This is a genomic window from Pseudomonas sp. MEJ086, from assembly GCF_030209025.1.
Taxonomy (GTDB): domain Bacteria; phylum Pseudomonadota; class Gammaproteobacteria; order Pseudomonadales; family Pseudomonadaceae; genus Aquipseudomonas; species Aquipseudomonas fulva_A.
Genome location: NZ_JARVSV010000003.1, coordinates 1 through 57489, shown reverse-complemented (window position 1 = coordinate 57489; position 57489 = coordinate 1). Strand labels below are relative to the sequence as shown.

Below are 57489 nucleotides of genomic sequence, written 5' to 3'. Positions count from 1 at the left end.
CTTCAACAGCATCCTGTCGGTCAAGCGCCTGATGGGCCGCGGCCTTTCCGATGTGAAGCAATTGGGTGAGCAACTGCCTTACCGCTTCGTCGCCGGCGAGTCGCACATGCCCTTCATCGACACCGTGCAAGGGCTGAAAAGCCCGGTTGAAGTGTCCGCCGACATCCTTCGGGTATTGCGTCAGCGTGCCGAGTCGACCCTGGGTGGCGAGCTGGTGGGCGCGGTGATCACCGTGCCGGCCTATTTCGACGATTCCCAGCGTCAGGCCACCAAGGATGCTGCGCGTCTGGCCGGTCTGAGCGTGCTGCGCCTGCTCAACGAGCCCACCGCCGCTGCGGTCGCCTATGGCCTCGACCAGAACGCCGAAGGCGTGGTGGCGATCTACGACCTGGGCGGCGGCACCTTCGATATCTCCATCCTGCGCCTGACCGGTGGCGTGTTCGAGGTGCTGGCCACCGGTGGCGACAGTGCGCTGGGTGGTGACGATTTCGATCACGCCATCGCCGGCTGGATCGTCGAGCAGGCTGGGCTGTCCGCCGATATCGAGCCGGGTGCCCAGCGCAGCCTGCTGCAGACCGCCTGTGCCGCCAAGGAAGCGCTGACCGCTGCCGAGAGCGTCGAGGTCGTGCATGGCGATTGGCGCGGCGTGCTGTCCCGTACCGATTTCCAGGCGCTGATCGAGCCCATGGTGGCGCGCAGCCTGAAGGCCTGCCGTCGCGCCGTGCGTGATTCCGGTGTCGAAGTCGAAGACGTCGGTGCCGTGGTCATGGTTGGCGGCTCGACCCGGGTGCCGCGTGTGCGCGAAGCGGTTGGCGAGCTGTTCGGCCGTCAGCCGCTGACCGATATCGACCCCGATCAGGTTGTCGCCATCGGTGCGGCGATCCAGGCCGATGCCCTGGCTGGCAATCGCCGTGCAGACGGCGAAGAATTGCTTCTGCTGGACGTCATCCCGTTGTCCCTGGGGCTGGAAACCATGGGCGGGCTGATGGAGAAGGTGATTCCGCGCAACACCACGATTCCAGTGGCCCGTGCACAGGAATTCACTACCTACAAAGATGGCCAGAGCGCCATGATGATCCACGTGCTGCAGGGTGAGCGCGAACTGATCAGCGATTGCCGGTCCCTGGCGCGCTTCGAGCTGCGTGGCATCCCGCCCATGGTGGCTGGCGCGGCGAAGATCCGCGTGACCTTCCAGGTGGACGCCGACGGTCTGCTCAGCGTAAGTGCCCGCGAGCTGGCTTCGGGCGTCGAAGCCAGTATCCAGGTCAAGCCGTCCTACGGCCTTACCGATGGTGAGGTGGCGCGCATGCTGAAGGACTCCTTCCAGCACGCCGGTGGTGACAAGGCCGCCCGCGCGTTGCGCGAGCAGCAGGTTGACGCCCAGCGTCTGATCGAGGCGGTCGAGGCTGCCCTGCAGGTCGATGGCGAGCGTCTGCTGGATGCCGAGGAGCGCATGGTGATCGACCTGCAGATGCAGGAATTACGTGATTTGTTGACCGGTACCGATGGCGTGGCCATCGAGCAGCAGACCAAACGTCTGTCGCAAGTGACCGATGCTTTTGCAGCCCGCCGCATGGACCTGACGGTGAAAGCCGCGCTGGCCGGGCGCAACCTGAATGAGATCGAGGAATAACTGATGCCTCAGGTAATTTTTCTGCCCCACGAGAAATTCTGTCCGGAAGGGCTGGTGGTTGAGGCTCAGCCTGGTACTTCCATTCTGGAGCTGGCCCACGAGCACCATATCGAGATGGAAAGCGCCTGTGGCGGCGTGTGTGCCTGCACCACCTGCCACTGCGTCGTGCGTGAAGGTTTCGATTCGCTGAACGAAGCCGACGAGCTCGAAGAGGATTACCTCGACAAGGCCTGGGGGCTGGAAGCTCAGTCGCGTCTCGCCTGTCAGGCTATCGTTGGTGAAGAAGACATCACCGTCGAAATTCCCAAGTATTCGCTCAACCACGCCGCCGAAGCGCCGCACTGATCAGGAAGCCCACGCATGAGCCTGAAATGGGTTGATGTTCTCGAAATCGCCATCCAGCTCGCCGACGGCAAGCCGGATGTGGATCCCCGTTACGTGAATTTCGTCCAGCTGCATCGCTGGGTGGTAGAGCTGCCGGAATTTTCCGACGACCCGCAACGCGGCGGCGAAAAGGTGCTCGAAGCCATTCAGGCGGCCTGGATCGAAGAGGCGCAATGACCCGTCAGGGCGGCTTCGGTCGACCCCGGCGTGCAGGGTGGAGGGGCAGTACGGGCTCCGCTCTTATGCTTTTGACTGGAACCCGCGTATAATTCGCGGGTTTAATTTTTGGCTTTAATCCACTGTTTCTGGAGTTTCAAATGGCTGTTCAACGCACGTTCTCCATCATCAAGCCTGATGCCGTCGCTAAAAACGTCATCGGCGAGATCACCACTCGTTTCGAAAAAGCCGGTCTGCGCATCGTCGCTTCCAAGCAACTGCAACTGTCCGAGCGCGAAGCTGCTGGCTTCTACGCCGAGCACAGCGAGCGTGGTTTCTTCAAGGATCTGGTTGCATTCATGACTTCCGGCCCGGTCATCGTCCAGGTTCTGGAAGGCGAAAACGCCATCGCCAAGAACCGTGAGCTGATGGGCGCTACCAACCCGAAAGAAGCTGCTGCCGGCACCATCCGTGCCGACTTCGCCGTTTCCATCGACGAGAACGCCGTTCACGGTTCCGACTCGGAAGCTTCCGCTGCTCGCGAAATCGCTTACTTCTTCTCCGCTACCGAGGTAAACGCTCGCATTCGCTAAGGCGAAGCGTGCGAAGGTGACGTCATGACCGACACGAATGGCAAAATCAACCTGCTGGGCCTGACCCAGCCGGAAATGGAGCAGTTCTTCGACAGCATCGGAGAGAAGCGCTTTCGTGCCGGTCAGGTCATGAAGTGGATTCACCACTTCGGCGTCGATGATTTCGCCGCCATGACCAACGTCGGCAAGGCCTTGCGCGAGAAGCTCGAGGCCGCTGCCTACATTCGCGGGCCCGAAGTGGTCAGCGAAGACATTTCTTCCGATGGCACCCGCAAGTGGGTCGTGCGTGTGGCGTCGGGCAGCTGCGTGGAAACCGTGTACATCCCCCAGGGTGGGCGTGGCACGCTTTGCGTTTCCTCACAAGCTGGCTGTGCTCTGGACTGCAGCTTCTGCTCCACGGGCAAGCAAGGTTTCAACAGCGACCTCACCGCGGCCGAGATCATCGGCCAGGTGTGGATCGCCTGCAAATCGTTCGGCAGCGTGCCGGCGAAGATCGACCGTGCCGTCACCAACGTGGTGATGATGGGCATGGGCGAGCCGCTGCTGAACTTCGACAACGTCGTCGCCGCCATGAAAATCATGATGGACGACCTCGGCTACGGCATTTCCAAGCGCAAGGTGACCCTGTCGACCTCCGGCGTGGTGCCGATGATCGACAAGCTCGGTGAAGTGATCGACGTGTCCCTGGCGCTGTCGCTGCACGCGCCGAACGACGAACTGCGCAGCCAACTGGTACCGATCAACAAGAAGTACCCGCTGGAGATGCTGCTGGCTGCCTGCAAGCGTTATGTCTCGCGCCTCGGCGAGAAACGTGTGCTGACAATCGAGTACACCCTGCTCAAGGACGTGAACGATAGACTCGAGCACGCCGAGCAGATGGTCGCGCTGCTGGCCGACATGCCCTGCAAGATCAACCTGATTCCGTTCAACCCGTTCCCCCATTCGGGTTATGAGCGTCCGAGCAACAACGCCATTCGCCGTTTCCAGGAACTCTTGCAAAAAGCCGGTCACAACGTCACGGTGCGCACCACCCGTGGTGAAGATATCGACGCGGCGTGCGGGCAACTGGTTGGCCAGGTAATGGACCGTACCCGCCGCAGCGAACGTTACATCGCCGTGCGCCAGCTGAACGGCGATGCGGATACTCCGCGTCCTGCCGTCAGTCGTACCTGAGAGGATCTCCATGACCGTGCTGCGTTCCATGCTGTTTCTGCTGAGTGCAAGTCTGCTCACCGGCTGTGTCTCCACCGGTGACGTCGACCCGATGAAGACCACCGAAGGCCGCAAGAAGGCTTACGATTCTTTCGTCCAGCTTGGCATCGGCTATCTGCAGCAGGGTGAAACCGGGCCGGCCAAGGTGCCGTTGAAGAACGCCCTGGATATCGATTCGTCCGCTCCCGATGCTCACGCCGTACTGGCCCTGGTGTTCCAGCGTGAGATGGAACCGAAGCTGGCGGATGAACATTTCCGCAAATCACTGTCGAACAACCCCAAGGACGCACGGCTGCTGAACAATTACGCCGGCTTCCTGTTCGAACAGAAACGCTACGACGAAGCGCTGCAGCGCTACAGTCTCGCCGCCGAGGACAGCCTCTACCCAGAGCGCGCCCGGGTGTTCGAGAACCTTGGCATGACCGCCATGATGCTCAAGCAGCGTGACGAGGCCAAAGCCTATTTCGAGCGTTCGCTACGCCTCAACAGCCGCCAGCCGCGTGCGCTGCTGGAAATGGCGAACCTCTCGTTCGAAGATAAGCAGTACGTCCCGGCGCGCAGCTATTACGAAGGCTACAGCGCCATTGCCGAGCAGAACGCCCGCAGCCTGTTGTTGGGTACGCGCCTGGCCACGATCTTCGAGGATCGTGACCGCGCCGCCAGCCTCGGCCTGCAGTTGAAACGTCTTTATCCCGGTACGCCGGAATATCAGCAATATCTGTCGGAGCAAAGATGAAAGCGGCCCAACCTGAAGTTGCAGCAGCTCATCGCGTCAATCCTGGTGAAGCCCTGCGTGCGGAACGCGAGAAAAGAGGCTGGTCGGTCGCCGAAGTAGCGACCCAGCTCAACCTCACGCCAATGCGCCTGACCCAGCTGGAGGCCGGCGAGTTCGACAAGTTGCCGGGCAACACCTTCGCCCGTGGCTACATCCGCGCCTACGCGAAACTGCTGGGCATGGAGCAAGCCCCTCTGGTCGCCGATTTCGACCAATACACGGGCAGTAACGCCACGGGCAGCAGTGTGCATGCCCTGGGGCGTATCGAAGAGCCGACGCGCTACTCGCAGAGCATCCTGCGCCTGGTCAGCTTCCTGCTGCTGCTCGGTGTGGGCGGTGCCTGCTTCTACTGGTGGCAGGATCAGGGCTGGCAGCTCGATGACCTGAAGAACGTTGGCCTGGGCCATGTCGAAGTCGACGGTGCCGATGGCAATACGCAGATCCACCCGCTCGACGAGCCGGAAGATCAAGCCGTTGCCGAAGCGCAGAATCAAGGTGCCACCGAGCTGCCGCTGCCGAGCGTTCCTGCCGAGCAGCCAGGCGATACCGCCGACTCCACGCCGGAAGCCACTGCCAGCGAGTTGCTGGAACAGAATCCTCCGGCCGGCCAGAGCGCCCCAGCCGATGCCGCGCAGGCACCTGCCCAGGCCGGTACGCCTGCTGCCCCGGCCGCGCCAGCGGCACCGACAGCCCCCGCTGCCAGCGCACCTGCGCCGGCCGCCGCACAGCCCCAGGCGCCAGTCGCCGCGGGTGAAGGCCTGGTGAGTCTGAAGTTCACCGCCGACTGCTGGATTCAGGTGACCGACGCCAACGGCAAGGTCGTCGCCAGCGGCCTGAAGCGTGCCGGCGACAGCCTCGATGCCCGTGGCCAGGCGCCGCTCGAACTGCGTCTGGGCTTCGCTCGTGGTGCCCAGGTGACCTACAACGGCGCTGCCGTCGACGTAACGCCGCACATCTCCGGTGAAACCGCACGCTTGAAGTTGGGTGGACAGTAATATGCACGGTGAATCGCCGATCAAACGCCGGTTGTCCCGCAAGATCTGGGTCGGTTCGGTACCGGTAGGGGGCGACGCGCCCATCGCCGTACAGAGCATGACCAACACCGACACCAACGATGTCGCCGCGACCGTCGAGCAGATCCGTCGCCTCGAAGCGGCCGGTGCCGACATCGTGCGCGTATCGGTGCCGGACATGGACGCTGCCGAAGCCTTTGGCCGCATCAAGCAGCAGGTCAACCTGCCGCTGGTGGCGGACATTCACTTCGATTACCTGATCGCCCTGCGTGTGGCCGAGCTGGGCGTCGACTGTCTGCGCATCAACCCCGGCAACATCGGTCGTGAAGACCGGGTCAAGGCGGTGGTCGAGGCAGCCCGCGACAAGGGCATCCCGATCCGCATCGGCGTGAACGCCGGTTCGCTGGAAAAGGACCTGCAGAAGAAATACGGCGAGCCGACCCCTGAAGCACTGGTCGAATCCGCACTGCGTCACGTGGAGCACCTCGACCGCCTGAACTTCCCTGACTTCAAGGTCAGCGTGAAGGCCTCCGACGTGTTCATGGCCGTCGAAGCCTATCGTCTGCTCGCCAAGCAGATCGAACAGCCGCTGCACCTGGGCATCACCGAAGCCGGTGGCCTGCGCTCCGGTACCGTGAAGTCCTCCGTTGGCCTGGGCATGCTGCTGGCCGATGGCATCGGCGACACCATCCGCATTTCCCTGGCCGCCGACCCGGTGGAAGAGATCAAGGTCGGCTTCGATATTCTCAAGTCGTTGCGCCTGCGCTCGCGGGGCATCAACTTCATCGCCTGCCCAAGCTGCTCGCGCCAGAACTTCGATGTGGTCAAGACCATGAACGAGCTGGAAACCCGCGTCGAGGACCTGCTGGTGCCTCTGGACGTCGCGGTGATCGGCTGCGTGGTCAACGGCCCGGGCGAAGCCAAGGAGGCCCACATCGGCCTTACCGGCGGCAGCCCGAACAACCTGGTCTACATCGACGGCAAGCCCGTCTCGAAACTGACCAACACCAACCTGGTGGATGAGCTGGAACGGCTGATCCGCACAAAGGCGGCCGAGAAGGTCGCAGCCGACGCGGCCGTGATCGTGCGCGGCTGACCCGTGCCTAAGGAAAACAATTGAGCAAGTCCCTGCAAGCCATCCGTGGCATGAACGATATCCTGCCGCAGCAGACCCCAGCCTGGCGTTACCTGGAAACCACCCTGGCAGAGCTGCTGGACAGCTACGGCTATCAGGAAATGCGTCTGCCGATCCTCGAGTTCACCGAACTGTTCGCCCGCGGCATCGGCGAGGGCACCGACGTGGTCGACAAGGAGATGTACACCTTTCTCGACCGCAACAACGAATCCCTGACCCTGCGCCCCGAAGGCACCGCTGGTTGCGTGCGCGCCGTGCTCGAGCATGGCATGACCGGTGGCGGCCAGGTGCAGAAGCTCTGGTACGCGGGCCCCATGTTCCGCTACGAGAAGCCGCAGAAGGGCCGTTATCGCCAGTTCCACCAGATCGGCGTTGAAGTCTTCAACCTGCCTGGGCCGGACATCGATGCCGAGTTGATCACCCTGACTTGGCGCCTGTGGAAACAACTGGGCCTCGGCGATGCAGTGACCCTGCAGCTCAACAGCCTGGGTTCCAGCGAAGCCCGCGCGGTGTATCGCGATGCGCTGGTGGCCTATCTGCAGGAGCGTTTCGACCAGCTCGACGAAGACAGCCAGCGCCGTCTGACCACCAACCCGCTGCGGATTCTCGACAGCAAGGTGGCCACTACCCAGGCGCTGCTTGCCGACGCGCCGACCCTGCACGACTACCTGGACGAAGAGTCCCGTCTGCACTTCGCCGGCCTCAAGGCCCGTCTCGATGCCGTCGGCATCGCCTACGAGATCAACCCCAAGCTGGTGCGTGGTCTGGACTACTACGGCCGTACCGTGTTCGAGTGGGTCACCGACAAGCTCGGCTCCCAGGGCACCGTGTGCGCCGGTGGCCGTTACGATGGCCTGATCACCCAGTTCGGCGGCAAGCCGACCCCTGGTGTCGGCTTCGCCATGGGCGTCGAGCGTCTGGTGCTGCTGCTCGAGACCCTGCAGCGTGTGCCCGCCGAGCTGAGCCGTCCGGCAGACGCCTTCATCTGCGCCTTTGGCGAGCCTGCCGAGCTGGCAGCCCTGGCCCTGGCGGAGAATCTGCGCAACGAAGTTCCGGGGCTGCGTCTGCTGGTGAATGCCGGCGGTGGCAGCTTCAAGAGCCAGTTCAAGAAAGCCGACAAGAGCGGAGCCCTGTATGCTCTGATTCTGGGTGAGGACGAACTGGCCAAGCGCGTGGTAGGTTGCAAACCTTTGCGCGATGACAGCGAACAACAAAGCATTGCCTGGTCGGATCTTGCCGGCCATCTGGCGTCCTGCACCAAGCAGGTTTGAGCGATTTAGCGATTAAGGAGTATCTGGGGTGGCGTTGAATAGCGATGATGATGAACTGGCCGGCCTGAAGGACTGGTGGCAGCGTAACGGCAAGCCTCTGCTGGCTGGCGGCGCTCTGGCGCTGATCGCGGTATTCGGCTGGCAGGGCTGGCAGAAGTACCAGAGCAATCAGGCTCAGGGCGCTTCGGTGATCTACCAGCAACTGCTCGAGTCGGCCATGACCCCGAGCGGTCAGCCCGATGCAGCCAAAGTGGCAGCGCTGTCAGGCCAGCTCAAGAGCGATTTCGGCGGCACCCAGTACGCCCAGTACGGCAGCCTGTTCGTGGCCAAGGTCGCGGTCGAGTCCGGCAAGCTGGACGACGCTGCAGCCGAGCTGCGCAGCGTGGTCGACAAGCCGGCCAATGAGACCCTCGGTGAGCTCGCTCGCCAGCGTCTGGCCCGTGTACTGGCGGCCCAGGACAAGGCCGAAGAAGGCCTGAAACTGCTCGAAGGCGACGCCGACAAGGCTTACCTGGCCAGCCGCGAAGAGCTCAAGGGCGACCTGCTGGTGAAGCTGGGCCGTACCGACGATGCCCACGCCGCCTATGTGAAAGCCAAGGGCGCGCTGTCTGAAGAAGCGGCCGTTGGTGGTCTGCAGATGAAGATCGACGACCTGGCCAAAGGGGATGCATGACGTGATGCGTTGGAAGAATGCCGCACTGCTGGCCCTGGCCGTTCTGGTCGTCGGTTGCAGCAGCAACAGCAAGAAAGAACTGCCACCTGCCGAACTGCCTGACTTCAAGGAAGAAGTGACGCTGCAGAAAGAGTGGAGCCGTTCGATCGGTAACGGTCAGGGCGACATCTACAACATGCTCGAGCCCGTGGTCGACGGTGAGCAGATCTTCGCCGCTGACGTCGAAGGCCTGATCGTGTCCATGGAGCGCACCACCGGCAAGGTGTCCTGGAAGAAGGAGCTGGAAGTACCGGTCTCCGGCGCCGTGGCGGCTGGCTACGGCATGGTCGTGGTCGGCACCCTCAAGGGTGAAGTGATCGCTCTGGACTCGTCCACCGGCGAAGAGAAGTGGCGCGCCAAGGTGCCGAGCGAAGTGCTCTCCGCTCCGGCCATCAGCAGCGACACCGTGCTGGTGCAGACCCAGGACGACACGCTGGTAGCTCTGGACGCCTACAGCGGCCAGCAGCGCTGGATCTTCGAAAACACCCCGGCGGTACTGACCCTGCGCGGCACCGGCAGCCCGGTACTGACCAACCAGTTGGCCATCGCCGGTCTGTCCAGCGGCAAGGTCATCGCCCTGGACGCCCAGCGTGGCATCCCGGTGTGGGAACAGCGCGTCGCCATCCCGCAGGGCCGCTCCGAGCTGGACCGCATCGTCGACATCGACGGTGGTCTGCTGCTCTCCGGTGGCCAGTTGTACGTGGTGACCTACCAGGGCCGCGTCGCTTCCCTCGATCTGGAAAGCGGCCGTGTGCTGTGGCAGCGCGAAGCCTCCAGCTCCATGGGCGTGGCGCAAGGTTTCGGTAACGTTTACGTGACCCTGGCCAGCGGCACCGTGGAAAGCATCGACGAGCGCTCGGCTTCGGCCCTGTGGAGCAACGATGCCCTGGCTCGTCGCCAGCTGTCGGCGCCGCAGGTGTTCTCCAGCTACGTCGCATTCGGCGATCTGGAAGGCTACCTGCACCTGATCAGCCAGGTCGACGGCCGTTTCGTCGGTCGTATCCGCATCGACAGTGATGGCCTGCGTGCCCGTCCGCTGGTCGTCGGTGACTGGCTGTACGCCTTCGGCAACGGCGGCAAACTGGTGGCCTTGACCATCAAGTGAGCCCCTGTTCCGCTCGCCCGGCCACGGCCGGGCGAGCGGGGCGGATAGTGCGAGATTTGTGGCCGCTGCCTGTGCAGCGGCTTTTGTATTTTCTGAAATAACGAAGTGGAGAGCCGAATGGTTCCCGTAATTGCCCTGGTGGGTCGGCCGAACGTCGGCAAATCCACCTTGTTCAACCGCCTGACCCGCACCCGCGACGCGATCGTCGGTGACCTTTCGGGTCTGACCCGCGACCGCCAGTACGGCGAGGCCAAATGGCAGGGGCGTACCTATATCGTGATCGACACCGGTGGTATCTCCGGTGACGAAGAAGGCATCGATGCGAAGATGGCCGAGCAGTCCCTGCAGGCCATCGAAGAAGCCGACGCCGTGCTGTTCCTGGTCGACGCCCGTGCCGGGCTGTCCGCCTCCGACCAGATGATTGGCGAGCACCTGCGCAAGCGCAACAAGCGCAGCTTCCTGGTGGTCAACAAGGTCGACAACCTCGACCCGGATCTGGCCCGCGCCGAATTCGCCCCGCTGGGCATGGGCGAGGCTCTGGCCATCGCCGGTGCCCATGGCCGTGGCATCACCCAGATGCTCGAAGCGGCACTGGGCAGCTTTCCCAAGGATGCTGGCGAGCCTGAAGAAGGCGAAGAAGAGGAAGTGGTTGCCGAAGGCGAGGAAGCCAAGCGCATTCCCGGGCCGAGCGAGAAGGACGGCATCAAGCTGGCCATCATCGGTCGCCCCAACGTCGGCAAGTCGACCCTGGTCAACCGCATGCTCGGTGAAGACCGGGTCATCGTCTACGATCAGGCCGGCACCACCCGTGACAGCATCTACATCCCCTTCGAGCGGGACGACGAGAAGTACACCCTGATCGACACCGCCGGCGTGCGCCGCCGCGGCAAGATCTTCGAGGCGGTGGAAAAGTTCTCGGTGGTCAAGACGCTGCAGGCGATCCAGGATTCCAACGTCGTGGTGTTCGTCATGGATGCCCGCGAAGGCGTGGTCGATCACGACCTCAACCTGCTCGGTTTCGTGCTCGAGAGTGGTCGTGCCCTGGTCATCGCCCTCAACAAGTGGGACGGCATGGAGCCCAGCGAACGCGACTACGTGAAAACCGAGCTGCAACGCCGGTTGTTCTTCGTCGACTTCGCCGATATCCACTTCATCTCGGCGCTGCATGGCACCGGTGTTGGCCATCTGTACAAGTCGGTACAGGCCTCGTTCCAGTCGGCGATCACCCGCTGGCCGACCAACCGCCTGACGCAGATCCTCGAAGACGCCGTGCGTGAGCATGCGCCGCCCATGGTCAACAACCGTCGCATCAAGCTGCGCTACGCCCACCTGGGTGGTGCCAACCCGCCGCTGATCGTGATTCACGGCAACCAGGTCGATGCGGTACCCAAGTCCTATATCCGCTATCTGGAAAATACCTATCGGCGGGTGCTCAAGCTGGTCGGCACGCCGATCCGCATCGAGTTCAAGGGCGGCGAGAACCCGTACGAGGGCAACAAGAACACCCTCACCGATCGCCAGGTGAACAAGAAGCGTCGTTTGATGAGCCACCACAAGAAGGCCGACAAGAAGCGCAAGGACAAGCGCTGATCGGTGTTCTGGCTGAAAGCGGGTAGCGACCCGCAGTAACTCAGCCGGTCGCTCCACAGGAAAAGGGATAGCTACAAGCGTAGCTATCCCTTTTTCGTTTCAGGCGCAGGCGATCAGGTTGGCCTGTGAAGTCACTCGACACGCCGACTGCCACGCAGGCGCCACAGCAGCGCCTGGCGGGCATGCGCGACGCGTGGCTGACGCAGCGCGCTGGGCGTCCACAACAGGTGGTATTCGCGGCTCGCATGGCCGACCGGCGCAGGTATCTCCCGCAGCTCTCCGCGCTCGATAGCGGCCTTGCACAGGTAAGCCGGCAATGTGCTCCAGCCAAACCCGTCGATCAACAGCGTGCGTAGAGTGCGCAGATCCTGGCCGACCATTGCCGGGATGGCCGACTCCATTTCTATCTTGTTGATGGCCAGCCACGAATCGATCAGGGGTAATTCCAGGCTGTAGGCCAGCACAGGCTCGGCTTGCAGCGCACGGTGAAAATCCTTCGCTGTCGTCAAACGCTGCACCACGGCGGGGGCTGCCACGGCGATAACGTCATCGTTGTACAGCAATTCATTGCGCAGGCGGCTGTCGTTCGGCGCCGACGCCGCCACGCCCAGGTCGCAGTTGCCCTCCAGCAGCATGCGGCAGATCAGCTCGTGATCGCCGTGCTGCATGCGGATACGGATGCCTTCTTCCAGCAGCGGTTTGAGCTGTCGGGAAACCACCTCGGCGAGGAAGTCGGCATGGCCAATGATCTGCAGCGCGCCGGCCAGTTCTATCGAGCGGGCGCGTGCCGAGGCCAGTGCGGCCTCCGCGGAATCCAGCTTGTCACCGATGTCGGCCGCCAGTTCCCGTGCTGCAGACGTCGGCTCCACGCCGCGCGCCTGGCGCTCGAACAGGCTCCTGCCAATGGCCGTTTCGAGGCCCGAGATATGCTGTGAAACCGCTGGCTGGGTGAGGTTCAGCGTGCGCGCCGCGCCACTGATCGAGCGCTGGCGGTAAACCTCGATGAAGGTCCTCAGGCGAAGCAGAGACATGGCTCATCCATAAAAATATTTATGTGTCGGGTAAAATACCCTGTCTACTCCTGCCTGGGCCAGCTCCCTAACATGGCGTCATTGTTTACCGAGGACATCGAGGAGAAGGGCGATGAACGACCAGCTCAATACACAAGACCTGCAGGCCATTCTGCGCAGCATGAAGCGCGCGCACCTGAACGCAGGGCCTGCCGATGCGCAGCTCCGTCAGGATCGACTGCAACGCAGCGCCAAGCTGATTCGCGACAACCATCAGGCGATCAGCGATGCGATGAGTGCGGATTTCGGCAACCGCAGCATCTACCAGTCGATGGTTGCCGATCTGGTCACCACCATCAAAATGCTCGAGCATTCGGCCGTACACGTAGAGCAGTGGATGCAGCCCGAACAGGTAGAGAGCCCCGGCCCCGGCATGCAGGCCTGGATCGAGCAGCAGCCGCTGGGCGTGGTGGGCATCATCAGCCCCTGGAATTTCCCGATCAACCTGGCCTTCGGCCCGCTGGCCGGTGTGTTCGCGGCGGGTAATACCGCGATGCTCAAGCCGTCCGAGTTGACCCCCCGCACCTCCGAACTGCTCGCCGAACTGGTGGCCCGTTATTTCGACCCGAACGAACTGACCGTGGTGTTGGGCGATGCTGGCGTCGGCCAGGCATTCAGCGCGCTGCCCTTCGATCACCTGATCTTTACCGGCAGCACTGCGGTGGGCAAACACGTGATGCGTGCGGCGGCGGAAAACCTCGTGCCGGTCACGCTGGAGCTGGGTGGCAAGTCACCCGTGGTGGTCGCCGAGGATTTCGACATTCGCACTGCCGTGCAGCGCACGCTGACCATCAAGTCGTTCAATGCGGGGCAAATCTGCCTGTCGCCCGACTACATGATGATCGCGCAGAGCGCACTGGAGCCCCTGGTGCAGGCCAGCAAGGCCTTCGTGGCCGAGAGCTTCCCCAGCCTGATCGGCAACCCCGAATACACCTCGATCATCAACCCGCGTCATTTCGAACGCCTGGCTGGCCTGCTCGAAGATGCCGAGCGCAAGGGCGCCAGGGTGATCAGCCTGGCTCCAGAGGGTGAGCCTTCGCTGGATGTCAGGTCGCGCAAGATCGCGCCGCACCTGGTCCTCGATGTCACCGATGAAATGGCCATCATGCAGGAAGAAATTTTCGGCCCGCTGCTGCCCGTCAAAACTTATGCGCATGTCGATGAGTCCATTGCCTACATCAACGCCAATCCGCGTCCGCTGGCGGCTTACTATTTTGGCGATGATCCGTTGCAGCAGCAGCGCTTCAGCGCGCAAACCACATCGGGAGGCCTGGTGATCAACGATGTCATGACCCACGTCTCGGTGGACAGCTTACCATTCGGTGGCGTAGGCGCCTCGGGCATGGGCGCTTACCACGGTGTACACGGCTTCCGCCGCTTCACCCACGCCAAGCCCGTGGTGGTGCAAAGCCAGGACGGCGCCTCCAGCCTGCGACTGCGTGCGCCGTATGCGGCCAAGGCCCAGGCACTCGACGCTTTTTTGAACGACTAACTCAACCTCCCACCGCTATCAGAAGGTATTCGAAATGAAAGTATTGATGGTGCTGACTTCCCACGATCAGCTCGGCAACACCGGCGAGAAAACCGGCTTCTGGCTCGAAGAGTTCGCGGCCCCGTACTACGTGTTCAAGGACGCCGGCGCCGAGGTGGTGCTCGCTTCACCAGCCGGCGGCCAGCCACCGCTGGACCCGAAAAGCGACCTGCCGGATTTCCAGACCGAGCACACTCACCGCTTCAAGGCCGACCCGGCCGCACAGAAAGCCCTGGCCAATACCGTCAAGCTGGACACCATCCGGGATGCCGACTTCGACACCGTGTTCTACCCAGGCGGCCACGGCCCGCTGTGGGACCTGGCCGAGTCGAAGCTGTCCATCAGCCTGATCGAGGCCTTCGAGCGCGCTGGCAAGCCCATCGGTTTCGTCTGCCACGCCCCAGGTGTGCTGCGTCACGTCAAAGCCGCCGATGGCTCGCCGCTGATCAAGGGCCGCCGCGTCACCGGCTTCACCAACGGTGAAGAGGCTGCAGTGGAGCTGACCGACGTGGTGCCGTTCCTGATCGAAGACGAATTCCAGAAGCTCGGCGGCCTCTACGAAAAAGGCCCGGACTGGGCGCCCTTCGTGATCGAAGACGGCAAGCTGATCACTGGCCAGAACCCTGCCAGTTCGGAAGACGTCGCCAAGGCGCTGCTCGCGCAACTCAAGTAACCGCTGAACGAGGCTGAATCGCCCGTGCAGATGCTGCGCGGGCGATTCAGCCTTTTCCTGTCAGCTCGACGATCGACAAGGACATCCAATGATCACGCTTCACCACCTCAACGCCTCTCGCTCGCTGCGTATCCTCTGGCTACTGGAAGAAATAGGTGAGCCTTACAAGCTGGTTCGCTATCAGCGAAACCCCACCACCCATCTCGCCCCGGACGCGCTCAAGCAGATCCACCCGCTGGGCAAATCCCCGGTCATCGAACTCGATGGGCAACTGCTGAGCGAATCAGGCGCGATCGTCGAATACCTGATCCGCCGCTTCGCGCCCCGCCTGGAGCCGGATTTCAGCTCCCCGGCTTATCTGCACTACCTGCAGTGGCTGCACTTCTCCGAAAGCTCGGCGATGGTGCCGTTACTGCTGAAGATCTTCACCCGCTTCGAGCAGGACGCCGGCACCACCTTGGCGTTCCTCGGCGGCTACACCCAGACCGAGTTCGACAAGGTGCTGGGCTACCTGGATGAGTTTCTCGCCGACAGGCATTTCGTGCTCGGCGAGACGCTGTCCGGTGCCGACTTCATGCTGGCCTTCGTGGCGATCACCGTGGTCGAACAGCTGGCCCTGGGCGAGCGATATCCCCACCTTGCCGCCTACCTGCAGCGCCTGACCGCACTGCCAAGCTGGCAGCGAGCAGTTGCACTGGAAAGCCAGCAGGGCTGAAGCGTCATTCGCCAACGCCGCTGGCGGCTACTTCCGGGTGAGCATGTGGCTGCCAGCCGCCGCCCAGCGCACGGAATGCCGCTATCGCGGCGCGGGCCGACTCCGTCTGCGCCTGCGCCCTCGCGTCGGAAGCCTGAAGCAGCGTCTCGTCGGCATTGAGCACATCGATCAAGCTGGCCGTGCCGTTCTGATAAGCGATGAACGAAGATTGCCGGGCCCGCGTCAGCGATGTCTCTCCTGCCACGAGGGTCGATGCCTGGCTCTCGCGGTTGATCAGGGCGGAGAATGCGTTCTCGACGTCCTCTGTCGCGCGCAGCACGGAGAGGCGATAGCTGGCGAGTGCCTCGGCCTCCTGGCCCTTGGCCTGATCGATCTGGGCATTGATGCGGCCGAAGTCGAAAAGCCTCCAGCGCAACCCCAGCACGCCCGCCGACTGGCTGGCTCCGCTGCTGAACAGGTTGCCGCCCGAGGTGGTAGCGCTGCCGATCAGCGCACCGAGTGAAAACTTGGGGTAGTACTCGCTGATCGCCACGCCGATGCGCGCATTGGCCGCCTCGAGGCGACGCTCGGCGGCGATGAGGTCCGGGCGGCGGCGCAGCAGATCGGCCGGCGAGCCGGTTTCCGAAATCTGCGGTGCCCGAGGAATTGCGCGGGCTGCAGAGAGCTCGTCGCGGTGCGTGCCCGGCGGTGCGCCGAGCACCACATCCAGCGCGTTCATGGCTGCATCCAGCCCGGCACGGAGCACCGGTACGCTGGCCCGAACCTGCGACAGCTCCCCCTCGGTCTGATCGACCTGATACTCGGCGGCCAGGCCTCTGCTGTGCAGCAGGCGAACTTTGTCCAGCAAGTCCTCCTGGGTTTTGACCTGCCGCTCGGCAATCTCCAGGCGGACCTGTAACCCGCGAATGACGGTATAGACATCCGCAGTCTGTGCGGCGATGGCCAATCGGGTGGCGACCACGCCAGCCTCGGATGCCTGGTACTCGGCGACTGCGGCCTCGCGACCACGGCGCAAGCCTCCGAACACATCCAACTCCCAGCTCGCTTCGAGGTTGGCCTCATAGCTATTACCATAGCGGTCATAGCCAGGCGTGGAGTCGAGCACCTGGCCCAGTGGCGTTTCCACCGACTGGTAGGCGCGCGCGGCTTGTCCGTTGACGCTACCGGAGGGCAGCAGCGCCGCATTCGCTGCGCCGAGGCCGGCACGTGCCTGGGAAACACGAGCCTGTGCCTGTGCCATATCCAGGTTCTGCTCCAGTGCCTTGGCGACCAGACTGCTCAGCAGCGGGTCACCGAAGCCTTCCCACCACTGTGCAAAGCTGGCGGGCGTGGCTGCCGGCCGTTGCTCGATGGCGGCCTGGCCGAGATAACGGTCGGCCAGCGGAGCATCCGCTCGTTGGTAGTCCGGACCGACCGCGCAACCTGCGACCAGGCTGGTGCTCACCACGAGCGCAAGAATACGGAAGGGAGGCATGGCGTTTCTCTCAAGCGAGATATAGGGTGTGACCATATTATAGATTGGTCACTTGCTGTCAATCAGCTCACCATGGAGTTAAGCTGCAGGCATGAACGAAAATATGAATACGCCATCCACCCGTGGGCCTTTGGATCACGACGTCCGCGATCAGGTCATCAGTGCGGCGACCAAGCATTTCGGCCACTACGGTTACGAGAAGACCACCGTGTCCGACCTGGCCAAGGCCATTGGTTTTTCCAAGGCCTACATCTACAAATTCTTCGATTCCAAGCAGGCCATCGGCGAGGTGATCTGCTCGAATCGACTGGCCATGATCATGGAGGTCGTCGATGCCGCGATTGCCGATGCGCCGACGGCATCCGAGCGATTCAGGCGTCTGTTCCGCTCCATTTCAGAGGCGGGCAGCGATCTGTTCTTCCATGATCGCAAGCTTTACGACATCGCCGCCGTGGCCTCGCGTGACCAATGGCCCTCGGTCAAAGGCCATGAAGCGCGCATTCGCGGGATCATTCAGCAGATCCTTCTCGACGGTCGCGAGGCCGGCGAATTCGAGCGCAAGACGCCGCTCGACGAGGCCGTCAACGCGATCTATCTGATCATGCGGCCCTACATCAATCCGGCACAGTTGCAGTACAACCTCGACGGGACTCCCGAGGCTGTCGTGCATCTGCCTGCTTTGATATTGCGTAGCCTGGCGCCGTAGATAATTGTTGTGACCATTGACAATATTGGTCACAGGTCAAAGAATGTGGTTCCCGTATTGCTCTTGAGTAATGGAACCCATGCGCCTCAAGCCCGCCACTTTCGTCGTTTGCTTATTGCCTGTCGTCCTGGTGGCGTGCGGCGATTCTTCCGTCAGCAAAGATCCACGCAACAAGCCGCCGCTGATCAGGGCGGCAGCGGTCGAGAACGCGGTCGACGTTTCTCGTTCATTCACCGGTGTGGTGGTCGCTCGCACCCAGAGTGATCTGGGTTTCCGCGTGTCGGGCAAAGTACTCGAGCGCTTGGTCGACACCGGGCAGACGGTCAAACGCGGCCAGCCGTTGATGCGCCTCGACCCTGTCGACCTGCAATTGCAGGCGCGCGCCCAGCAGGAGGCGGTCGCATCCGCCAGTGCAAGAGCCAGGCAGACGGCTGATGACGAGGCCCGTTATCGCGGCCTGGTTGCAGCCGGTGCGGTGTCGGCATCGGCCTACGATCAGATCAAGGCCGCCGCCGATTCCGCGAAGGCGCAGCTCAGCGCGGCGCAAGCTCAGGCGGACGTGGCGCGTAACGCCACGGGCTACGCGGCGCTGCTAGCCGATGCCGATGGCGTGGTGATGGATACCCTGGCCGAGCCCGGCCAGGTGGTCAGTGCCGGGCAACCGGTGGTGCGCCTGGCACGCGCCGGCCAGCGCGAAGCCATCGTGCACCTCCCCGAAACCCTGCGCCCGGTGCCGGGTTCCACGGCCCAGGCCATCCTGTATGGCGACAGCGGCGCTGCCGTTACCGCCAAACTGCGTTTGCTCTCCGAGGCCGCTGATGCCACCACCCGCACCTTCGAAGCCAGGTACGTGCTCGACGGCGCGCTGGCGAACGCGCCGCTCGGTTCGACCATCACCCTGAACATCGCCAGGGAAAGAAACGCCGCTCACGTGCTGCAAGTGCCCATCGCCGCGCTCCATGACCCTGGCAATGGCACCGGCGTGTGGGTCATCGCTGGAGAGCCGGCGAAAGTCTCCTGGCGCCCCGTTGAGGTGCTGGGCATTGGTGATGACGCGGCGCGTATAGCCGGCAAGCTGGACGCGGGCGAGCAGGTCGTAGCGCTGGGCGCGCACCTGCTGCGTGATGGTGAAGAGGTGAGGGTGGCCCAGGCGGCTGGCGCGTCGGTCGCCGGGAGTCAGCCATGAGCGAGGGGCGTTTCAACCTGTCCGCCCTTGCCGTCCGCGAGCGCTCCATCACGCTGTTTCTCATCCTGCTGATCGCAGTGGCCGGCACGCTGGCGTTCTTCCAGCTGGGCAGGGCGGAAGACCCACCCTTTACCGTCAAGCAGATGACCATCATCACCGCCTGGCCGGGCGCCACCGCCCAGGAAATGCAGGATCAGGTCGCCGAGCCGCTGGAAAAGCGCATGCAGGAGCTGCGCTGGTACGACCGCAGTGAAACCTTCACCCGCGCGGGGCTGGTGATCACCATGGTGTCGTTGCTCGACAGCACGCCGCCCTCGGCGGTCCAGGAGGAGTTCTACCAGGCTCGCAAGAAGCTTGGCGATGAAGCCAAGACGCTACCGGCTGGCGTTGTCGGGCCGATGATCAACGATGAATTCTCGGATGTGACCTTCGCGGTGTATGCCCTGAAGGCCAAGGGCGAACCGCAGCGCCAACTGGTGCGTGACGCCGAGTCGCTGCGTCAGCGGCTGTTGCACGTGCCGGGGGTCAAGAAGGTCAACATCATCGGCGAGCAGGCCGAGCGGATTTTCGTCTCCTTCTCCCATGACCGGCTGGCCACCCTGGGCGTAACGCCGCAGGACATCTTTGCCGCCCTCAATACCCAGAACGTACTGACGCCCGCCGGTTCGGTCGAAACCAGCGGGCCGCAGGTGGTGGTGCGCCTGGATGGCGCCTTCGACAAACTGGCGAAGATCCGCGAAACCCCGATTGCCGTGCAGGGCCGTACGCTGAAGCTTTCCGATGTGGCGACGGTGGAGCGCGGCTATGAAGACCCAGCCACCTTTCTGGTTCGCCATGGTGGCGAGCCTGCATTGCTGCTCGGTGTGGTGATGCGCGAAGGCTGGAACGGTCTCGATCTCGGCACGGCGCTCGACGCCGAAACGGCGAGCATCAACGACGCCATGCCGTTGGGCATGACGCTCAGTAAAGTCACCGATCAGGCGGTCAACATCACTTCGTCCGTCGACGAGTTCATGGTCAAGTTCTTTGTCGCGCTGCTGGTGGTCATGCTGGTTTGTTTCATCAGCATGGGCTGGCGTGTGGGCGTCGTGGTCGCCGCTGCCGTGCCGCTGACGCTGGCCATCGTCTTCGTGGTGATGGCCGCCACGGGCAAGAACTTCGACCGCATCACCCTCGGCTCGCTGATTCTCGCCCTGGGTCTGCTGGTGGACGATGCCATCATCGCCATCGAAATGATGGTGGTGAAAATGGAGGAGGGCTACGACCGCTTCAAGGCGTCGGCCTATGCCTGGAGCCACACCGCCGCGCCGATGCTTTCCGGCACCCTGGTAACCGCCATCGGCTTCATGCCCAACGGTTTCGCGCAGTCCACGGCGGGTGAATACACCAGCAACATGTTCTGGATCGTCGGCATCGCGCTGATCGCCTCCTGGGTGGTGGCCGTGGCGTTCACGCCTTATCTGGGCGTGAAGCTGTTGCCGAATATCAAACAGGTCGAAGGCGGCCATGCGGCCATCTACAACACCCGCCACTACAACCGTTTCCGCACGCTGCTGGCGCGCGTCATCGCCCATAAATGGCTGGTGGCAGGTGCGGTCATCGCCCTGTTCGTGGTGGCCGTGCTCGGTATGGGGCTGGTGAAGAAGCAGTTCTTTCCAACCTCCGACCGCCCCGAAGTGCTGGTCGAACTGCAGATGCCATACGGCACCTCCATCGAGCAGACCAACGCCACCGCCATCAAGGTCGAGTCGTGGCTGCGCGAGCAGGAAGAAGCCAAGATCGTCACTTCCTACATCGGCCAGGGCCCGCCGCGATTCTTCCTGGCCATGGCCCCTGAACTGCCCGATCCGTCGTTCGCCAAGATCGTGGTGCTGACGGACAGCCAGGAGGCCCGCGAAGCCCTCAAGCTGCGCATCCGGGAAGCGGCCTCCGAAGGGCTGGCGCCCGAAGCCAAGGTGCGCGTCACGCAACTGGTATTCGGCCCTTACTCACCATACCCGGTGGCATATCGGGTGATGGGCCCCGACCCCATGCAGTTGCGGGAGATCGCTGCTCGCGTGCAGGACGTGTTGCAGGCCAGCCCGATGATGCGCACGGTGAACGCCGATTGGGGCCCACTGGTACCGACCCTGCATTTTTCGCTGGACCAGGATCGCCTGCAGGCCGTGGGCCTGACCTCCAGCGCAGTCGCGCAACAGCTGCAGTTCTTGCTCACCGGCGTACCGATCACCTCGGTGCGCGAAGACATCCGCTCGGTGCAGGTGGTCGGTCGCGCAGCCGGGGCTATTCGCCTCGATCCCGCGAAGATCGAGGGTTTCACCTTGGTCGGTGCGGCGGGCCAGCGCATTCCGCTCTCGCAGATCGGCGAAGTCGATGTACGCATGGAAGACCCCATCCTGCGCCGTCGTGACCGCACGCCGACCATCACCGTGCGCGGTGACATTGCCGAAGAGCTGCAACCGCCCGACGTCTCCGCGGCGGTCTGGAAAGACCTGCAGCCGATCATCGAGACGTTGCCCGCCGGCTACCGTATCGAAATGGCTGGCTCCATCGAGGAATCGGGCAAGGCCAGCCAGGCGATTCTGCCGCTGCTGCCGATCATGATCGCCCTGACGCTGTTGATCATCATCCTGCAAGTGCGCTCGATCTCGGCCATGGTCATGGTGTTCCTCACCTCGCCGCTGGGGTTGATCGGCGTGGTGCCGGTGCTGCTGCTGTTCCAGCAGCCGTTCGGCATCAATGCCCTGGTTGGCCTGATCGCCCTATCGGGCATCCTGATGCGCAACACGCTGATCCTTATCGGGCAGATCCATCACAACGAAAGCGAGGGGCTCGACCCGTTCAATGCGGTCGTCGAGGCCACGGTACAACGAGCCCGGCCGGTATTGCTGACCGCGCTGGCGGCCATCCTCGCCTTCATTCCGCTCACCCATTCGGTGTTCTGGGGCACGCTGGCGTACACGCTGATCGGCGGGACTTTCGTCGGCACCATCATGACCCTGGTGTTCCTGCCGGCGATGTATTCCATCTGGTTCAAGATTCGCCCCAGCACCGTCACCGCCGAGCGACCTGACGCCGAACGAGGCGGGCGCACAGCGAACACGAGGAGCCTGCAATGATCGATTCGCAAAGACATAAACGCATCGTGGTAACCGGCACCGGTATCGTCGGGCCGCTGGGTTGTGGCGTCGACGAGGTGTGGCGCCGGCTGCTGGCCGGGCGCTCGGGCATTGCCACGCTGCCGACAGCGATCACCGAAGGCACCGGTGTAACCGTGGGCGGGCAAGTGCCGACGCTGGAGGACGATGCCGTTGCCGGGTATCGACCCGAGCTGATCATCCCCGACAAAGAACGCAAGAAGATGGACCGCTTCATCGAGTTCGCCCTCGTTGCCGCGCAGGAAGCCTTGCAGCAGGCCGGCTGGCACCCGACTAGCGAAGCAGAGCAGCAGCGAACGGCGACGATCATCGCCTCGGGTGTGGGTGGCTTCGGTGCCATGGCCGAAGCCGTGCGGATTACCGATTCGCGTGGGCCACGCCGGCTCTCGCCGTTCACCGCACCGTCGTTTCTCGCCAACATGGCGGCGGGGCACGTCTCGATCCGTCACGGTTTCAAAGGCCCGCTCGGCGCGCCAGTGACCGCCTGCGCTGCTGGCGTGCAGGCGATTGGCGATGCGGCCCGGCTGATCAGAAGCGGCGAAGCGGACGTCGCCATTTGTGGCGGCACGGAAGCGGCCATCGACCGCGTGACCCTTGGCTGCTTCGCGGCGGCCCGTGCGCTCTCCACCGGCTTTGCCGAGCGGCCGCAAGAGGCGTCGCGGCCCTTCGACCAAAACCGCGACGGTTTCGTGATGGCCGAAGGCGCCGGGCTGTTGGTGATCGAGTCGCTGGAGCACGCCCTGGCACGCGGCGCCACGCCGCTGGCCGAACTGGTGGGCTACGGCACCAGCGCCGACGCCTACCACCTCACGGCCGGCCCGGAAGATGGCAGCGGCGCCCGCCGCGCCATGCAGCAAGCGCTCGCCCAGGCAGGCCTGAGCGCCGCCGATGTGCAGCACATCAATGCCCACGCCACCTCGACCCAGGTCGGCGACAAGGGCGAACTGGCGGCCATCCGCTCGCTGTTCGGCCATGACTCATCCGTAGCCATCAGCTCGACCAAGTCCGCCACCGGCCATCTGCTGGGCGCGGCAGGCGGTATCGAAGCGATCTTCACGGTGCTGGCGCTGCGTGATCAGGTCGCGCCGCCCACCTTGAACCTGCACGAGCCCGATGAGCGCGCCGCAGGGCTCGACCTGGTCGCGCTGACGGCCCGCAAGATGCCCATCACCCACGCGCTCTCGAATGGTTTCGGGTTCGGCGGCGTCAATGCCAGCGTGCTTTTCCGTCGCTGGGAGGCCACGCCATGAGCGCCGAAAGCCAGCCGGTAGCGCTCGATGCCGCAACGACCCGCGAAGGCAGCCCGGCATTGACGGGTAAAATCGTCGCCTTGCTGGCGAGCCTTTCTGCGATCAGCATCCTCTCCACCAACATCATCCTGCCCGCGTTCCCGGACATCGGCCAACAGCTTGGCGTTTCCTCCCGCGAACTAGGGCTGACCCTCTCCAGTTTCTTCATCACCTTCGCATTCGCGCAACTGGTGGTGGGGCCACTGGCTGATCGGTACGGGCGCAAGCGGCTCGTTCTGGGTGGGCTCGCGCTGTTCGTGATCGGCACACTGGTCGCAGGCTTTGCCACCAGCCTCGAGGTGCTGATTGCCGGGCGTGTCGTACAAGCGCTCGGGGTGTGCGCTGCCGCCGTGCTGGCGCGGGCCATTGCCCGTGACCTGTTCGAAGGCGAAACCTTGGGGCGCGCGTTGTCGCTGACGATGATCGCCACCGCGGCAGCACCCGGATTTTCACCATTGCTCGGCAGCGTTCTGACCACTGCGCTGGGGTGGCGGGCGATCTTCTTGATGGTCGGAGTCGCCGCCGTGGCCATCGCCTTCTTCTACGCCCGCGGTCTTGGCGAAACACTGCCCCGTGAACGCCGAGTCGCGCTCTCGGCACCACGCGTGGTGGCCGCTTACGGCAGATTGCTCCGCGACGGCAAATTCATCCTCCCGGCCGCCTCGGTGAGCCTGTTGATGAGCGGTTTGTTCGCCTCCTTCGCTGCCGCACCGGCGATCCTGATGAGCGGGATGGGCCTATCGTCGTTGCAGGCTGGTCTGTACTTCGCCGCCACCGTGTTCGTCGTGTTCGCTGCCGGCATGGCAGCCCCACGCCTGGCCCACCGCTTTGGTAGCCGCACGATCACCACCCTGGGCCTTGCCACCGCATTGGTGGCCGGCAGCTTGCTGCTAATCGGGCCAAACAACCCCGGTTTGGGCTGGTACTCGCTATCGATGGTCATATTTCTCTGGGGCATGGGCCTCGCCAACCCACTGGGCACCGCAATCACCATGGGCCCCTTCGGCAAGGAAGCGGGCCTGGCCTCTGCGCTGCTCGGCTTCCTGACCATGGGCGCCGCCGCAATCACCACTTGGCTGGTGTCGGTGCTGGAGTTCGCGCCGGTCACTACGCTGGGCGCTACCCAGGTTGCGGTTTGCCTGGTTGCGGTGGTGATGTTCGCGCTGAGTAGTCGAACGGTCAGAGCGTCGAGTTAGGAATTGCTGGACAGGGAACGGGATATGTTCTTTGTGAGTTCGTGAGACTTCGATGGGTTATCGCCACCTTTGAACATTGCCCACAAAAAGCCCTGTAAAAAACAGGGCTTTCATGTTTCTGGCCTGGAGCGGTATAGGGAATCGAACCCTTTCCGGCCTCTCGCTGTGATCCGCAATGCCCGGCTTAACTGGCCTTGCAGCCCAGCCGGTTCAGCATTTTTCCGCTATGCCTTGCAGTGATCTCGACACTTTTTCGACACGCCGTCTGGACAGTTTTCAAGCCTGCCAGTAGCGTCTGGCCATTACGTTGCCTTGGCTGATCGGCTGCGTTGTCGTTTTCCGCCAACCCGGAGTCGCGTTCCTCCGTCTTGTCTTCAAGCGAATCAAGGCTTTACTGCATGACAAGGAACGTTATCCGACATCGCCAAGGTGTGTTATGCGACAGCAATGTCGCCTAATTAATAGTTGGGCGTCTAACACATGAACTCCCGCATCTGGCAGTACGGAAGCCAAACCCAATCCGCTCCTCTTTTGTCGGCAGTGTTTGGGAACAGTGCCTGCCCATGCTGTAAAGACAGTCCGTCGCTCTCGGTCACTGATCGGAAGGATGAATCTGACGGCCGAAGGTATTCCCAGTACATCAAGGTAATGCGTTGCGAGTCTTGCGGCTGGTGGTTTGCGTCAAATGACACCTGGGACAGTTCATGCGGATCGTTACCTAACAGTGCAATTCGAGTTCTTACCGCAACGGGCGCCGCTCTACGCACGTTTTCTTCCGGGCCAGATGAGCAGCAGTTGGCCGCCCTCGAAAGTGAGATTGAAGCGCATCTACTTGGTCGCGGTTCTTCAACCGCATGGGCGGCTCTAGAAGACGTGACCAAGGGCGTGTTCCGCGAATTCGGTTACGATGCCCGAGTGACCGCAAGATCAAAGGATGGGGGCGTTGACGTCATCGTTGATCATAACGATCACGGTGATGTTTACGCCCAGGTCAAACACACCAAGAACAAGGTTGGCGTGCGTGTCCTTCGGGAACTCATTGGAACAATGGCAATCAATGGCGCCACCAATTCTCTGCTTGTGACTTCGTCCCATTTCACTCGCGGAGTGACCAAAGAACAAGCCCTCGCGGCGCAGAGAGGCTTTGTGGTTGAACTCGTTGATGGTGGCCGTTTGCTTGCATCGCTAAATCTGGCCTATCGACGTAGCCCGCCTACGATTACCGAAGTGATGGCTGTTGCTAAGCCAACCGTTGAGCTAATCCGTGGTGAGGTCGACATTTGACCGCCAGACGCCCAACCCATCATTCGAGCGGACCTGCGCGAAAAGCCGCGCAGGCCGCTCAATTCAAACGTTAGGAGAGCTCGCATACATGGATGATGATCAGATAAGAGACGCGCTCGGCCTTATTGGCGGAATCGTTGATGAATCAATTAAAGGCATGCCCGATCACATTGCCGCCCCAGTCAGAGCAGTAACAGACTTTAGAAAAACTCTGAATCAAGAGTCTGATCGCGGTTGCGCACTAATGGCTGCAGCCTATTTGGATGAAAGGCTTGGTGATCTATTAAAAAGCCATTTCGTCCGCAACGATAAAGTCATAAATAAGATGTTCGACTTTAACGGGCCATTTGGGACTTTTTCTTCAAGAATAGACTCTGCTTATGCACTCGGTCTTTTGCCGGAAAACGTGCGCAAAGACATTCATTTGGTAAGGAAAATTAGAAACGACTTCGCTCATGTTTCGAAACCAATCACATTTAATGACGAGCCAATTGCATCCCGTTGCAATGAGTTGTATCTCCACGGCAAGGATAATGACTCACGAGCACGCGGTAAATTCACACGATCAATGATGACTGCAGTGGGAATAATCGAAGTTTCAATCTTGCAGATTAAGAAATGCACACCAATGGAAGACCATGACATATCGTTAAATCAAAAAGGGATTGACTCTCTGAGGAATTTCTTAAAAGAAAATGGGCTTCAAGAGCTAGTCGAACTTGTGCGGTAGTCTCCTAACTACTGGTTCAAACCGTTCGCTTCGCTCACTGGGACGGGCTAAAGCCCGCCCCTTAACCAAACGTTAATATTCGAGCTGCTTCACTCGCACTTGGCTCCATGTGCTCGGGCATACCAGCGGAAAAGGGGACAGATTTATTTATGAGCCGCCAGCTGGCTCGGTGTTGGAACTAAAATAACTCTTTCACCTTTTCTATGGTCCTGGAGTTCGCGCCGGTGCGACGCTGTGCCGCTAGCCCCTCTAGATAGCGATGGGGGACTGTGCTAGCAGGGCTCAGTGGCTGGCACCGGCGGGGCGGGTCTGCTCGTGATCCTGGCGGCTGTGATCTTCAGCCTCTTTACCTTTGTGCTTTGCAGATCCGCTGTTTTGCATTTGATTCTCCAGTGCAATTGTTAGTCAATATCAACTGGATTAGAATCGCGGCCCCCCCATCAGGACCGCCTTTCCATGCGCTGGAATCACGCCTCAATCTGCCTGCTGTCCCTGTGTTCCGTTGGCGTTCATGCCGCAACGTTGGCTGTGTCGGAAGGCGCGGCAGTCGAGCTTCCGGATTCCTTCATCACTGGCACCAGCGAGAGTGCCACGGGCCCTGTGCTTGGTTATGGCGCCACGCGTTCGGCCAGCGCTACGCGCACCGATACTGCGTTGCACGAGACGCCGCAGTCGGTGAGCGTGGTGTCCCGCGATGTGATCGAAGACATCTCCGCGACTCGCTTGCAGCAGGCGCTGGATCAGGCGGGCGGCGTCGGCCGCGCCAACAACTTTGGCGGCCAGGGGCTGACCACCTTCACGGTGCGCGGCTTTACCACCGGTGAGTTCTACCGCAACGGCTTCCCGATCAATCGCGGCTATCCCAACTCGCCGGATGCCAACACCCTGGAGCGAGTCGAAGTGCTGCGTGGCCCAGCCGCGACGCTTTATGGTCGCGGTGATCCCGGTGGCACCTTCAACGTCATCACCAAGCAGCCATTGGCCGAGCAGCGTACGACGGTTGGCAGCCAGTTCACCGATCAGGGTTTGCGTCGTGGCACGCTGGACACGGGCGGCCCGCTCGACGAGGAGGGCCGCCTGGCCTATCGCCTGAATGTCATGGCCGAAGGGGGCGACAGCTTTCGTGATGATGTGGAAAGCGAGCGCTATGGCATCGCCCCGGTGTTGAGCTGGCAGGTGTCGGACGACACGCGCATCGTTCTGGAGGGTGATTTCATGCGCAACAATCACCCACTGGATCGCGGCCTGACCCATTACCCGACCCAGCGCGGGCAGCCCAGCCACTCGACCTATTACTGGGAGAAGGGCACCGACAACAAACTGCACAACGATAACGCCATGGTGCAACTGCGCTTCGAGCATCAGCTCAATGATGACTGGGCGTTGAGTGGCGGTTATCAGTACCTCGACGGCTCGCTCAAGGGCAATGCGGTCGAGGCAAATGGTGTTGCCGCTGATGGTGTGACGCTCAACCGTAACTTCAACTACCGCAAACTCGAATGGACCGACCATGACGTGCAACTGCACCTGACCGGTCACTTCGATACCTTCGGTTTCGGCCACACCCTGATCACTGGCGTGGAATACGAGAACTACGATTACCAGTCGATCATCAATCGCTCCACCGCTGCGTATCCGATCAATATCTTCAACCCGATTCTCGGCCAGCCACGCCCGGCGCTGGGCAATATCACCACTCATGATCGCGAAAAGCTGAAGACCTGGGCGGCTTTCGTGCAGGATCAGGTAGCCCTGACCGAGCGCCTGAAAGTGCTGGGCGGCGTGCGCATCGAGCGTTTCGAACATGATTATGATGATCTCAGGCCGGTGAACGCCGACTGGGACATGGCCGACAACGCCGTAACCCCGCGTGTCGGCGTTATCTACGACCTGACCGACAGCGTTGCCGTCTACGCCAACGCCTCCAAATCGTTCAAGCCCAACTCCGGCGCGGCGCGTCTGGGTGGCGGGTTTGATCCGGAGGAGGGCAAGGCCTACGAGCTGGGCATGAAGTGGGCAGCGCTGGGTGGCTTGCTGAGCATCGATACGGCGGTGTTCCACGTCACCAAGGAAAACGTCCAGACCGTCGACCCGGTCGACCCAGCCTTTCGGATTGCGGCAGGTGAAGTGCGCAGCCGTGGCTTCGAGGTGAACGTGGCGGGTGATCTGACGCCCGAATGGCGAGTCATCGGTGGTTATGCCTATACGGACTCCGAGGTGACGCGTGACAACTCGCTACCGCGTGGCACCCGCCAAGCCAACATCCCGCGCAACAGCTTCAACCTGCTGAGCGTGTATGAGTTCCGCGATGGCGCGCTGCGTGGCTTGGGCCTGGGCGCCAACTTCAAGTACGTGGATGATCGTGCCGGCCAGACGGCGGCGCAGACCTACACCATGGAGAGCTATGCAGTTACCGACCTGCTGAGCTTCTATCAGGTCAACGAGCACCTGCGGCTGAATCTGGATGTGCGTAACGTGTTCAACAAGGGCTACGAAGAAGGCGCCTTCAACGCCTATGCCTATCCGGGTGAGCCACGCACCGTTCAGACAGGGTTCGCTTACACCTTCTGATGGCTGTTCCGGTCAGGCATCTGCCCATGCCTGACCGGAGAGCGGCTGCACCACGGGGCGGTTCTGCCGATCCCGCAGGATGTCGACCGTGACGCCGTAGGTTGCCTTGATCAGCTCAGCGGTGATGATTTCGCCTGGATGGCCGCTGGCGGCCAGCTTGCCATCGACCAGCACCAGCAGATTGTCGGCGTACTGACAGGCCAGATTGAGGTCGTGAAGAACGACCACCGTTACCAGGTTCCTGGCGCGTGTTTCATGCTGCACGCGGTCGAGCAGGGCGACCTGATGGCGCAGATCCAGGGCGCTGACGGGTTCATCCAGCAGCATGACTTTCGGTTCGCGCATCAAGACCTGAGCGAAGAAAACCATCTGCCGCTGGCCGCCGCTGAGTGCCCCGATTGCTTGCCCGGCCAGGTGCGCGATACCTACCTGGCCGAGCTTCTCCATGGCGCGCTGCAACAGCGCGTCATCGAGGCGCAGGCCGATCTGACCCAGGTTGCCCAGCACCACGACCTCGAGCACCGACAGCGACACCTCGGTGCTGCAGTCCTGAGGCATATAGGCGAAGTCTTCGCGCCAGGCTTGCAGTACTCGTCGCGAATGCCGGCCGCCAGCTAGGCTCTGCTGCCTCTGGGTAATACGCCCGCCTGCCAGCGGCAGGTCGCCCATCAGCGCACGTAACAAGGTGGTCTTGCCGGTGCCGTTGGGGCCCAGCACGACATGAATGGCGCCCGCCTGAAGATTGGTGCTCAGCCCGTTGATGATGGTTCGCCCAGCGCGGGCGATGCTGAGTTCGTCGAGCTGGATCATGCTCTGCCTCGCTGTGGTGCGAATATCAACCAGAGCAGGAATGGCACGCCGACGATGGCCGTCACGATACCAATCGGGAACAGTGCGCCGGGCAGGATGGACTTGGACAGCACCGATGCCGCCGACAGCATGAAGGCGCCGCAGAGTGCGGAGAGCGGCAGCAGGAAGCGCTGATCTTCACCGACCAGCAGCCGCGCGATGTGTGGGGCTACCAGCCCGACGAAACCGATTACGCCAACGAAGCTGGTTGCCGTTGCGGTCATCACGGCGACGAGTATCAAAATCTTCAGGCGCAGCCAGCGAATGTTCACCCCCAGGCTTACCGCTCGCGCTTCACCCAGGCTCAGGGCGGCCAGTTTCCAGGCGTCACCCATAAGGATCAGGCAGCAGGCCAGGGTCACCACTGCGGTGATGGTCAGGGTCGTCCAGGTGGCTTTGCCGAGGTTGCCGAACAACCAGAAGAGGATCTGCTGGGAGAGCTCCGGCGAGGACAGGAACTGCACGAGCGAGAGCAGCGACTGGAAGAGGAACAGCATGGCGATTCCTCCCAGAATGATCGTATGGCTACCGGCCTGACGCAGCGTGGCCAGCGCGAACAGGAACAGAACCGCCAGCATGGAACAGGCGAAAGCGCCCAGTGGCACGCCGATCAAGGCGCCCAGCCCGAAGCTGCCGAAGGCCAGGCTAAGCGCTGCACCAAACCCCGCTGCAGCTGCCATGCCCAGGGTGTAGGGGCTGGCCATGGGGTTGTTCAGCAAGGTCTGCATCTGTGCGCCACCGGCGCCCAGAGCGGCGCCTACCGCCAGGGCCATAAGTGCCACGGGCAGGCGCAGATCACGGACGATGGTGTCGGTCATTGGCTGGCGATCGCCAATGTTCAGCAGCGATTGCAGTACTTCCCAGGGCGACAGCAGTGAAGGCCCCGTGGCGATATCCAGTACCAGGCAGCCGCCGCACAGAAGGACGAACAACAGGCAGTTGCGCCAACGCTTGCGCTCACGCAGACGGTGCTCGGCAATGGCGTCTTTTTCGAGTGTCGATGGGGTCATGGGAGGCTGGGCTTAATCATTGAGACCGATGGCGTACGTGCCTTCGGCGGCCACCGGCAAATACGTGCGGTGGTAGTTCAGGTAATTGGCCACGGGGTCGAGATCGGCGAACAGCTCCGGGTAGAGCTGCTTGGCGATGAATTGCAGCATGGCGAAATCGCCCAGGCTGCGAGACGCACCCTGGTAAACCCCGTACAGCCGCCCATCGTGGATGGCAGGCAATTGCGCCCAGCCTGGGCGAGAGGCAAACGCCTGCAATTGCTGGCGCGCCGTCTCGGCTTTTACACCGGGGCCCATGGACAGCGCGGTTGGGTTGCTGTTGTCCTCGCGCCCGGAGATGACAATGACCTCAGGGCGGGCAACCAGCACCTGCTCAGGATTGATCGGCCCCCACCACTCCACGAAGGGAGCCGCAATGTTGTCGCCACCCGCGGCTGTCGCCAGGGCGCCCCACATGTTCTTGCCGTAGGTGAATGAGTATTCGGCCGGCCCCTTGTTACCGAATTCGAGGTAGATGCGCGGCTTGGGTTTGTGCGCATCGGCAATACGTTTTTCCACGTCCTTGACGGCGGTTGTATAGAGGTCGGCCAGCTCCCGTGCCCTGGCTTCTTGCCCGGTCACGGCACCCAGCAGCAGGGTGGAGGCGACGTGCCGCTCCAGGGTCTGCGCGTTGTAGTCGATGACCAGCACCGGTACACCGGCCTTTTCCAGGCGTACCACTTCATCTGGCAAACCTTCGAATTGCCAGGCCGTCAGCACCACCAGATCCGGGTTGAGGCTCAACACTTTCTCGACCGAGAAACTCTGCGTTTCCACCTCGCCCACATCGGCAAGGCGATCGAGGGCCGGGCGATGAGCCACATGCAATTGCCAGTTCAAGGGCACCTTCTTTTCCCAGGCGCCCCGGGAAATGCCCACCACCGAGTCGAACGCCGAATCACCACCTACGGCTATGTAGTCTTCGAAGTTGAAACCCAGAATCACCCGCTTGGCCGGCAAGGGCGCCGTGACGCTGCGGCCCAGTACATCGACCACCTGTCGAGACTCCGCATGGGAAAAGCTAGAGAAAAGAAAAGCGAGAAGCATTACTGCTAATGGGTAAGCGCGTTGCCTGGTCATCTTTCTCATCATCCGGTTTATCTAGGTGGCGGATTCCAGCGGGCGGTGTGGTCTGGGTACAAGCGGTCATCCGGCTGCCTGAATGGCACGGGGTTGCAGGCAGTGGCAGCTACTCTTCGCGTCACGTGCCACAACGAGGAACGGCTCCCGCCCAGATACGAAAAAGCCCTGCGAGAGCAGGGCTATGGTGTTTCCGATCTGGAGCGGGATAAGGGAATCGAACCCTTTTCCAGCTCCCGCAATGCTCCGCAAAGCCCATGCATTGCTCGCTTGGGCGCGGATTTTACACGCTTTACTCCGCTTTGAACCGCATTGGTTTCGACACTTTTTCGACATACCCCCGCACCTACGGCGAGGGGACTTGAACCCGTGTCGAGGTTTCCGCATTGCTCCGCTGTGGCCTGCTTCCCCAAGCACTTCGGCTTTTGCCGTATTCGCTATGACAGCATTGATCTGCTGTGACTTGCATTGTTTTTAGGTAGCATCGGGCAAATCCAACCTCTGCTCCGTCTCCCTCCCTCCCTACTGCTCACATAACCGTGTAACTCGCATGCTTTTCATTACCTTTGCTTTATAATTCAGTAATTTGTCAAGTATTACCTTTGTATTTCTTCTTCAGTAGCCATGGAAAATGTTATGGTGGCACTTGGCCTTGAGCCGCAATCATATTTCTAGGATGGGGATGCATCGGATGGCTAAGAAAATTTCAATTATCAATTTTAAAGGCGGAGTTGGTAAGTCTACCCTGGCTTTTCATCTGGCCACGTATCTCGCTACAAGTAAAAAAGTTCTGCTCGTAGATGTTGATCACCAATCGAGCCTATCCTTAGTTTTAATGGGGGATGTTCTTTGGCAGAAGGCTGTTAATGATCGTTTAACAGTGAATTCGGTATTTGAGTCATTTTGTAATCGAAAAGTCAGTATGCCTGGGCGAGAAATAATTCACCCCTCTATTATGGTGCAGCGACGCCCCGGTCGTAAGAGCTTATATCCTAATCTAGATTTAGTTCCTGCTCAGTTTGAGCTTGATGATACTGAAATTGAGATGGCATCAACAACAATGGGATCGCCAGTGATATCGGAGTGGCATAAAAGAACATTGATGTCTGAGTGGCTTGATGCTATTAATGCGGATAGTGAGTATGACTATGTTATATTTGATTGTCCGCCTGCAACTAAGCTTGTTAGTCAGAATGCATTGGCGGCTAGTGATTACTACGTTGTTCCTGTTGTTCCTGATATTATGTCAAGTCGGGGTGTTACCCACTTTCAAGTTCTTGTTGATGCTAAGATTGACAAGAAGTTGGAGTTCCTAAGAAGTTCTGCCGGTGTTGCGTCTAAAGACGTTCCTGCATCGTATAGACCTGTAACCAAAATGGCCGCCATTGTGCCGTTTCTGGCAAAGCGTGCGGGTAATTCATTGTCTGGCTTTACCAATATTCATACGGAACAGTTGACCGCATTGCGCACCCGGTGGGGTGCCAATATAATCAAAACAGTTGTGAGTAGCTTGACTGGCGTTCCGGAGGCTGTTGATCAAGGTCTACCGCTCTGGGCTGCCCATTCTAGCGCTAATAGAGACCTTGCGCTTCCCATGATGGAGAGCGCATGTAAAGAGATTATTGCGAGGTTCGTCTAGTGTCACAGCAAGGTGAAGGTCTATCTGAACGGCACAAAAAAATTATATCTATCCTAGAGTGTAATTTTAAGTATCTTGTGTCTTTGGGAGTTGATCCTGGAACTCTTCGTGATTATAAAGCATTGCTGTCAAGCTTGCATTCCATGCATCTTGGGCAGTTAAGTGATATGTATTTGAACACCGGTAAGATGCGTGGTGGTAAAAGTGCAAGACCTCAGCTTCCTGATGTGGGGGCATTAACTCTGGAAGAGATTAGGTCTAAGCTTGCCTCGCCTAAGGTCTCTAGAGACCTTTTGGAAAAAATAGCTCGCGATCGCTTTGGACTGAGTAAGGGGGCAGTTTCGTCGTTGAGGAATAAAGAGGCTCTAATTGATAAGTTGGAGTCATCGCTTTCAAATGAAGCTTCTCATGATGTCATTGCAAAAGTAGTTGTTAGTTCTGCTTCTAATAAAGAAACGGATAGCTAGGTATTAAGATTACCTTCGTTTTTTGGGGGGTGGTATTTACCACGATTTAGTTATCTCGCCTTTTGAGCACCCGATTACATCTTCATCAATGGTGTAGTCGGGTTTCAGGCATTCTTGAATCGGGAGGGGCTTGCAGTCGACTTTGCAGCGTTTCGATTCCACGATGGCGGCGTGCTTCCGCTTCATGGCTTCGTCGTAGGCAATCTGTTCTTCGATCTTTCTCTTTTTTAGGTAGGTCTTTGCACCCGGAGCCATCGAGCCTCCGTTCTCTGCAAAGCCGCGCATCATCCTGTCGTTCAAGTCCTGATGCATTGGCTTGATGATCAGGTCGGTGATGGCCTTGCTTGCCGAGTCTATGACGTCGCTTTGAGTGGGGTCTTTATGCTCGGCAATCGCGCTCAAGGTGGTTAGCGCGATAAGTGCAATGACTATTGCTCTAATGGTCTTCTTCATCGTCAGAGTCCTTTCTGCGGGCAATCCAGCGCCTAGCTACTTCCTGTGTGATCGCTATCCCGCGTTGGGTTGGCTCAAGTTTCGGCTGGTTTCGTCGTAATCCGGGCTGGTTTGGCCAGCCTCGGGCGCGATCTGGCCGCTTGCCAGCCATAGGGCGTACTGCGGATAGATCTTGACCAGTACGTCTAGCTCGTCCGTGCTCACACGAACAGCTCCCTTGCTCACGTTCAGCCACCGGCTGTGATCTGTCTCGCTCATCTGGCTCAGCTTCTTAGGGCCAACCGTCTTGATCAATGAGCGCGCTCTATCTGCTGAGCTTTCCATATAGAAAAAATATAACCATCGCAGCGAGGGTAACTATTGACGCGACAAAAGCGTCGAGTCAATAATTGACCTGAGGTAATTATTAACTTGAGGCCGGCTCAAGCATTCCGAAAAATGCTGAACATAGTGGAACAAAGCAGATGGATAAGGAAGGTCTCGACTCCCAAAAGCTCCATGGCGCGCCGCCTTTGATGCCATGGCCGAAGTTCGCCGAATGGATCGGCATGGCGGATGAACCCCTGGTGGTGCGCAGCTGGCTCGAGTGCGGCTACCTGCCTTCGCAGAAGGTCGGCAAACGCACCATGGTCAATGTGGCCCTGCTGCATCAGCAGCTTCTTGAACAGGAATGGACGCTATGAAGAAGAAAGACGACAGCCTCGACCTCTGCAGCATCAAGACCTTCGCTGAAATGAGCGGCGTGTCGGTTGAGGAGGCCATCAACTGGGTCGATACCGGCGCCATTCCCAGCATGCGGCTGGCGGACTTCCGCATGGTCAACCTGGCTCATATCCGCGCCGACATGAACAAGGGCAAGACCGCCTTCAATCCAGGGGACTACAGCCATGCCTAATCAGCTCAATGTGGTCAACGCTTCAAACGCAGCCTCATTCATTGGCCAGACGGTGCTCATGGAGCTGGTATGGGAACAGGATCCAGAGCCGATTTGGCGCTGCTTTCACGTCCTGGGCTTTGTTCTGCCAATAGAAGGCGTCTTCGAACATGGCTATCTCTTAACGATGGATCTCGATGGTAAGTCGCGTTACCCCGATGAAACCTTCTTTTCGAGCATCCGCACCATTCGGGCGATAGGGCACTGCGACCGGCAGAGTTCCGGCCGTATGACCGGCCCTATTCAAGATGGGTCAAGGACCGCGCTCAGGCCAGCCACATTCTGCGCCAGACCTTCGCAGCTCATTTCGTCATGGGCGGTGGGCATATCGTCACGCTGAAAGAGATCCTGGGCCATGCCTCGTTGGCCATGACCATGCGCTATTCGCACTTGGCGCCTGAGCACTTGAGCACTTGAGCACTTGAGCGATGCTATTAGGTTGAGTCCCATTGCTGGACTATCCCTCTAGATACGCCCCAACTTTATTTATATGCTGGTTGTTTAAAAGCTTTGGTTGGGTGGGTGCATGGATGACGAGATAACTTTCGATGATTGGTTTAACAGCCTGAGCATGGTTAAGGTTTGGGCGCTGCTAGTCAGTGTTGTTACAGTCCTTTCGGCGCTTGCGACTGCTGGATTTTGGTTTGGTCAGAAGTTTTCTGAGAACCAGAGTGCTATGCAAATTACTAGTCTTCAAACGCAGGTTCAGCTTCTTGAGGCGAATTACCAATCTGCGTCATCAAGCCTTGAGCAGTGGCGGGGGGCTTATAAAAATCTTGAAAACGAGATGACACAGAGAAACGGCCAAATTTCTCAGCTGTCCAGCCAACTATCTCGGCAAAATAATTGCGTATTTATTCAGAGCCAGATCCGTCTCAATAAAAACCGTATGGATTCTATTGATAACTCGTTCTCTTTTGTGGGCGATGGCCCCTATGGTCAGCGGCTCAGACAGGAACGTAACGAGCTCAATCAGGAGAACGCCCGTTATCAGGAGCAGCTTGGGCGTTGTGGTGGTTGAAGTAGCTTTCGACACTTCTTCGACACATCTAAACGCCGCCCACAAAAAAGCCCTGTAAAAACAGGGCTTTAGTGTTTCCGATCTGGAGCGGGCTAAGGGAATCGAACCCTCGTCATGAGCTTGGGAAGCTCAGGTAATGCCATTATACGAAGCCCGCTTTTGCGTGCGTCTTTATACCGGAAGTCGTCTGCGAAATGAAGCCCACGTCGGCCAGAAATGTGTCTGGAGCGGTGTACGGGCTCTGTTTTCTGCTGCTCATACGGCCATGGCGTGCGGCAGGCCGGGGTAGCTGGTGTAGCGCCGGCTGCTGGCGGTGCTGCCTTGCAGGAAGCCGAGCAGGGCGTTCTGGGTCTGCAGCCAGGCGCCTTTGTGTTCCATGTCGATGAAGTGGCCAGCGTTGTCGACGGTGGCGAACTGGCAGTCGTCGATGTGTTGGGCGAGCAGGCGGGCGTCGCTGGCGCTGGTGTATTCGTCGTGTTCGCCGTTGATGAACAGCAGGGGGATGTCGATGCTTGCCAGGCGGTCCATGTGGCAGTGGGCCCGCATGCGTAGCACCTGCTGAATGTGCGCGTTCATCTGCCGGTATTCGTGGTGGCTCAGGCTGCTGATGTGTTTGTGGTTGTAGCGCTTGAACAGCGCGGGCAGGTATTTGCCGATGGTGTCGTTGACCAGGTGGCCGACCCTGTCGCTGTCCTGCAGGCACGCCAGGGCGCGGCCCAGGTAGTCGAGCATGGGCGCGTTGAGCACCGGCGAGAACGAGGCGAACACCGCTTTTTCCAGGCTGGCCGGGCGTTCGCAGAGGGCCTGCATGCTGGCGATGCCGCCCCAGGAGAAGGCCATCAGGTATTGCGCCTGGTAGTGGTCGATGAGGTCCAGCAGGATCGCGGCTTCGTCTTCCTGGCTGAGGCAGTGGTCGTTGCGGTTGTGGGGCTTGGAGCGGCCCGCATAGGGCTGGTCGTAGAGCACCACGTTGAACTGGGTGCCGAGGTATTTGACCGTTTGCGCGAAGGAGGCGGTCGTCGACAGCGAGCCGTTGACCAGGATGATGGTCTTGCGGGCCGCGGGGTTGGTATGAAATTCCGTGTGTACCTTGTACGTCCCGTGGACATCGACGACAGCGGTTGCTGGCTTCATGTGTATTCCTCCTGGCGCAAAAGATGAACACGGCTGACGGGCGGGGCCGTAAACCGGGCAAGTCGGATGGTTAGCAAAGCGCCGCGGCGTGACAAGCGCATGTCAGTCAGGAGAATCTTATGATTTATAATAAAAATCAGATGGTTAGGGCTGGGTAGAAGGAACCTGCGCGCGCACGGCGGCGGAATTCGTTCATCTCCCCAGGCAGGAGCCCTCTCGCGGCAGGCGCGAGCAACCGGAATACGACAGCAGAGAGCGCACGGGCATTGGCACGCACCGCTGCGATGTCTCGTTCGAGTTAAGCAGCGCTGCGGGGCACTGACAAGGCATGTGCCGTTACTTGCTCAGATGCTGTCGATTTCCGCCTGGGTGAGCGGCCGGTAGGCGCCCGGCGGCAGGGCAGGGTCGAGCCGAATCGTGCCAAGGCTCTCGCGGTGCAGGCCGATGACCTTGTTCTGAAAGTGCCCGAACATGCGCTTGATCTGGTGGTAGCGGCCCTCGTGCAGGGTCAGCCTGGCGCTGTGTGGTGCTTCGATTTCCAGCAATGCAGGGCGGGTGGTCAGGTCCTCGTAGGCGAAGTACAGGCCGTTGGCGAACACCTCGATGGCTGCCGGGTCGATGACCTGCTCGGTTTCCACCCGATAGACCTTGGCGTGGCTGCCGTCGGGGGCGGTGGCGCGGCGTGACCAGAGGCCGTCGTTGGTGATCAGCACCAGGCCGCTGGTGTTGAGGTCGAGGCGCCCGGCGAGGTGCAACTCGTGCCTGTCGGGCTCGTCCAGCAGGTCGAGCACGGTGCGGTGTTCCGGGTGGCTGGTGGCGCTGACCACGCCGACCGGTTTGTGCAGCATGAAGTAGCGCGCTGCTTTGCCCGCTTGCAGAACCTCGTCATCGAGCTCCACGCGGTGGAAGTCACGCACTTCGGCGCGGCTGTCGCGGCAGACCTGACCGTCGATACGCACCCGCCCTGCGGCGAGCAGCAGGCGCGCCTCCTGACGGTTGAAACGCGGCAGGTTGCTGAGCAGGCGGTCGATGCGCATGGGCCGCTCAGCCGTTTTCCACAGGCAGGGCCTGGGCACAGCGCGGGCACAGGCAGGCGCGGTCCAGCGCTTCGGGCGGCAGCTCTTGGAGAGCCTGCGGTTCGACCTCCACATCGAAGCACCAGCAGTGGCTCACCACGCCGTCGCTGTCGGCCTGGGCGCAGCGGTTGGGCTGGCCACAGGCGGGGCAGAGGCTGGTGTTCACTGGGTTTCTTCGCACATGCGGTTGCGCCCGGCCTGCTTGGCGCGATACAGAGCGCGGTCGGCGCGGGCGATCAGCGCCTGCAGGTCGTCGCCTTCCTGCAAGGTCGCCAGGCCGATGCTGGTGGAGGTGTGCAGGTGCTGGCCGGCGAATTCGAAGTGGCTGCTGGCGGTCTGCTGGCGGATCTTTTCGCCGAGCTGGCGGGCGGCGTCGAGGGCGGTGTCCTTGAGCAGCAGGATGAATTCCTCGCCGCCCCAACGGCAGATGATGTCGGACTGGCGCAGGTTCTGCTGCAGGTGGCGAGCGAAGCCGCGCAGCACGGCATCGCCAGCCAGGTGGCCGTGGCTGTCGTTGAGCTGCTTGAAGCCGTCGAGGTCGAAGAGCAGGGCGCACAGCGTGCTCTGGCTACGCCGCGCTTCCTGAATGGCCTGGTTGGCCAGCAGTTCGAAACCGCGGCGGTTGGGCAGCTCGGTCAGCGAGTCGGTGGTCGCCAGCGCGGTGATGCGGGCCTGGTAGCGGCGCAGCACCAGGGTGACCAGCAGCAGGACGGTCAGGGTGACGACGCCGCAGATCAGCAGGTTGAGGTAGAGCGACTGACGAATGCCCGCCAGCGCGCCGCTCTCGTGCTTGTCGACGAGCAGGTACCAGTCCAGCTCGGGGATGAAGCGCACGTTGAGGAAGTGGCCACGGCCGTGATCCTGATAGAAGAAGTCGCCGCTCTGCGGATGCGGCAGCTTGCTGTGCAGATCCTCGAGGCCTTCCACCTCGCTCAGCAGGTCACCGATGCGTGCGCCCATGGGGCCGCCGCTGGCGCCGGTGAGCACGATGCGGCCGGTGGTGTCGACGAAGTACACGCTGCGGTCATAGCGCTTTTGGTACTCGTCGATCAGTTGCACCACGGCGTCCACGGTCAGCCCGACGCCGGTAGCGCCGATGAAGCGGTGCTGGTAGTCGAAGACCTTGTAGTTGATGAAGACCGTCATGCGGTCCTGGTTGGCCATGTCGATGTCGACATTGATCTCGTAGGGCTCCTTCATGTCGCGCAGGCGGTAGTACCACACGTCACGGCTGGCCTTTTCGTCGATCTGCTTCAGCACGCCCTTGGCCTGGTAGTAAGTCTTGCTCTGCTCGGAGACGAAGAAGCTGGTGACGGTGCCGTAGTGGCTCTGCACTTCCTGCAGGTAGCGGGTCATGGGCTCGAGATCCTGCTCGCCGCCGAGCACCCAGTCACGCAGGAAGGTATCGCGGGACATCATCGAGGAGATGAGGATGGGGCGCACCAGGTCCTTCTGGATTTCCGAATAGACGTTGTCCGAGGTGAGCGGCAGCTCGGTGTTGACGATGTTGTCGCGGATCGAGTCGAGGGCCGCGTAATAGCTGGCCAGCGAGGTGGCGATGAAACCGCAGCCGAGCAGAACGAGCAGCAGAAACACCAGCGAGCGTGGGCTGGCGGTTTTGGGTGACGGTGATGGCATCGTGCTGGCTTCTTGGTAGATGCCGCAATGCTAGGGTCTGTTGACGTTTCAGCGCAAGCCGAGCAGAGCGAAGACCGGGGTTTCGCCCTGCTGTGCTTACGGTCTTTACTCAGACTGTATGGGCACCTGCTCGATGACCGCCACACGCTGACCGGCCCGCACCGGGGAGCCGGGTTGCACGTGAATGTCTCTGACCACGCCGGCGAAGGGCGCGAGCAGGGGGATTTCCATTTTCATGGATTCGAGGATCACCAGCACATCGCCCGCCTGGACCTCGGCACCTTCCGCGACCTGGACCTGCCAGAGGTTGCCGGCGATGTGGCTGTCGACGCTGTGCTGGCCGGCGCCCAGGGGCGCGTTTTCGCTGGGCTCGGCCACGCCTTCGTCACTTTCGAAGTGCGCCTGGCCAGAGTCGATCCAGCGCTGGCGCTCGGCGGCGAAGGCGCTGCGTTGCTGGTCGCGGAAGGCGGCGATGCCGTCTGCTTGGTCCGTGAGGAAGCGCTGATAGTCGGCCAGGGCCAGTTCGCTGTGTTCGATACGCAGGTCGAAGCGGCCCAGCGGGAAGTCACGACGAATGCGCAGCAGCTCGTCCGCGCTAACCGGGTAGAAGCGGATCTGGTCGAAGAAGCGCAGCAGCCAGGGCTTGCCGTCGAAGGCGGCGACTTCACGGTAGCGGTTCCACATCTGCAGGGTGCGGCCGACGAACTGGTAGCCGCCGGGGCCCTCCATGCCGTACACGCACATGTAGGCGCCGCCGATACCCACCGAGTTCTCGGCCGTCCAGGTGCGTGCCGGGTTGTACTTGGTGGTGACCAGGCGGTGGCGCGGGTCGAGCGGCGTGGCCACCGGTGCGCCGAGGTAGACGTCGCCCAGGCCCATCACCAGGTAGCTGGCATCGAACACCGTGCGGTGCACCTCGTCGAGGTTGGGCAGGTCGTTGATGCGGCGGATGAACTCCAGGTTGCTCGGGCACCAGGGCGCGTCCTTGCGTACGGTGGTCATGTACTTGTCGATGGCCAACTGGCAGGCCGGGTCATCCCAGGACAGCGGCAGATGGACGATGCGCGACGGCACCTTGAGGTCGCCGGTGGCGCACACGGCGTCCCACTCGCCAGCGACGATATCGAGCAACTGCTGCAACGCCAGGGTTTCCGGCTGGTAGTGCACCTGCAGGGAACGGATGCCGGGCGTCAGGTCGATCACCCCGGCGATGTCCTTGGCTTGCAGCGCCTGCATCAACGCATGGCCACGGAAGCGCAGCACCAGATCCAGCTCGGGCTGGCCGATTTCCAGCAGCAGGTGGGTGTCGCCAGAGAGGCGTGCGACCAGGCGCGTGTCGCCGTCGCCGAGGTCGAGGACGATGGGTGAAATAAGCGCCTGTGTAGGAGCTGGCTTGCCAGCGATCCGCCGGCGCGACTGATCGCCCGCAAGCGGGCTCCTACAGGTGGCGTCGAGGCTCCGTGCCAGCTCCCGGGCCGTGGCGATATCCACCGGCACGAAGCGCACCTTGTCGCCGGCCTTGAGTTGGCCGAGCTGCCAGAGGTCGGCTTCGATGATCGTCACCGGGCAGACGAAACCGCCGAGGCTGGGGCCGTCGGGGCCGAGGATCACGGGCATGTCGCCGGTGAAATCCACCGCGCCGATGGCGTAGGGGTTGTCGTGGATGTTGGACGGATGCAGGCCCGCTTCGCCGCCACTCTCGCGTACCCATTCCGGCTTGGGGCCGATCAGCCGCACGCCGGTGCGGCTGGAGTTGAAGTGCACTTCCCAGTCGGTGCCGAGGAAGGTGTCGATATAGGCCGGGGTGAAGTATTCCGGTGCGCCGTGAGGGCCGTAGATCACCCGCATTTCGCGCACGGCGGGCAGGGCCGTACCGAGTTCGTCTGGTAGTTGCGCGCCGGCTTGCGTGGTGTCGAGCGGCGGCAGGTGCAGCACGTCTCCGGCGCGCAGTGCGCGGCCAGCGTGGCCGCCGAACTGGCCGAGGGTGAAGGTGCTCTTGCTGCCCAGGTAGTCCGGCACCTGAACGCCGCCACGCACGCTCAGGTAGCTGCGCGCACCGGCACCGGCGATGGTGCCCAGGGCGAGGGTGCTGCCGGCGCGGATCAGCAGGGTGGTGTTCAAGGGCTGGGCCACGCCGTCGACGCTGAGCGGAATCTGCGCGCCGGTGACCGCCACCAGCGCGTCGGTGTTGAAGCGCAGAGTCGGGCCGCTCATGGTGATCTCAAGGCCAGCGGCGCCTTCCGGGTTGCCGAGCAGGCGATTGCCCAGGCGCAGGGCGCGGCTGTCCATCGGCCCGGAGGGCGGTACGCCGACTGCCCAGTAGCCGAGGCGACCGGGAAAGTCCTGCACGGTGGTCTGGGTACCGGCAGCCAGTACCTCGAAGGTGCTGGCCTGATAGACCAGATTCTCCAGGCAGCGGGTCCAGGGTGAGCCGCTGGCGAAGGGCGTGTCGGCGAGGATCTGGCGCAGGTAGTCGCGGTTGGACTCCACGCCGTACAGCAGCGATTCGCCCAGGGCGGCATCCAGTGCGCTGCTGGCCTGATCGCGGGTGGGTGCCCAGGCGATCAGCTTGGCGATCATCGGGTCGAAGTAGGGGGGAATCTCGCAGCCCGCTTCGACCCAGGTGTCGATGCGCAGCGACTGGCCGTCGGCAGGCGGAAATTGCACGGCGGTGAGCAGGCCAGGGCTGGGCTGGAAGTCGCGACCGGGATCTTCGGCATACAGCCGCGCCTGGATGGCATGGCCGCGGGGGCTCAGGCCCTCGGCCAGCTCATGCAGCGGCGCCAGCTCGCCGGCCGCCAGTTCGATCATCCAGCGCACCAGGTCGACGCCCCATACCTGTTCGGTGACGCCGTGCTCGACCTGCAGGCGGGTATTCACTTCGAGGAAGTAGAAGCGCTCCGCGATGCTGTCGTAGACGAACTCCACGGTGCCGGCACTGCGGTAGCTGACCGCCCTGGCCAGTTCGATGGCTGCCGCGCAGAGCGCGTCGGCCATGCCGGCTGGCAGGTTGGGTGCCGGGGTTTCTTCCAGCACTTTCTGGTTGCGCCGCTGCACCGAGCAGTCGCGCACGCCGAGGGCGAGCACGTTGCCCTGGCCATCGCCGAACACCTGCACTTCCAGGTGGCGGGCACGCTGGATGTACTTCTCGATGAATACGCCGCTGTCGCTGAAGTTGTTCTGCCCGAGGCGCTTGACCGCGTCGAAGGCCTCGCTCAGTTCCGCGGCCGAACGGCACACACGCATGCCGATGCCGCCGCCGCCGGCGGTGCTCTTGAGCATCACCGGGTAGCCGACTTGCTCACCAGCGACCAGCGCGGCCTCGAGGTTTTCCAGCAGGTCGGTGCCTTCGAGCATGGGGACGCCGTGCTGTTTGGCCAGCGCGCGGGCGGTGTGCTTGAGGCCGAACACGCGCAGTTGCTCGGGCGTGGGGCCGACGAAGGCGATGCCGGCCGCTTCGCAGGCCTCGGCGAAAGCGGCGTTTTCGGAGAGGAAGCCGTAGCCGGGATGGATCGCCTTGGCACCACTGGCTTTGGCGGCCGCGAGGATCTTGTCGACCACTAGATAGGTGTGTGCAGCAGGGCCGTCGCCGAGGGAAAAGGCTTCGTCGGCCTGCTGGATGTGCAGGCTGGCCACGTCCGCCTCGGAGTAGACGGCGACACCTTTGACGTCGAGCGCGTGCAGGGTACGCAGGATGCGGCAGGCGATGGCACCGCGGTTGGCAATCAGAAGTTTTTCGAACATATCGGCTCCCGAGACCGTTCGAAGCTGCTGCGCTCCATCACGCGGCGTTGGCAGCCAGTTCGAAATGCTCATTTGCTACAGCAAACTCCGCTTCCTCACTGGCAGCCGTCTTGCCTGATGTTCGCTCGCGACGCTTCGCTCCGGCCTCGTTGAACGTGGCGGGCCGTCCCGCCGGTATTGGGTCTGCACCACGGTCGTCCGGGGTGGGGAATTCTTTTTGGCCTCACTCGGTTCCCACAAAGGATTTCGTTTGTTAGGAGGCCGGTGTTTTGTCTCGGGGCGTAGGTTGCAGCACCTGCCCACTCCTGCTCTGGCACAGGGCGAACAACCAGCGTTTGATCATTCCCATACCAGCACCTCCGCAGGCGTGGGGTTCCAGCCGTTGCAGGGGTTGTTGAGCTGCGGGCAGTTGGAGATCAGCACGATCACGTCGGTCTCGGCGCGCAGCTCGACGTACTTGCCGGGTGCGGAGATGCCGTCTTCGAAGGTCAGGCCGCCGTCCGGGGTGACCGGCACGTTCATGAAGAAGTTGATGTTGGCGCCGATGTCGCGTTTCTCCAGGCGCCCGTCGTGCAGGCTGGCGCGCAGGAAGTTGTCGCGGCAGCTGTGCATGAAGCGCTTGTCCAGGGCGTAGCGCACGGTGTTGCTCTCCTGGGCGCAGGCGCCACCGAGGGTATCGTGGCGGCCGCAGGTGTCGGCGACGATGGTCAGCAGCGGGTTGCCGAGGTTGGAATAGAGCACCGTGCCGGCCGTCAGATAGACGTTGTTCTGCTTGCGCAGGGTGCGCTGCGGGTCGAAGCGCTCACGGGGGTTGCGGGCGCTGTAGAACAGCGTGTCGATGGCCTGGTTGCCTTCAAGATCGTGCAGGCGCAGGGTCTGCCCGGCCTTGACCTCGAACAGGTAGGGTTCGCCCGCTGCGATGGTGTGGCGAAATACGGCGGTCTCGGGATGCAGGTTGCTTTCGGTCAGGCTCATGTCGGCACCCTCAGAGGTATTGGCGTTCGGTGTTGTGGAAGGCGCGGCCGTTTTCCGGGCGCGAGGTACGGCAGAGCACGCTGATGCCGTCGCTCTCGACCTTGCTCCAGCTCAGCTGCACCGGCTTGGGCGCGTACTGCGGGTTGGGGTCCATCGGGTGCTGCAGGGCGGTGAGCACCACCAGGGTGTCCATGGGGGCATACAGCTCGATGTAGTCACCGGCCTGGCTGTTGTCGCCGTGAAAGCGAAAGGCGCCGTCGGCATCGACGCTGACCCTGCTGAACAGGTTGAGGGTCATCAGCAGGTCTTGCAGGTTGAGGTTCCACTTGCCCATTTCCACCAGCAGGTTGTCCACGCCGTTGCGGAAGAACCCGTTGCGTAGTTCCTGATAGCGCCCCTGGCCGTATTTCTCGCTCACCTCACTGGCCGAGAGCACGCCACCGAAACTGTCGTGCCAGCCGCAGGTGTCGGCGGTGATCGCCGCGAGCACGCGGCCCATGTCCGAGTACAGGCAATGGCCGGCCGTGAGCTTGGCGGTGTGCTGGCCCTTGAGGGTGTCCGGCAGGTTGAGACGCTCGCTTTTCTCCACGGCGTTGAACAGCAGCAGGCTGACGTTGGCGCCGCCTTCGAGGTCGGTGATGCGCAGCAACTGGCCGCGCTTGAGGACGAACGAGGTGTGCCCGCCGCCAGGGACGGTTTCATCAAAGAGGGTAGGGCGCAGGGTCAGGGCAGTGGTCATGGCAGTCTCCTTACAGGGCCGGGGCAAGATGCGCCGGCAGTGCCGCGATGGCGCTTTTGCGATCGCTGTTCAGGGGGATGTCGTAGGTGATGCGCGCGCCGAAGGCATTCGGTGCGTGCGGGTCGATACGGGTCTTGTCGAACACCATCAGGCGGGTGCCGAGGCTGAAGCCTTCGGCGAGATCGTGGGTGACCATGAACACCGTCAGCCCGGTTTCACGCCACAGCTCCAGCAGCAGGGCGTGCATGTCCTTGCGGATGCCGGGGTCGAGGGCGCCGAAGGGTTCGTCGAGCAGCAACACCCGGGGTTTCATGATCAATGCCTGGGCGATTGCCAGGCGCTGCTGCATGCCGCCGGAAAGCTGGCTGGGGTATTTGTCCAGGGCATGGCCGAGGCCGACCTTGCCGAGGATCGCCGCGGCCTGCTCGCGAGCGTCACGCTTGGCCGCGCCGAACAGGCGACCGAGCAATGGCGCGCGGGGCAGTTCCAGGCCGATGGCGACGTTGTCCAGCACGCTCAGGTGCGGGAACACCGAATAGCGCTGGAACACCACGCCGCGGCTGGCATCCGGCTCGCCCACGAGTGGCTCGCCACCCAGCAGGATCTCGCCCTTGCTCGGCCGCTCCTGGCCCAGCAGCAGGCGCAGGAAGGTCGACTTGCCGCAGCCGGAGGCGCCGACCAAGGTGCAGAACTCGCCCTCGGCGATGGACAGGTTCAAGCGCTCCAGAACGATCTGGTCGCCGTACTCCTGCCACACGTTCTTGACCTCGATGAAAGCGCCTGCAGCGCTACTTTTTTTATCGCTCATGCCTTGGCCCCCTCGTACCAGGGAAAGCACAGCCGCGTCAGCTGACGCAGGCCGAGGTCCATCAGCCAGGCGAGCAGGGTGATCCACACCACGTAAGGCAGGATCACGTCCATCGCCATGTAGCGGCGCACGAGGAAGATGCGGTAACCCAGGCCGTCGGTACTGGCGATGGCTTCGGCGGCGATCAGGAACAGCCAGGCGGAGCCCAGCACCAGGCGCAGGGCGATCAGCAGGCGCGGCAGCAGTTGTGGCAGCACGACCCGCAGGATCAGCGTCCAGGTGCTGGCGCCGAGGGTCTGCGCCTTGATCAGCAGTTCCTGGGGGATTTCCCGGGCGCGCTGTTCCAGGTCGCGGGCGAGGATCGGGGTGATACCGATGACGATCAGCATGACCTTGGACAGTTCGCCCAGGCCGAAGACGATGAACAGGATCGGCAGTATCGCCAGTGGCGGCACCATCGACAGCACGGTGAGCAGCGGTGACAGCGGTGCACGCAGCAGCGGCAGGATGCCGGCGGCGATGCCCAGGCAAAGACCGACCAGCGCAGCGATGCCGATGCCCATGCCGAGACGCGTCAGGCTCGATGCGGTGTCTTGCCAGAAGGCGTAGCCACCGGTGCGCTTGTCTTCGGTGAAGGCCAGGCGGTCGACGGCGGCGATCATCTGGCTGGCGCTGGGCAGCAGCTTGTCGTTGGGGTTCTCCGCCAGGCGCTGCGCCGAGCCCATGAAATAGGCGAACAGCAGCAGTGCGAAGGGCAGCAACACCAGCAGCAATCGGCCGGCCCTGTCGGGGTGTCGGTTGATCAGGCGCATGGGCATCTCGGGTTACGGTGGCCGGAGACGAGACGTCGAGCGTCTCGTCACGTGTTCCCAGGCACAGCGAGGGAACGCTTGTCCTTCAGAGCTGGCCGTCGGCGGCCATCTGCATGTAGGTCGGGTCGAAGCGCAGCTTGAGGTTGCCCTGATCGCCGGTGGTCACGTCGTTGGCGAAGGCCATGCCGACGGCGTCCGCGCTCTGCGCGCCTTCGCCGAGCAGGCCGTGATCGAACGAGAAGGCGGCGACCTTGCTCATGGTTTCCGGCAGCCGTGGGCTCTTGGTGAAGGCCACGGCTTCCTTGGCGCTGTAGAACATCTTGGTGGTCGCCAACTGCGCCTCGTAGCCCTTGAGGTCGGTGCCGGAGGCCTTGGCCATGTGCTCGCGGGCAGCCTGGCCGGCAGCGCCGCCATCACCCATGGTCGCCATGATTTCGTACCAGGCACCGGTCAGTGCCTTGCCGAGGGCTGGGTTGTCCTTGAGGGTGTCGCTGTTGACCACCATCAGGTCGATGATTTCGCCGGGAATCTGGCTGGAGTCGAATACCTTGGTCACGCCGGGCGTGGCTTCGATTTCCGCGAGCAACGGGTTCCAGGTGGTGACGGCGGTAACGTCCGGGGTCGCGAAGGCGGCGACGATGTCGGCGTCCGAGGTGTTCACCACCTTCAGGTCGCGTTCGCTGAGGCCGGCCTTTTCCAGGCCGCGGGCGAGCAGGTAGTGCGATACCGAGAGCTCGACCAGGTTGACGTTCTGGCCCTTGAGGTCGCCCAGGGTCTTCTTTTCACCCTTGAGCACGATGCCGTCGTTGCCGTTGGAGAAGTCGCCGACGATCAGCGCCGTGCTGTCGACACCGCCAGCGGCAGGGATGGTCAGGGCGTCCATGTTGGTCATGGCGCAGCCGTCGAACTGTCCGGCGCTGTACTGGTTGATCGATTCGACGTAGTCGTTGATCTGCACGACATCGATGTCGATGCCGTACTTCTTCGCCCACTTGTCGACGATGCCTTGGGTGGCACCGTACTCCCAGGGCATCCAGCCGGCATAGATGGTCCAGCACACGCTGAAGCTGTCCTTCTGGGCAGCCTGGCCGTTGAGGGAGATGGCAGCCGCGAGACCGGCGGCGAGAACGGAGAAAAGACGGGGCTTGCGCATGGAGACCTCCAGTTCGAGAAAGGGCGGAGCAGGAGTGCGCGGCATCTCCCATCGCTGGGGGCGCGTTCTCCCGGGCTTTTGTCCCGCCGTGTAACCCCTCGAGGAGGTCGCCAACTCTCGGACCAGTCATTCGCCTGCTGATTGGCGAATCGGAACCCTAGTCGGCTATTGCAAATTGTGATGCCGCTGTCCCGGGCCGCTGCCTGGGATTTTCCTGCACGCAATGCCTTAAGCGAGGATCGTGCCAGGCACTGGCGAGTCGTCTAGCCTGGGCGTGGGCGGATTCGCTGGGAAACTCTCTGCGCTTTCATGGTGCGCGATGGGGGCTGGTTGCGCGGTTTCGGCGCGCGCTTTCAGTGCGCCCGTCGAGCGCTGCTGAAATCATTTGTTGCGACTCACCGACGAGTGGAGCGGATTCGGCTGGCGCCGGGTTGTCTGATGGATTGGGAACACTCCCGGCATCGGCAGCCGCCGATGTGCGTTTCGCGGTCGAAGGAGGCCGCCCCATGATCCGTAAATCCATGCTCGTCGCGTTGTTGGGTTTCTCGCTGACCGGTTGTGCCGTTTATGGCGACAGCGGCTATGGCGGTGGTTATCGAGATTATGATCGTCAGTATTACCCCGGTGCTCACGTACAGCGCTCCCAGGTTTATGGGGCGCCGCGTGTGTATGTCTACGAGGACCGCCGCTACGACCGTCGCTACTCACCGCCACGGCACTATGCGCCGCCTCCACCGCCTCGTTATTTCAACCAGCCCGGTGGCTATGATCCGCGTTACCAGAACCGTCACGACCGCAATCGTGGCGATTACCGCCCGTCACCACGCCCGGGTTGGGAAGGGCAGCGCCATCACTATCAGCAGCAACAGCGGCACCGCTCCGCGCCCTTGCAGTGGCAACAGCGTGAAGCGCCTCAACGCATTCAGCGCATCCAGGGTGGCGGCTGGAATCGCGAGCGCTGATCTTCACAATCTAAATCTCACCTGATGCGCTCCCAGAGCGCATCAGCACGTTCGTCGCCTGTAGTGGCATCTGGCAATTGTTTTTTACCCGCGTGCGCCGCACCATGACGCTGTTGCTTGTCTGGAAGCATTGTCGTGGCCATCGGCGGTTCTGGCTCTCTCTCAATCCGTTACCGCTGGCCCGTGCTGGTGGCGTTTTTGCTCGCCTTGTTCTTGGCGGCTGGCGGATTGCACGCGCAATGGGATTTCCAGCGGATCGCCGCCCGCGCCGAGCAACTCTACGGCCCGCTGGGCGCCGGCAAGCCACGCATCGACGCCTGGCAGCGCCTGCTCGACGAGCAGCGTACTGCCAGCGAGGCCGACAAGCTCAAGGCCATCAACCGGTTCTTCAATCTGCAGCTGCGCTTTCGCGATGACCAGGAAATCTGGGGCGTCACGGATTACTGGGCGACGCCGGTCGAGGCCCTGATGCGTGGCGCCGGCGATTGCGAGGATTACGCCATCGCCAAGTATTTCAGCCTGCGTGAGCTGGGTGTGCCGAGCGAGAAGCTGCGCATCACTTACGTCAAGGCGGTGCGCCTGAACCAGGCGCACATGGTACTGACCTATTACCCGACCCCCACCTCCGTGCCCCTGGTGCTGGATAACCTGATCGATGCCATCGATCCGGCGACCGAGCGCCGTGACCTGGTACCCGTGTATGCCTTCAATGCCGAAGGACTCTGGGTGCCGGGGCCAGCAGGCGGCAAGCAGGTGGGAGACAGCAAGCGCCTTTCGCGCTGGCAGGATTTGTTGAAGAAGATGCGCGCCGAAGGGTTTCCCTGAGGCGTAGCGAAGGAGTCGTTCATGTCACTGTTCAAGCAGCTGTGTGTAGCCATCTGCGTGCTGATGCTGGTGAGTTTCACCGCAAGCGTCGTGGTCAACGTGGAGAGCTCGCGCGAGCAGCAGGTCAACCAGCTGCGCGCCCATGCCCAGGACGCCGCGACTGCGCTGGGCCTGTCGCTCGGCTCGCACCTGGACGATCCGGCGATGCTGGAGCTGATGGTCAGCTCGATTTTCGACAGTGGCTACTTCGAGAGCATCCGCGTGATCGGCACGGACGAGAAGGTTCTGACCGAGCGCTCCGGCGCCAACCTCGACGCGGGCGCGCCACAGTGGTTCGCCAATCTGGTGGATCTGGCGCCGGCCCAGGGCGACGCTATCGTCAGTGACGGTTGGAACCAGGCGGCCCGCGTCGAGGTGGTCAGCCATCCGTATTTCGCCATCGCCAAGCTGTGGCAGACCGCCTACGCCACCTTCCTGTGGCTGGCGCTGATCAGCCTGCTGTGCATCGGCCTGGGCGTGCTGTTGCTCAAGCGGCAGTTGCGCCCGCTGGAGTACATGGTCGAGCAGTCCAATGCCATCGCTCGCCGGGAGTTCCTCAGTGCATCGAACCTGCCGCGCACCCCGGAGTTTCGCCGGGTGGTCAACGCCATGAACCAGATGGTGGAGAAGCTCAAGGCACTGTTCGACGAAGAGGCTTCGCGCAGCGAGAAGCTGCACGCCGAGGCCTATCAGGACAGCCTGACCGGGCTGGCCAACCGCCGTTATTTCGACCTCGACCTGCAGGCCCGGCTGACGGGCGAAGAGCGAGCCAGCAGCGGCGTGCTGTTCCTGTTGCGGGTCAATGACCTGGTGGGCCTCAACCAGCGCATCGGTGGCCAGCGTACGGACCAGTTGCTCAAGGCCGTGGCCGAGCAGTTGCAGCATGTCAGCCAGGGGCGCTACCTGCTGGCGCGCAACCGCGGTGGCGAGTTCGCGCTGCTGGCCGCGGGCATCGATCGCCAGGAGGCCGAGCAACTGGCCGAACAACTGAGCAATGGTCTGCTTTCGTTGCAGCAGACCGGTGCCAGCGACTGTTTCCCGGTTGCCCACATCGGTATCACCACCTTCGCAGCGGGCGCTTCGAGCAGCGAGCTGTACAACGCGCTGGATGCGGCCCTGGCCGAAGCGATCAGCCAGAACCGTGAGCACTGGGCGTTCGTCGAGCATCGTCAGCAGGCGGCAGTCAGCGACGAGCACAACGATTGGCACAGCCTGCTCGACAACGCCCTCGAGCAGGGGCGCTTCCTGCCGTACGTGCAGCCGGTGGTCAGTGCCGCCGATCCCACCCAGGTGCTGCACAACAAGGTGCTGGCCCGTCTGCAGGACGAGCAGGGCGAAACCATCGCCGCTGGGCGTTTCCTGCCCTGGCTGGAGCGATTCGGCTGGACCGCACGTCTGGATCTGGTGATGCTCGATGCCCTGCTGGCGCAGTTGCCTGACCATGATGGCAAGGTGGCGCTCAGCCTGTCGGGCATTACCGTGCGCGATCCTCAGGCGCTGCAGCAGCTCTACGAACGCTTGCGGCTCAACCCGGCGGTGAGTGGCCGGCTGATTCTGGAGCTGGACGAGGGACAGTTGCCGGGCCCGGTAGAGCTCGAAGCGATCACCCGCAAACTGCGCAGCCTGGGCGTCGAGCTTGGTTTGCAGCATTTCGGTGGGCGTTTCAGCATGATCGGCAACCTGGCGAAGTTGGGCCTGGCCTATCTCAAGGTGGATGGCAGCTTCATTCGCGGTATCGATCAGGAAAGTGACAAACGCTTGTTCATCGAAGCCATGCAGCGAGCGGCCAATAGCATCGATCTGCCATTGATCGCCGAGCGGGTGGAAACCCGCGGCGAGTGGGAAGTGTTGCAGGCTATGGGGGTCAGCGGCGTGCAGGGTCGTCTGTTCAGCGAGCCTGCGGCCTGGGCCTGATCAGATCAGGCCCCGTTCCTCTTCGTTGATCAGGCGGTTCGCACCACCCAACGCGTCGCGTGCTCGGCTACGGCCCATCAGCTTGCTCTGGGCCGCTTCCGGCAGGTCGGTGATGCGCACCACGCCTTTCCTGATCAGCAGATCGATCAAGTCTTCCAGCACGCGGATCATGTCCAGGTCGCTCTGCTTGAGCTGCAGCAGGCTGCTTTCCACGTTCTGGTTGGAAAACCAGGAGCGCGCTTCCTCGCTATCGGCGGGCAATTCGCCGGTCATTCCTTCGAAAGGTTCGGGCTGCACACGTTGCAGCTCGCCCTCGGCATTACGTTTTATATAGAACACGCGCCTTCCCCCGATAAACCTGTGCCTACAGCTTAGCGCCCCGCCACGAAAGTGTGGCGGAGCATTGGGCCTATCATGGATCGACTTTGATCGTGTGGTTGGCGATCAACGTGTTGATGTCGTAGCTCGGCAGGCTGGCGTGGCCCAGATCGATCTGCACATCGGCTTTGGCGGCAACCTGTTGCGTGGTGGTGTCGCCGTTGCTGAACTCGCCTTTGGTGCTGATCAGCAGGGTGGAGCTACCGTTGTCCGTGACCAGTTTCAGGTAGCTGTCCAGGTTGTTGCTGTGATCCTGCAGCAGGGAGCTGAGGTCGATGGTGTCGCCCTCGGCCACGCTGAAGTCCTTGATCACGTCCTTGCCGAAGTCGCCTTTCTGCCAGACGAAGGTATCGGCACCGGCGCCGCCGAACAGGATGTCGTCACCCGATCCACCGATCAGGAAGTCATTGCCGCCCTGACCATAGAGGATGTCGTTACCGGCACCGCCGTACAGGTGATCCGAGCCACCACGGGTGTCACCTGCCACGTTGAAGGTCTCGTGGTTGGCGCGGATGTAGTCGTACATATCGGCATTGGTCGGCGCGATGCCGTTCTTCAGCTCCAGGAAAACTTCCAGGGCATGGGTGCCTGCGCCGTTATGCAGCTCGGTCGGCTTGGCCGGGTTGCCATTGACTCCCCACGGCAGCGCGTCGGTATTGATGACGTCACCGAAGATGATGTCGTTGCCTTCGCCACCATAGATGATGTCGCTGCCGACCGAGATCGGAACGTTGGCGTTGGAACCGCCGTGCAGGGCCGCGGTGAGCTCGTCGGACGTGTTGACGATATCCGCCTTGCCGACCGGCACCGTGGTGTAGTTGACCTGGGCGATGTTGTCGATCCACATGGTGGCGTTGTTGGTGCCACTGCTCTTGTCTTCGACGCTGAATGCCAGGCGGTAGGTGCCGGCACCGACACCCGAGGTCTCCACGGCCGTCCAGTTACCGTTGGTGAAGCCACCGCCCGTCTGCACATCGACCCAGATGCCGTTGACCTGCTGTTGCAGCTTCCAGCTCATGGTGTCGGCGTTGCCGGTACTGGTGGTGGCGTAGTTGAACTTCAGGCTGTTGTAGCCACCCTCGGCGATGGTGATGCTCGGCGTGTAGGCCTTGGTGGCGCTGCCGCTGAACGTATCGACGATTCTCAGGGTGCCACCGTTGCTGGTCTGGGTGCTGACCGAGCTGCCGCCACCCGTCCCTTCGGTCGTCCAGGTGTTCAGGTTGTTCCAGCCGGTGGAGCCGCCATTGAAGTTCGCCAGCACCGTTTCCGACGACGCGAGGCGGGTGGTGCCCATGCTCGCCGTGGTGTTGTCGAACAGGCCGAGGTTCTTCTCGCTGACACCGCTGCCGATACCGATGGCGTGAACGGCGGTCTTGCCGGCCAGCACGTTGTAGGTGTCGAGCGAGCCGAGCAGCACTTCATCGTTGGTGGTCGAGCCATTGCCACTGACGGTCGTGGTATTGCCGTTGTAGTAGAAGGTCGGGTCACCGTCGGAGAGGAAGAACGTCAGGTTCTCGTAGCCCGCAGCGGCAGTCTTGCCCGCGGTACTCTGGGCGTCGAACCAGGCGGATGCCTCCTTGAACGAGCTTTCATAGTTGGTGCCGCCGCTGGCGTTGAGTTTCTGGATTTCCGCCAGCAGATCGTTGAGCTTGGCACCGGACTGGAGTTCGGAAACCTTGTAGTTCAGGGTCACTTCCCCGGCGAAACCGACCAGGGCGATGTTGATCACCCCATCGTGGCCGGCAAGGGTCGTCACGAACTTGGACAGCGCGTCCTTGGTCAGCGTCATGCGGTCGCCCTGCATGCTGCCTGAGGTGTCGACCAGCAAGGCGATGTTGTAGTTGGTCGCCGGTTGGATGGTGGTCAGCGTACCGCCGGTGTCGCCAAGCAGCACGTCGTTGCCGTTGCCGCCGCGAATGGTGTTGTCACCATTGTCGTTGGCGCCGTCGCCAGCCAGGTGGATCACGTCGGCCGGTTTGGTCACCTTCAGGGTGGCGGTGGCGGTGTCCGAGCCGCCCTTGCCGTCACTGATGGTGTACTGGAAGGTAGCGTCACCGTAGAAGCCTTCCTTCGGTGTGAAGATGACGTTGCCGTTGCTCAGGCTGACGGTGCCATTGGTGGCGCTCTGCACGCTGGTAATGGACAGTGCGTCGCCGTTCGGATCGGTGTCGTTGCCGAGCAGGGTGCTGCCGGCGATGGTCAGGCTGTCGCCGGACTCCACCACCAGGCTCGAGGTCGTCGGCACGTGGTAGAGCATGTCCGAGTCGACGACCTTGTAGGTGCCGCCCTGGCCGATTTCGACCTTGAGACGAGCGTCGCTGCCCTGGTCCCAGTAGATGATCTCGATTTGCTGGGCGCCAGCCTGAGCCGCCGTGATGGTGAACGAGTTGCCGGTTAACGTACCGGTCGACTGGTTGTTGTTGAACTCGGCGACCACCTGGCCATTGATGCGGATGCTGTATCCGTCGTCCGCCGTCACCCTGAACTGATAGGTGCCGGCCGCCAGGTTCATGAAGCCGCTCATCTTGATGATGGCGTCGGAGGTGTTGCCCGGGTCAGTCGACAGCGAGTTGGCCTTGGTGCCATTGCCCGTGGTGGTGTTCACACCCAGGAAATTCTGCAGGTTGGTGCCATTGCCCAGACCGGACGCATTGCTCAGGTTGCCGTAATCCAGCGTGGTGGCGTTGAAGGTCGCCGCTGGCGTGTGGCCATCGATGAACTGACGAACCTGGCTGAGGTTGGTCAGGTTGGCGCCGTCGTTGTTCGCTCCGGTGCTCGAATCGTTGTAGCCGTAGTACTCGGCTTTCAGGCCCGTGACCTTGGTGTAGCTGTCGTCCTTGGCATCGGGTGTGCCGTCGATGATGCCGCCGGTTGCAGTTTGCCCGCCGATCTCCAGGCGCACCGTTTCCAGCGGTTCGGCGACCACGTTGTCGGCGAGCGTCTGCACGGTCACCGAGAAGCTGGTAACCCCGGCCGGCACGGTGATCTTCCCGGTGCTGGCGTCATAGGTCACGCCATTGCTGAAGCTCTGCGCGGTCAGCTTGTAATCGACATTCGCGGTCGCGGTACCCGTGGCGTTGAAGGACAGCGAAGTCGGCGTCGAGCTGGCATTGCTCAGGGTGACGTTGAAGACCAGGTTGTTGCCTTCGACCACGTTGTCATCAGCGGTGCCGGCCTGGCCGACCTCGATGGTCCTGACCGTTGGTACCGCATCGTTGTCGATGATGGTCGCCGTGCCGCTCTTGCCGCCGACGGTCAGGGTGAAGGTCTCGGTCTGCTCGTAGACGGTGTCGTTAATGGTCGGCACCGTGACGGTGAAGCTGGTCACGCCTGCAGGCACGGTGACGGTTCCGTTCGCCGCGTTGTAGGTGACCCCGTTGCTGAAGCTCTGGTTGCTCAGCGCCGCGTTGTAGTCACTGCCCGCCACAGCCGTGCCAGGGTTCAGCACCAGGCTGAGGGTGGTGGCGGTACTGCTGGCATTGCTCAGGTTGACGGTGAATACGGCGTTGTCACCTTCATCGACCTGGCCACCCGCGCTGTCGACAGCCGAGCTCACGGTGCTGACGGTCGGTACGGCATCGTTGTCGATGATGGTCGCGGTACCCGTCTTGCCACCTACTGTCAGCGTGAAGTTTTCGGTCGGCTCGTAGACGGTGTCGTTGATGGTGGGAACCGTGACGGTAAAGCTGGATACCCCAGCCGGCACGGTGACCTGACCGGTGATGGCGTTGTACACCACACCGTTGCTGAAGCTCTGATTGTTCAGCGCCGCGTTGTAGTCGCTACCAGCGGTCGCGCTGCCCGGATTCAGCGCGATGCTGAAGGTGGTCGGCGTGCTGCTGGCATTGGTCAGGTTGACGGTAAAGACCGCGTTGTCACCTTCATCCACCTGGCCGCCCGCACTGTCGACAGCCGAGCTCACGGTGCTGACGGTAGGCGTGGCGTCGTTATCGATGATGGTCGCGATACCGGTTTTGCCACCTACGGTCAGGCTGAAGGTTTCGGTCGGCTCGGCGACTGTGTCGTTGATGGTCGGCACGGTGACGGTGAAGCTGGTCACCCCAGCCGGTACGGTGACGACGCCGGTGGCCGCGTTGTAAGTGACCCCATTGCTGAAGCTCTGGTTGTTCAGCGTGGCGTTGTAATCGAGACCGGCCACGGCCGTGCCAGGGTTGAGCGCCAGGCTGAAGCTGGTGGCGGTGCTGCTGGCGTTGGTCAGGTTGACGGTGAACACGGCGTTGTCGCCTTCGTCGACCTGGCCACCGGTGCTGTCCACCGCCGAGCTGACGGTGCTGATCGTCGGTACGGCATCGTTGTCGACGATGGTCGCGGTGCCGGTCTGACCGCCTACGGTCAGGGAGAACGTCTCGGTTGGCTCATAGACGGTGTCGTTGAGGGTCGGCACGGTGACGGTGAAGCTGGTCACCCCAGCCGGCACGGTGACCTGACCAGTCGTGGCGTTGTAGGTCACGCCATTGCTGAAGCTCTGATTGCTCAGCGCCGCGTTGTAGTCGCTACCCGCCACGGCCGTGCCAGGGTTCAACGCCAGGCTGAAGGTGGTCGGCGTGCTGCTGGCGTTGCTCAGGTTGACGGTGAACACGGCGTTATCGCCTTCGTCGACCTGACCACCGGTGCTGT

The 57489-nt window shown here is 62.0% G+C and carries 50 protein-coding genes, 1 tRNA gene, 1 pseudogene and 1 riboswitch (1 of these 53 only partly in view); of the genes and pseudogenes, 32 read left to right on the top strand and 20 right to left on the bottom strand.

Going from position 1 to position 57489, the window contains the following annotated elements:
• The 12 genes from hscA to der form a co-directional block, all read left to right on the top strand.
• A protein-coding gene (gene hscA / locus QRN22_RS01175; RefSeq protein ID WP_042555295.1) for a Fe-S protein assembly chaperone HscA crosses the window boundary here: on the top strand, window positions 1-1633 show its 3' portion. Its footprint begins 233 nt before the window's first position; 1633 of the gene's 1866 nt are visible here — the last part of the coding sequence; its start codon lies beyond the left edge, outside the window; its stop codon occupies window positions 1631-1633.
• Window positions 1634-1636: 3 nt separating this feature from the next.
• Window positions 1637-1978, top strand: a complete 342-nt coding sequence (gene fdx, locus QRN22_RS01170) for an ISC system 2Fe-2S type ferredoxin (protein ID WP_042555296.1) — start codon at window positions 1637-1639, stop codon at window positions 1976-1978.
• 15 nt (window positions 1979-1993) lie between these two features.
• On the top strand, window positions 1994-2194 hold the full coding sequence (iscX, locus tag QRN22_RS01165; RefSeq protein ID WP_042555297.1) for a Fe-S cluster assembly protein IscX: 201 nt from the start codon (window positions 1994-1996) through the stop codon (window positions 2192-2194).
• Between the two features lie 140 nt (window positions 2195-2334).
• Window positions 2335-2766, top strand: coding sequence for a nucleoside-diphosphate kinase (gene ndk / locus QRN22_RS01160; RefSeq protein WP_042555298.1), 432 nt, complete (start codon window positions 2335-2337; stop codon window positions 2764-2766).
• Between the two features lie 24 nt (window positions 2767-2790).
• Entirely contained in the window at window positions 2791-3939 is a 1149-nt protein-coding gene (rlmN, locus tag QRN22_RS01155) for a dual-specificity RNA methyltransferase RlmN (protein WP_042555299.1), read from the top strand.
• A 10-nt stretch (window positions 3940-3949) separates the two neighbouring features.
• Window positions 3950-4714 (top strand): type IV pilus biogenesis/stability protein PilW, encoded by a 765-nt coding sequence (gene pilW, locus QRN22_RS01150; RefSeq protein WP_042555300.1) that lies wholly within the window; start codon window positions 3950-3952, stop codon window positions 4712-4714.
• Entirely contained in the window at window positions 4711-5748 is a 1038-nt protein-coding gene (locus tag QRN22_RS01145) for a RodZ domain-containing protein (protein ID WP_042555301.1), read from the top strand. Before pilW ends, QRN22_RS01145 begins: the two co-directional genes overlap by 4 nt.
• Window position 5749: 1 nt before the next feature.
• Window positions 5750-6862 (top strand): flavodoxin-dependent (E)-4-hydroxy-3-methylbut-2-enyl-diphosphate synthase, encoded by a 1113-nt coding sequence (ispG, locus tag QRN22_RS01140; protein WP_042555302.1) that lies wholly within the window; start codon window positions 5750-5752, stop codon window positions 6860-6862.
• Window positions 6863-6882: 20 nt separating this feature from the next.
• Window positions 6883-8172, top strand: a complete 1290-nt coding sequence (gene hisS, locus QRN22_RS01135; protein ID WP_042555303.1) for a histidine--tRNA ligase — start codon at window positions 6883-6885, stop codon at window positions 8170-8172.
• 34 nt (window positions 8173-8206) lie between these two features.
• Entirely contained in the window at window positions 8207-8845 is a 639-nt protein-coding gene (locus QRN22_RS01130; RefSeq protein ID WP_042555360.1) for a tetratricopeptide repeat protein, read from the top strand.
• Window positions 8838-9989, top strand: a complete 1152-nt coding sequence (bamB, locus tag QRN22_RS01125) for an outer membrane protein assembly factor BamB (RefSeq protein ID WP_042555304.1) — start codon at window positions 8838-8840, stop codon at window positions 9987-9989. Before QRN22_RS01130 ends, bamB begins: the two co-directional genes overlap by 8 nt.
• Before the next feature lie 117 nt (window positions 9990-10106).
• Window positions 10107-11579 (top strand): ribosome biogenesis GTPase Der, encoded by a 1473-nt coding sequence (gene der, locus QRN22_RS01120; RefSeq protein WP_042555305.1) that lies wholly within the window; start codon window positions 10107-10109, stop codon window positions 11577-11579.
• A gap of 131 nt (window positions 11580-11710) precedes the next feature.
• Here der and QRN22_RS01115 read toward each other — a convergent pair whose 3' ends face one another.
• A complete protein-coding gene (locus tag QRN22_RS01115; RefSeq protein ID WP_042555306.1) occupies window positions 11711-12610 on the bottom strand; it encodes a LysR family transcriptional regulator in 900 nt (299 codons plus the stop codon).
• A 40-nt stretch (window positions 12611-12650) separates the two neighbouring features.
• Here QRN22_RS01115 and QRN22_RS01110 point away from each other — a divergent pair, with 40 nt between their 5' ends.
• The 3 genes from QRN22_RS01110 (at window position 12651) to QRN22_RS01100 (ending at window position 15568) form a co-directional block, all read left to right on the top strand.
• A complete protein-coding gene (locus QRN22_RS01110) occupies window positions 12651-14141 on the top strand; it encodes a coniferyl aldehyde dehydrogenase (protein WP_269432932.1) in 1491 nt (496 codons plus the stop codon).
• 34 nt (window positions 14142-14175) lie between these two features.
• Entirely contained in the window at window positions 14176-14853 is a 678-nt protein-coding gene (locus tag QRN22_RS01105; protein WP_042555308.1) for a type 1 glutamine amidotransferase domain-containing protein, read from the top strand.
• A gap of 88 nt (window positions 14854-14941) precedes the next feature.
• Window positions 14942-15568, top strand: coding sequence for a glutathione S-transferase family protein (locus tag QRN22_RS01100; protein ID WP_042555309.1), 627 nt, complete (start codon window positions 14942-14944; stop codon window positions 15566-15568).
• A 4-nt stretch (window positions 15569-15572) separates the two neighbouring features.
• Here QRN22_RS01100 and QRN22_RS01095 read toward each other — a convergent pair whose 3' ends face one another.
• A complete protein-coding gene (locus tag QRN22_RS01095; protein ID WP_042555310.1) occupies window positions 15573-17042 on the bottom strand; it encodes an efflux transporter outer membrane subunit in 1470 nt (489 codons plus the stop codon).
• 91 nt (window positions 17043-17133) lie between these two features.
• On the opposite strand from QRN22_RS01095, the gene QRN22_RS01090 reads away from it, so the two are divergent.
• The 8 genes from QRN22_RS01090 (at window position 17134) to QRN22_RS01055 (ending at window position 29162) form a co-directional block, all read left to right on the top strand.
• Window positions 17134-17748: a TetR/AcrR family transcriptional regulator gene (locus QRN22_RS01090; protein ID WP_042555311.1), complete on the top strand. Its 615-nt coding sequence runs from the start codon at window positions 17134-17136 to the stop codon at window positions 17746-17748.
• A 79-nt stretch (window positions 17749-17827) separates the two neighbouring features.
• Window positions 17828-18934, top strand: coding sequence for an efflux RND transporter periplasmic adaptor subunit (locus tag QRN22_RS01085; RefSeq protein ID WP_042555361.1), 1107 nt, complete (start codon window positions 17828-17830; stop codon window positions 18932-18934).
• A complete protein-coding gene (locus QRN22_RS01080) occupies window positions 18931-22053 on the top strand; it encodes an efflux RND transporter permease subunit (RefSeq protein ID WP_042555312.1) in 3123 nt (1040 codons plus the stop codon). Before QRN22_RS01085 ends, QRN22_RS01080 begins: the two co-directional genes overlap by 4 nt.
• Window positions 22050-23342, top strand: coding sequence for a beta-ketoacyl-ACP synthase II (gene fabF / locus QRN22_RS01075; RefSeq protein ID WP_042555313.1), 1293 nt, complete (start codon window positions 22050-22052; stop codon window positions 23340-23342). Before QRN22_RS01080 ends, fabF begins: the two co-directional genes overlap by 4 nt.
• Window positions 23339-24577, top strand: coding sequence for a multidrug effflux MFS transporter (locus tag QRN22_RS01070; protein ID WP_042555314.1), 1239 nt, complete (start codon window positions 23339-23341; stop codon window positions 24575-24577). The genes fabF and QRN22_RS01070 overlap by 4 nt, the downstream gene beginning before the upstream one ends.
• 795 nt (window positions 24578-25372) lie before the next feature.
• Window positions 25373-25861, top strand: a complete 489-nt coding sequence (locus tag QRN22_RS01065) for a restriction endonuclease (protein WP_042555315.1) — start codon at window positions 25373-25375, stop codon at window positions 25859-25861.
• An 88-nt stretch (window positions 25862-25949) separates the two neighbouring features.
• A complete protein-coding gene (locus QRN22_RS01060; protein ID WP_052493834.1) occupies window positions 25950-26591 on the top strand; it encodes an MltR family transcriptional regulator in 642 nt (213 codons plus the stop codon).
• A gap of 456 nt (window positions 26592-27047) precedes the next feature.
• Window positions 27048-29162, top strand: coding sequence for a TonB-dependent siderophore receptor (locus tag QRN22_RS01055; RefSeq protein WP_042555316.1), 2115 nt, complete (start codon window positions 27048-27050; stop codon window positions 29160-29162).
• 12 nt (window positions 29163-29174) lie between these two features.
• Here the strand turns inward: QRN22_RS01055 and QRN22_RS01050 are convergent, their stop codons facing one another.
• From QRN22_RS01050 to QRN22_RS01040, 3 genes are read right to left on the bottom strand one after another with little or no spacing between them, the layout of a single operon-like run.
• Complete coding sequence (locus tag QRN22_RS01050) at window positions 29175-29972, bottom strand: ABC transporter ATP-binding protein (protein ID WP_042555317.1); 798 nt, start codon at window positions 29970-29972, stop codon at window positions 29175-29177.
• Window positions 29969-31021, bottom strand: a complete 1053-nt coding sequence (locus QRN22_RS01045) for a FecCD family ABC transporter permease (protein ID WP_042555318.1) — start codon at window positions 31019-31021, stop codon at window positions 29969-29971. The genes QRN22_RS01050 and QRN22_RS01045 overlap by 4 nt, the downstream gene beginning before the upstream one ends.
• A 12-nt stretch (window positions 31022-31033) precedes the next feature.
• The gene (locus tag QRN22_RS01040; protein WP_231570201.1) at window positions 31034-32056 is read right to left on the bottom strand and encodes an ABC transporter substrate-binding protein; all 1023 of its coding nucleotides are present in this window, start codon (window positions 32054-32056) and stop codon (window positions 31034-31036) included.
• A gap of 775 nt (window positions 32057-32831) precedes the next feature.
• On the opposite strand from QRN22_RS01040, the gene QRN22_RS01035 reads away from it, so the two are divergent.
• Both QRN22_RS01035 and QRN22_RS01030 read left to right on the top strand, forming a co-directional pair.
• Complete coding sequence (locus tag QRN22_RS01035; RefSeq protein WP_197077040.1) at window positions 32832-33779, top strand: ParA family protein; 948 nt, start codon at window positions 32832-32834, stop codon at window positions 33777-33779.
• Entirely contained in the window at window positions 33779-34246 is a 468-nt protein-coding gene (locus tag QRN22_RS01030) for a hypothetical protein (protein ID WP_156152758.1), read from the top strand. Before QRN22_RS01035 ends, QRN22_RS01030 begins: the two co-directional genes overlap by 1 nt.
• 36 nt (window positions 34247-34282) lie before the next feature.
• Here QRN22_RS01030 and QRN22_RS01025 read toward each other — a convergent pair whose 3' ends face one another.
• Window positions 34283-34699 carry a hypothetical protein gene (locus QRN22_RS01025; RefSeq protein ID WP_042555321.1) on the bottom strand — a complete coding sequence of 139 codons (417 nt, stop codon included), beginning with the start codon at window positions 34697-34699 and terminating at the stop codon, window positions 34283-34285.
• Window positions 34700-34753: 54 nt separating this feature from the next.
• Window positions 34754-34993 carry a DNA-binding protein gene (locus tag QRN22_RS01020; RefSeq protein ID WP_082045845.1) on the bottom strand — a complete coding sequence of 80 codons (240 nt, stop codon included), beginning with the start codon at window positions 34991-34993 and terminating at the stop codon, window positions 34754-34756.
• A 170-nt stretch (window positions 34994-35163) separates the two neighbouring features.
• On the opposite strand from QRN22_RS01020, the gene QRN22_RS01015 reads away from it, so the two are divergent.
• The 4 genes and pseudogenes from QRN22_RS01015 (at window position 35164) to QRN22_RS00995 (ending at window position 36654) form a co-directional block, all read left to right on the top strand.
• Window positions 35164-35382, top strand: a complete 219-nt coding sequence (locus QRN22_RS01015; RefSeq protein ID WP_042555323.1) for a hypothetical protein — start codon at window positions 35164-35166, stop codon at window positions 35380-35382.
• Window positions 35379-35594 (top strand): hypothetical protein, encoded by a 216-nt coding sequence (locus tag QRN22_RS01010; RefSeq protein ID WP_042555324.1) that lies wholly within the window; start codon window positions 35379-35381, stop codon window positions 35592-35594. The genes QRN22_RS01015 and QRN22_RS01010 overlap by 4 nt, the downstream gene beginning before the upstream one ends.
• A gap of 300 nt (window positions 35595-35894) precedes the next feature.
• Window positions 35895-36050, top strand: a pseudogene (locus QRN22_RS01000) (tyrosine-type recombinase/integrase); the annotation flags it as partial.
• A gap of 109 nt (window positions 36051-36159) precedes the next feature.
• A complete protein-coding gene (locus QRN22_RS00995) occupies window positions 36160-36654 on the top strand; it encodes a hypothetical protein (RefSeq protein ID WP_042555325.1) in 495 nt (164 codons plus the stop codon).
• A gap of 83 nt (window positions 36655-36737) precedes the next feature.
• Here the strand turns inward: QRN22_RS00995 and QRN22_RS00990 are convergent.
• From QRN22_RS00990 to QRN22_RS00940, 11 genes are all read right to left on the bottom strand, one after another.
• Window positions 36738-36811, bottom strand: a tRNA-Gly gene (locus tag QRN22_RS00990).
• Between the two features lie 98 nt (window positions 36812-36909).
• Window positions 36910-37788, bottom strand: coding sequence for an alpha/beta fold hydrolase (locus QRN22_RS00985; RefSeq protein ID WP_042555326.1), 879 nt, complete (start codon window positions 37786-37788; stop codon window positions 36910-36912).
• Window positions 37789-38132: 344 nt separating this feature from the next.
• Window positions 38133-38825, bottom strand: coding sequence for a pseudouridine synthase (locus tag QRN22_RS00980; protein WP_042555327.1), 693 nt, complete (start codon window positions 38823-38825; stop codon window positions 38133-38135).
• A gap of 7 nt (window positions 38826-38832) precedes the next feature.
• Window positions 38833-39030, bottom strand: coding sequence for a cysteine-rich CWC family protein (locus QRN22_RS00975; RefSeq protein ID WP_285400852.1), 198 nt, complete (start codon window positions 39028-39030; stop codon window positions 38833-38835).
• Entirely contained in the window at window positions 39027-40502 is a 1476-nt protein-coding gene (locus QRN22_RS00970) for a sensor domain-containing diguanylate cyclase (RefSeq protein ID WP_042555329.1), read from the bottom strand. The genes QRN22_RS00975 and QRN22_RS00970 overlap by 4 nt, the downstream gene beginning before the upstream one ends.
• A gap of 105 nt (window positions 40503-40607) precedes the next feature.
• The gene (uca, locus tag QRN22_RS00965) at window positions 40608-44246 is read right to left on the bottom strand and encodes an urea carboxylase (protein WP_042555330.1); all 3639 of its coding nucleotides are present in this window, start codon (window positions 44244-44246) and stop codon (window positions 40608-40610) included.
• 339 nt (window positions 44247-44585) lie between these two features.
• Window positions 44586-45221: an urea amidolyase associated protein UAAP2 gene (locus QRN22_RS00960; protein WP_042555331.1), complete on the bottom strand. Its 636-nt coding sequence runs from the start codon at window positions 45219-45221 to the stop codon at window positions 44586-44588.
• A gap of 10 nt (window positions 45222-45231) precedes the next feature.
• Entirely contained in the window at window positions 45232-45960 is a 729-nt protein-coding gene (locus QRN22_RS00955; protein ID WP_042555332.1) for an urea amidolyase associated protein UAAP1, read from the bottom strand.
• Between the two features lie 10 nt (window positions 45961-45970).
• A complete protein-coding gene (locus QRN22_RS00950) occupies window positions 45971-46768 on the bottom strand; it encodes an ABC transporter ATP-binding protein (protein ID WP_042555333.1) in 798 nt (265 codons plus the stop codon).
• Window positions 46765-47580, bottom strand: coding sequence for an ABC transporter permease (locus QRN22_RS00945; RefSeq protein WP_042555334.1), 816 nt, complete (start codon window positions 47578-47580; stop codon window positions 46765-46767). Before QRN22_RS00945 ends, QRN22_RS00950 begins: the two co-directional genes overlap by 4 nt.
• A gap of 85 nt (window positions 47581-47665) precedes the next feature.
• Complete coding sequence (locus QRN22_RS00940; RefSeq protein ID WP_042555335.1) at window positions 47666-48733, bottom strand: putative urea ABC transporter substrate-binding protein; 1068 nt, start codon at window positions 48731-48733, stop codon at window positions 47666-47668.
• Between the two features lie 65 nt (window positions 48734-48798).
• A riboswitch (guanidine-I (ykkC/yxkD leader) is annotated at window positions 48799-48905 on the bottom strand.
• Between the two features lie 334 nt (window positions 48906-49239).
• Here QRN22_RS00940 and QRN22_RS00935 point away from each other — a divergent pair.
• From QRN22_RS00935 to lapD, 3 genes are all read left to right on the top strand, one after another.
• Window positions 49240-49695, top strand: coding sequence for a hypothetical protein (locus QRN22_RS00935; RefSeq protein WP_052493835.1), 456 nt, complete (start codon window positions 49240-49242; stop codon window positions 49693-49695).
• Window positions 49696-49860: 165 nt separating this feature from the next.
• A complete protein-coding gene (gene lapG / locus QRN22_RS00930) occupies window positions 49861-50520 on the top strand; it encodes a cysteine protease LapG (RefSeq protein WP_331386690.1) in 660 nt (219 codons plus the stop codon).
• A 21-nt stretch (window positions 50521-50541) separates the two neighbouring features.
• On the top strand, window positions 50542-52473 hold the full coding sequence (lapD, locus tag QRN22_RS00925; RefSeq protein WP_042555336.1) for a cyclic di-GMP receptor LapD: 1932 nt from the start codon (window positions 50542-50544) through the stop codon (window positions 52471-52473).
• On the opposite strand, the gene QRN22_RS00920 is transcribed toward lapD, so the two are convergent.
• A complete protein-coding gene (locus tag QRN22_RS00920) occupies window positions 52474-52812 on the bottom strand; it encodes a hypothetical protein (protein WP_042555337.1) in 339 nt (112 codons plus the stop codon).
• 73 nt (window positions 52813-52885) lie between these two features.
• Window positions 52886-57489: beta strand repeat-containing protein (locus tag QRN22_RS00915; RefSeq protein ID WP_285400837.1), on the bottom strand; the 4604-nt coding region annotated here is incomplete at its 5' end.

What these genes read in the sequence shown, in the direction of transcription:
- ispG (WP_042555302.1), top strand. Translation starts at nt 5,750, where the DNA reads ATGCACGGTGAATCGCCGATCAAACGCCGGTTGTCCCGCAAGATCTGG.
- QRN22_RS01115 (WP_042555306.1), bottom strand. Translation starts at nt 12,610, where the DNA reads ATGTCTCTGCTTCGCCTGAGGACCTTCATCGAGGTTTACCGCCAGCGC.
- lapD (WP_042555336.1), top strand. Translation starts at nt 50,542, where the DNA reads ATGTCACTGTTCAAGCAGCTGTGTGTAGCCATCTGCGTGCTGATGCTG.
- QRN22_RS00945 (WP_042555334.1), bottom strand. Translation starts at nt 47,580, where the DNA reads ATGCGCCTGATCAACCGACACCCCGACAGGGCCGGCCGATTGCTGCTG.
- QRN22_RS01105 (WP_042555308.1), top strand. Translation starts at nt 14,176, where the DNA reads ATGAAAGTATTGATGGTGCTGACTTCCCACGATCAGCTCGGCAACACC.
- QRN22_RS00970 (WP_042555329.1), bottom strand. Translation starts at nt 40,502, where the DNA reads ATGCCATCACCGTCACCCAAAACCGCCAGCCCACGCTCGCTGGTGTTT.
- QRN22_RS00985 (WP_042555326.1), bottom strand. Translation starts at nt 37,788, where the DNA reads ATGAAGCCAGCAACCGCTGTCGTCGATGTCCACGGGACGTACAAGGTA.
- QRN22_RS00940 (WP_042555335.1), bottom strand. Translation starts at nt 48,733, where the DNA reads ATGCGCAAGCCCCGTCTTTTCTCCGTTCTCGCCGCCGGTCTCGCGGCT.
- uca (WP_042555330.1), bottom strand. Translation starts at nt 44,246, where the DNA reads ATGTTCGAAAAACTTCTGATTGCCAACCGCGGTGCCATCGCCTGCCGC.
- QRN22_RS01015 (WP_042555323.1), top strand. Translation starts at nt 35,164, where the DNA reads ATGGATAAGGAAGGTCTCGACTCCCAAAAGCTCCATGGCGCGCCGCCT.
- QRN22_RS01010 (WP_042555324.1), top strand. Translation starts at nt 35,379, where the DNA reads ATGAAGAAGAAAGACGACAGCCTCGACCTCTGCAGCATCAAGACCTTC.
- ndk (WP_042555298.1), top strand. Translation starts at nt 2,335, where the DNA reads ATGGCTGTTCAACGCACGTTCTCCATCATCAAGCCTGATGCCGTCGCT.
- QRN22_RS01095 (WP_042555310.1), bottom strand. Translation starts at nt 17,042, where the DNA reads ATGCCTCCCTTCCGTATTCTTGCGCTCGTGGTGAGCACCAGCCTGGTC.
- rlmN (WP_042555299.1), top strand. Translation starts at nt 2,791, where the DNA reads ATGACCGACACGAATGGCAAAATCAACCTGCTGGGCCTGACCCAGCCG.
- QRN22_RS01035 (WP_197077040.1), top strand. Translation starts at nt 32,832, where the DNA reads ATGGCTAAGAAAATTTCAATTATCAATTTTAAAGGCGGAGTTGGTAAG.
- pilW (WP_042555300.1), top strand. Translation starts at nt 3,950, where the DNA reads ATGACCGTGCTGCGTTCCATGCTGTTTCTGCTGAGTGCAAGTCTGCTC.
- der (WP_042555305.1), top strand. Translation starts at nt 10,107, where the DNA reads ATGGTTCCCGTAATTGCCCTGGTGGGTCGGCCGAACGTCGGCAAATCC.
- fdx (WP_042555296.1), top strand. Translation starts at nt 1,637, where the DNA reads ATGCCTCAGGTAATTTTTCTGCCCCACGAGAAATTCTGTCCGGAAGGG.
- QRN22_RS01090 (WP_042555311.1), top strand. Translation starts at nt 17,134, where the DNA reads ATGAACGAAAATATGAATACGCCATCCACCCGTGGGCCTTTGGATCAC.
- bamB (WP_042555304.1), top strand. Translation starts at nt 8,838, where the DNA reads ATGCATGACGTGATGCGTTGGAAGAATGCCGCACTGCTGGCCCTGGCC.
- QRN22_RS00995 (WP_042555325.1), top strand. Translation starts at nt 36,160, where the DNA reads ATGGATGACGAGATAACTTTCGATGATTGGTTTAACAGCCTGAGCATG.
- QRN22_RS00955 (WP_042555332.1), bottom strand. Translation starts at nt 45,960, where the DNA reads ATGACCACTGCCCTGACCCTGCGCCCTACCCTCTTTGATGAAACCGTC.
- QRN22_RS01050 (WP_042555317.1), bottom strand. Translation starts at nt 29,972, where the DNA reads ATGATCCAGCTCGACGAACTCAGCATCGCCCGCGCTGGGCGAACCATC.
- QRN22_RS00960 (WP_042555331.1), bottom strand. Translation starts at nt 45,221, where the DNA reads ATGAGCCTGACCGAAAGCAACCTGCATCCCGAGACCGCCGTATTTCGC.
- QRN22_RS00980 (WP_042555327.1), bottom strand. Translation starts at nt 38,825, where the DNA reads ATGCGCATCGACCGCCTGCTCAGCAACCTGCCGCGTTTCAACCGTCAG.
- iscX (WP_042555297.1), top strand. Translation starts at nt 1,994, where the DNA reads ATGAGCCTGAAATGGGTTGATGTTCTCGAAATCGCCATCCAGCTCGCC.
- QRN22_RS00950 (WP_042555333.1), bottom strand. Translation starts at nt 46,768, where the DNA reads ATGAGCGATAAAAAAAGTAGCGCTGCAGGCGCTTTCATCGAGGTCAAG.
- QRN22_RS01025 (WP_042555321.1), bottom strand. Translation starts at nt 34,699, where the DNA reads ATGAAGAAGACCATTAGAGCAATAGTCATTGCACTTATCGCGCTAACC.
- fabF (WP_042555313.1), top strand. Translation starts at nt 22,050, where the DNA reads ATGATCGATTCGCAAAGACATAAACGCATCGTGGTAACCGGCACCGGT.
- QRN22_RS01145 (WP_042555301.1), top strand. Translation starts at nt 4,711, where the DNA reads ATGAAAGCGGCCCAACCTGAAGTTGCAGCAGCTCATCGCGTCAATCCT.
- QRN22_RS01085 (WP_042555361.1), top strand. Translation starts at nt 17,828, where the DNA reads ATGCGCCTCAAGCCCGCCACTTTCGTCGTTTGCTTATTGCCTGTCGTC.
- QRN22_RS01045 (WP_042555318.1), bottom strand. Translation starts at nt 31,021, where the DNA reads ATGACCCCATCGACACTCGAAAAAGACGCCATTGCCGAGCACCGTCTG.
- QRN22_RS01100 (WP_042555309.1), top strand. Translation starts at nt 14,942, where the DNA reads ATGATCACGCTTCACCACCTCAACGCCTCTCGCTCGCTGCGTATCCTC.
- QRN22_RS01060 (WP_052493834.1), top strand. Translation starts at nt 25,950, where the DNA reads ATGGATGATGATCAGATAAGAGACGCGCTCGGCCTTATTGGCGGAATC.
- QRN22_RS00935 (WP_052493835.1), top strand. Translation starts at nt 49,240, where the DNA reads ATGATCCGTAAATCCATGCTCGTCGCGTTGTTGGGTTTCTCGCTGACC.
- QRN22_RS01070 (WP_042555314.1), top strand. Translation starts at nt 23,339, where the DNA reads ATGAGCGCCGAAAGCCAGCCGGTAGCGCTCGATGCCGCAACGACCCGC.
- QRN22_RS01055 (WP_042555316.1), top strand. Translation starts at nt 27,048, where the DNA reads ATGCGCTGGAATCACGCCTCAATCTGCCTGCTGTCCCTGTGTTCCGTT.
- QRN22_RS01080 (WP_042555312.1), top strand. Translation starts at nt 18,931, where the DNA reads ATGAGCGAGGGGCGTTTCAACCTGTCCGCCCTTGCCGTCCGCGAGCGC.